Annotated in this window: 53 protein-coding genes (1 of these 53 running past the window's edge); 22 read left to right on the plus strand and 31 right to left on the minus strand. The window is 71.5% G+C overall.

The genetic code is table 11. From position 1 onward, the window contains the following. Positions 1-714: 714 nt before the first annotated feature. Positions 715-1911 (minus strand): RNA-guided endonuclease InsQ/TnpB family protein, encoded by a 1197-nt coding sequence (locus AWQ68_RS29030; RefSeq protein WP_066946163.1) that lies wholly within the window; start codon positions 1909-1911, stop codon positions 715-717. A 22-nt stretch (positions 1912-1933) separates the two neighbouring features. Here AWQ68_RS29030 and tnpA point away from each other — a divergent pair, with 22 nt between their 5' ends. After that, positions 1934-2350, plus strand: a complete 417-nt coding sequence (gene tnpA / locus AWQ68_RS29035) for an IS200/IS605 family transposase (RefSeq protein ID WP_066946166.1) — start codon at positions 1934-1936, stop codon at positions 2348-2350. Positions 2351-2471: 121 nt separating this feature from the next. Here the strand turns inward: tnpA and AWQ68_RS29040 are convergent, their stop codons facing one another. Beyond that, entirely contained in the window at positions 2472-3257 is a 786-nt protein-coding gene (locus AWQ68_RS29040; RefSeq protein ID WP_066946169.1) for a DeoR/GlpR family DNA-binding transcription regulator, read from the minus strand. A 125-nt stretch (positions 3258-3382) separates the two neighbouring features. On the opposite strand from AWQ68_RS29040, the gene AWQ68_RS29045 reads away from it, so the two are divergent. The 8 genes from AWQ68_RS29045 to AWQ68_RS29075 all read left to right on the plus strand — a co-directional run bounded on the left by AWQ68_RS29045 (position 3383) and on the right by AWQ68_RS29075 (position 8214). Continuing rightward, positions 3383-4306 (plus strand): 1-phosphofructokinase family hexose kinase, encoded by a 924-nt coding sequence (locus AWQ68_RS29045; RefSeq protein WP_066946172.1) that lies wholly within the window; start codon positions 3383-3385, stop codon positions 4304-4306. Beyond that, positions 4279-5115, plus strand: coding sequence for a class II fructose-bisphosphate aldolase (locus tag AWQ68_RS29050; RefSeq protein WP_066946175.1), 837 nt, complete (start codon positions 4279-4281; stop codon positions 5113-5115). Before AWQ68_RS29045 ends, AWQ68_RS29050 begins: the two co-directional genes overlap by 28 nt. Positions 5116-5570: 455 nt before the next feature. Continuing rightward, a complete protein-coding gene (locus AWQ68_RS42855) occupies positions 5571-5747 on the plus strand; it encodes a hypothetical protein (RefSeq protein WP_157545863.1) in 177 nt (58 codons plus the stop codon). Between the two features lie 128 nt (positions 5748-5875). After that, positions 5876-6343, plus strand: a complete 468-nt coding sequence (locus AWQ68_RS29055) for a hypothetical protein (RefSeq protein ID WP_066946178.1) — start codon at positions 5876-5878, stop codon at positions 6341-6343. Beyond that, positions 6340-6594 (plus strand): MrpF/PhaF family protein, encoded by a 255-nt coding sequence (locus AWQ68_RS29060; RefSeq protein WP_066946181.1) that lies wholly within the window; start codon positions 6340-6342, stop codon positions 6592-6594. Before AWQ68_RS29055 ends, AWQ68_RS29060 begins: the two co-directional genes overlap by 4 nt. After that, positions 6591-6890: a monovalent cation/H(+) antiporter subunit G gene (locus AWQ68_RS29065; RefSeq protein ID WP_066946184.1), complete on the plus strand. Its 300-nt coding sequence runs from the start codon at positions 6591-6593 to the stop codon at positions 6888-6890. Before AWQ68_RS29060 ends, AWQ68_RS29065 begins: the two co-directional genes overlap by 4 nt. 75 nt (positions 6891-6965) lie before the next feature. Next, the gene (locus AWQ68_RS29070; protein ID WP_245656185.1) at positions 6966-7319 is read left to right on the plus strand and encodes a sodium:proton antiporter; all 354 of its coding nucleotides are present in this window, start codon (positions 6966-6968) and stop codon (positions 7317-7319) included. Between the two features lies 1 nt (position 7320). Next, positions 7321-8214, plus strand: a complete 894-nt coding sequence (locus AWQ68_RS29075; protein WP_066946187.1) for a hypothetical protein — start codon at positions 7321-7323, stop codon at positions 8212-8214. 27 nt (positions 8215-8241) lie between these two features. Here AWQ68_RS29075 and araA read toward each other — a convergent pair whose 3' ends face one another. The 8 genes from araA to AWQ68_RS29115 form a co-directional block, all read right to left on the minus strand. Then, positions 8242-9723, minus strand: a complete 1482-nt coding sequence (gene araA, locus AWQ68_RS29080; protein ID WP_066946189.1) for an L-arabinose isomerase — start codon at positions 9721-9723, stop codon at positions 8242-8244. Further along, positions 9720-10379 (minus strand): L-ribulose-5-phosphate 4-epimerase, encoded by a 660-nt coding sequence (locus AWQ68_RS29085; RefSeq protein ID WP_066946192.1) that lies wholly within the window; start codon positions 10377-10379, stop codon positions 9720-9722. The genes araA and AWQ68_RS29085 overlap by 4 nt, the downstream gene beginning before the upstream one ends. Further along, entirely contained in the window at positions 10376-12022 is a 1647-nt protein-coding gene (gene araB / locus AWQ68_RS29090; protein ID WP_066946195.1) for a ribulokinase, read from the minus strand. Before araB ends, AWQ68_RS29085 begins: the two co-directional genes overlap by 4 nt. Positions 12023-12094: 72 nt before the next feature. Beyond that, positions 12095-13090: a galactofuranose ABC transporter, permease protein YjfF gene (gene yjfF / locus AWQ68_RS29095; RefSeq protein WP_066946198.1), complete on the minus strand. Its 996-nt coding sequence runs from the start codon at positions 13088-13090 to the stop codon at positions 12095-12097. Then, on the minus strand, positions 13087-14133 hold the full coding sequence (locus AWQ68_RS29100; RefSeq protein WP_066946201.1) for an ABC transporter permease: 1047 nt from the start codon (positions 14131-14133) through the stop codon (positions 13087-13089). Before AWQ68_RS29100 ends, yjfF begins: the two co-directional genes overlap by 4 nt. Beyond that, positions 14130-15641, minus strand: a complete 1512-nt coding sequence (locus AWQ68_RS29105; protein WP_066946204.1) for a sugar ABC transporter ATP-binding protein — start codon at positions 15639-15641, stop codon at positions 14130-14132. The genes AWQ68_RS29100 and AWQ68_RS29105 overlap by 4 nt, the downstream gene beginning before the upstream one ends. 81 nt (positions 15642-15722) lie before the next feature. Next, positions 15723-16700 carry an ABC transporter substrate-binding protein gene (locus AWQ68_RS29110; RefSeq protein WP_066946207.1) on the minus strand — a complete coding sequence of 326 codons (978 nt, stop codon included), beginning with the start codon at positions 16698-16700 and terminating at the stop codon, positions 15723-15725. A 78-nt stretch (positions 16701-16778) separates the two neighbouring features. Beyond that, complete coding sequence (locus tag AWQ68_RS29115; RefSeq protein ID WP_066946444.1) at positions 16779-17768, minus strand: LacI family DNA-binding transcriptional regulator; 990 nt, start codon at positions 17766-17768, stop codon at positions 16779-16781. A 255-nt stretch (positions 17769-18023) separates the two neighbouring features. On the opposite strand from AWQ68_RS29115, the gene AWQ68_RS29120 reads away from it, so the two are divergent. Next, positions 18024-18311, plus strand: a complete 288-nt coding sequence (locus AWQ68_RS29120) for an Ig-like domain repeat protein (RefSeq protein ID WP_066946210.1) — start codon at positions 18024-18026, stop codon at positions 18309-18311. Positions 18312-18363: 52 nt separating this feature from the next. Here the strand turns inward: AWQ68_RS29120 and aztA are convergent, their stop codons facing one another. Further along, the gene (aztA, locus tag AWQ68_RS29125) at positions 18364-19062 is read right to left on the minus strand and encodes a zinc ABC transporter ATP-binding protein AztA (RefSeq protein ID WP_066946213.1); all 699 of its coding nucleotides are present in this window, start codon (positions 19060-19062) and stop codon (positions 18364-18366) included. A 53-nt stretch (positions 19063-19115) separates the two neighbouring features. On the opposite strand from aztA, the gene aztB reads away from it, so the two are divergent. The 5 genes from aztB to AWQ68_RS29150 all read left to right on the plus strand — a co-directional run bounded on the left by aztB (position 19116) and on the right by AWQ68_RS29150 (position 24895). Next, entirely contained in the window at positions 19116-20033 is a 918-nt protein-coding gene (aztB, locus tag AWQ68_RS29130; RefSeq protein WP_066946447.1) for a zinc ABC transporter permease AztB, read from the plus strand. Beyond that, positions 20030-21286, plus strand: coding sequence for a hypothetical protein (locus AWQ68_RS29135; protein ID WP_066946217.1), 1257 nt, complete (start codon positions 20030-20032; stop codon positions 21284-21286). Before aztB ends, AWQ68_RS29135 begins: the two co-directional genes overlap by 4 nt. Before the next feature lie 5 nt (positions 21287-21291). Continuing rightward, complete coding sequence (gene aztC, locus AWQ68_RS29140) at positions 21292-22326, plus strand: zinc ABC transporter substrate-binding protein AztC (RefSeq protein WP_084464533.1); 1035 nt, start codon at positions 21292-21294, stop codon at positions 22324-22326. A gap of 215 nt (positions 22327-22541) precedes the next feature. Then, positions 22542-23750, plus strand: a complete 1209-nt coding sequence (aztD, locus tag AWQ68_RS29145; protein WP_066946220.1) for a zinc metallochaperone AztD — start codon at positions 22542-22544, stop codon at positions 23748-23750. A gap of 227 nt (positions 23751-23977) precedes the next feature. Then, positions 23978-24895 (plus strand): phosphotransferase family protein, encoded by a 918-nt coding sequence (locus AWQ68_RS29150; RefSeq protein WP_066946223.1) that lies wholly within the window; start codon positions 23978-23980, stop codon positions 24893-24895. Between the two features lie 169 nt (positions 24896-25064). Here AWQ68_RS29150 and AWQ68_RS29155 read toward each other — a convergent pair whose 3' ends face one another. The 7 genes from AWQ68_RS29155 to AWQ68_RS29185 all read right to left on the minus strand — a co-directional run bounded on the left by AWQ68_RS29155 (position 25065) and on the right by AWQ68_RS29185 (position 33453). After that, positions 25065-25379 carry a hypothetical protein gene (locus AWQ68_RS29155; protein ID WP_066946227.1) on the minus strand — a complete coding sequence of 105 codons (315 nt, stop codon included), beginning with the start codon at positions 25377-25379 and terminating at the stop codon, positions 25065-25067. Between the two features lie 226 nt (positions 25380-25605). Continuing rightward, positions 25606-25908 (minus strand): hypothetical protein, encoded by a 303-nt coding sequence (locus AWQ68_RS29160; protein WP_066946230.1) that lies wholly within the window; start codon positions 25906-25908, stop codon positions 25606-25608. A 373-nt stretch (positions 25909-26281) separates the two neighbouring features. Continuing rightward, positions 26282-26836 carry a hypothetical protein gene (locus tag AWQ68_RS29165; protein WP_157545865.1) on the minus strand — a complete coding sequence of 185 codons (555 nt, stop codon included), beginning with the start codon at positions 26834-26836 and terminating at the stop codon, positions 26282-26284. 271 nt (positions 26837-27107) lie between these two features. Beyond that, on the minus strand, positions 27108-28490 hold the full coding sequence (locus AWQ68_RS29170) for a family 2B encapsulin nanocompartment shell protein (protein WP_066946236.1): 1383 nt from the start codon (positions 28488-28490) through the stop codon (positions 27108-27110). A 4-nt stretch (positions 28491-28494) separates the two neighbouring features. Beyond that, positions 28495-30744, minus strand: a complete 2250-nt coding sequence (locus AWQ68_RS29175) for a terpene synthase family protein (protein WP_306306842.1) — start codon at positions 30742-30744, stop codon at positions 28495-28497. 18 nt (positions 30745-30762) lie between these two features. Continuing rightward, a complete protein-coding gene (locus AWQ68_RS29180) occupies positions 30763-32154 on the minus strand; it encodes a family 2B encapsulin nanocompartment shell protein (protein WP_066946240.1) in 1392 nt (463 codons plus the stop codon). 171 nt (positions 32155-32325) lie between these two features. Then, complete coding sequence (locus AWQ68_RS29185) at positions 32326-33453, minus strand: polyprenyl synthetase family protein (protein ID WP_218007083.1); 1128 nt, start codon at positions 33451-33453, stop codon at positions 32326-32328. 242 nt (positions 33454-33695) lie between these two features. Here AWQ68_RS29185 and AWQ68_RS29190 point away from each other — a divergent pair, with 242 nt between their 5' ends. From AWQ68_RS29190 to AWQ68_RS42860, 3 genes are all read left to right on the plus strand, one after another. Then, positions 33696-34580 carry an IclR family transcriptional regulator gene (locus AWQ68_RS29190; protein ID WP_066946242.1) on the plus strand — a complete coding sequence of 295 codons (885 nt, stop codon included), beginning with the start codon at positions 33696-33698 and terminating at the stop codon, positions 34578-34580. Between the two features lie 190 nt (positions 34581-34770). Further along, on the plus strand, positions 34771-35409 hold the full coding sequence (locus AWQ68_RS29195; RefSeq protein ID WP_066946245.1) for an HAD-IA family hydrolase: 639 nt from the start codon (positions 34771-34773) through the stop codon (positions 35407-35409). A gap of 51 nt (positions 35410-35460) precedes the next feature. Next, a complete protein-coding gene (locus AWQ68_RS42860) occupies positions 35461-35796 on the plus strand; it encodes a hypothetical protein (RefSeq protein WP_066946248.1) in 336 nt (111 codons plus the stop codon). A 195-nt stretch (positions 35797-35991) separates the two neighbouring features. On the opposite strand, the gene AWQ68_RS29205 is transcribed toward AWQ68_RS42860, so the two are convergent. Together AWQ68_RS29205 and AWQ68_RS29210 are read right to left on the minus strand one after the other, a co-directional pair. Further along, a complete protein-coding gene (locus AWQ68_RS29205; protein WP_066946458.1) occupies positions 35992-37254 on the minus strand; it encodes a cytochrome P450 family protein in 1263 nt (420 codons plus the stop codon). A gap of 20 nt (positions 37255-37274) precedes the next feature. Further along, on the minus strand, positions 37275-38012 hold the full coding sequence (locus AWQ68_RS29210; protein ID WP_084464517.1) for a TetR family transcriptional regulator: 738 nt from the start codon (positions 38010-38012) through the stop codon (positions 37275-37277). A 337-nt stretch (positions 38013-38349) separates the two neighbouring features. On the opposite strand from AWQ68_RS29210, the gene rraA reads away from it, so the two are divergent. Together rraA and AWQ68_RS29220 are read left to right on the plus strand one after the other, a co-directional pair. After that, positions 38350-38820, plus strand: coding sequence for a ribonuclease E activity regulator RraA (rraA, locus tag AWQ68_RS29215; RefSeq protein WP_066946250.1), 471 nt, complete (start codon positions 38350-38352; stop codon positions 38818-38820). 143 nt (positions 38821-38963) lie between these two features. Continuing rightward, a complete protein-coding gene (locus AWQ68_RS29220) occupies positions 38964-39854 on the plus strand; it encodes an ion transporter (RefSeq protein WP_066946252.1) in 891 nt (296 codons plus the stop codon). Positions 39855-39875: 21 nt separating this feature from the next. On the opposite strand, the gene AWQ68_RS29225 is transcribed toward AWQ68_RS29220, so the two are convergent. The 3 genes from AWQ68_RS29225 to AWQ68_RS29235 form a co-directional block, all read right to left on the minus strand. Continuing rightward, on the minus strand, positions 39876-40793 hold the full coding sequence (locus AWQ68_RS29225) for an NmrA family NAD(P)-binding protein (RefSeq protein WP_066946255.1): 918 nt from the start codon (positions 40791-40793) through the stop codon (positions 39876-39878). 60 nt (positions 40794-40853) lie between these two features. Further along, on the minus strand, positions 40854-42011 hold the full coding sequence (locus tag AWQ68_RS29230; RefSeq protein ID WP_066946258.1) for a HupE/UreJ family protein: 1158 nt from the start codon (positions 42009-42011) through the stop codon (positions 40854-40856). Positions 42012-42091: 80 nt separating this feature from the next. Further along, on the minus strand, positions 42092-46003 hold the full coding sequence (locus tag AWQ68_RS29235) for a metallophosphoesterase (RefSeq protein ID WP_066946261.1): 3912 nt from the start codon (positions 46001-46003) through the stop codon (positions 42092-42094). A gap of 369 nt (positions 46004-46372) precedes the next feature. Here AWQ68_RS29235 and AWQ68_RS29240 point away from each other — a divergent pair, with 369 nt between their 5' ends. Continuing rightward, positions 46373-48328, plus strand: a complete 1956-nt coding sequence (locus AWQ68_RS29240) for an aconitate hydratase (RefSeq protein WP_066946264.1) — start codon at positions 46373-46375, stop codon at positions 48326-48328. Positions 48329-48933: 605 nt separating this feature from the next. Here the strand turns inward: AWQ68_RS29240 and AWQ68_RS29245 are convergent. The 3 genes from AWQ68_RS29245 to AWQ68_RS29255 all read right to left on the minus strand — a co-directional run bounded on the left by AWQ68_RS29245 (position 48934) and on the right by AWQ68_RS29255 (position 51830). Further along, complete coding sequence (locus AWQ68_RS29245; protein ID WP_218007085.1) at positions 48934-49467, minus strand: GNAT family N-acetyltransferase; 534 nt, start codon at positions 49465-49467, stop codon at positions 48934-48936. A 100-nt stretch (positions 49468-49567) separates the two neighbouring features. Beyond that, positions 49568-51193, minus strand: coding sequence for an ABC-F family ATP-binding cassette domain-containing protein (locus tag AWQ68_RS29250; protein ID WP_066946267.1), 1626 nt, complete (start codon positions 51191-51193; stop codon positions 49568-49570). Positions 51194-51551: 358 nt separating this feature from the next. Then, a complete protein-coding gene (locus tag AWQ68_RS29255) occupies positions 51552-51830 on the minus strand; it encodes a HesB/IscA family protein (protein WP_066946270.1) in 279 nt (92 codons plus the stop codon). A 391-nt stretch (positions 51831-52221) separates the two neighbouring features. Here AWQ68_RS29255 and AWQ68_RS29260 point away from each other — a divergent pair, with 391 nt between their 5' ends. Further along, a complete protein-coding gene (locus tag AWQ68_RS29260; RefSeq protein WP_066946273.1) occupies positions 52222-52596 on the plus strand; it encodes a CBS domain-containing protein in 375 nt (124 codons plus the stop codon). A 112-nt stretch (positions 52597-52708) separates the two neighbouring features. Here the strand turns inward: AWQ68_RS29260 and AWQ68_RS29265 are convergent, their stop codons facing one another. The 5 genes from AWQ68_RS29265 to AWQ68_RS29280 form a co-directional block, all read right to left on the minus strand. After that, positions 52709-54229 (minus strand): acyl-CoA synthetase, encoded by a 1521-nt coding sequence (locus tag AWQ68_RS29265; protein ID WP_066946276.1) that lies wholly within the window; start codon positions 54227-54229, stop codon positions 52709-52711. A gap of 127 nt (positions 54230-54356) precedes the next feature. Beyond that, positions 54357-55247: an amidohydrolase family protein gene (locus AWQ68_RS29270; RefSeq protein WP_084464519.1), complete on the minus strand. Its 891-nt coding sequence runs from the start codon at positions 55245-55247 to the stop codon at positions 54357-54359. Position 55248: 1 nt separating this feature from the next. Beyond that, positions 55249-55410, minus strand: a complete 162-nt coding sequence (locus tag AWQ68_RS44400) for a hypothetical protein (RefSeq protein ID WP_218007086.1) — start codon at positions 55408-55410, stop codon at positions 55249-55251. A 61-nt stretch (positions 55411-55471) separates the two neighbouring features. Further along, positions 55472-56434: a thioredoxin-disulfide reductase gene (gene trxB, locus AWQ68_RS29275; RefSeq protein WP_066946281.1), complete on the minus strand. Its 963-nt coding sequence runs from the start codon at positions 56432-56434 to the stop codon at positions 55472-55474. A gap of 60 nt (positions 56435-56494) precedes the next feature. Then, positions 56495-56789: the 3' end of an SDR family NAD(P)-dependent oxidoreductase gene (locus AWQ68_RS29280; protein WP_066946284.1), read on the minus strand. 593 nt of this gene lie beyond the right edge of the window; 295 of the gene's 888 nt are visible here — the last part of the coding sequence; its start codon lies off the right edge, out of view — the gene reads right to left on this strand; it ends in the stop codon at positions 56495-56497.

Below are 56789 nucleotides of genomic sequence, written 5' to 3' on the forward strand. Positions count from 1 at the left end.
TCGGACCGATTTGGACAACCTTGCGCCGTTGTGCGCGGCGGACAACAAGTGGAAGTCCCGCCACCCGGATCGGGTGGAGGTGATCGATCAGGGGGATGGGACGGTGTCGATGCGGTTCCACCGGTATTCCAAGCTCCGTCCCCGACGCTGGACCGACAGACGCTGACCAACAACCACTGAACCGCGATCCACGATCCACCGGCCGCGATTCGCCATGCGCGATCAGCGAGGTGATCGACGATCCGCACCGGATCGCGTCGGTCACCAATGATCGGGCCACTCCCCCGGGCCCAGCCCGGCAGCATGCGCGTACTTGCTCATGCCAGGGCTGCATGCACCGGAAGTCAGGGTGACCAGGGCTCCGCCCGCGTCAGCCCCAGGCTGTCCCAGACGGTGCGCGAACTGGCAGTGACGCGGCGCGGCGATTCCGGTCACCGCTGATCCGGCGGGGCCGGGGCGCGGGCCAGCGGGCTGGCCTCTCCCCCGGGCCGGCCGGCAGCATGGCCGAACTTGCCCGTGCCCAGGGCTGCCCCTGGGGTCCACATGCGGAACGGCGGAACGGTCGAGACGCGCGTCGGAGAGCTGTCGCCCGATGGGACAGGTTCAGACGTGCGGGCGGCGCGGCCTCGTCAATGCAGCGGTTTCGTCAATGCAGCGGCCTCAAGCATTGACGCGCTCCCCGGCCTGAAGGCCGGGGATTCAGCCCGTGCCGCGTCATGCGGCACCTCTGAGGCTTCCTGCTTCATCACGCTGTGCCGGGACAGGCCCCGGTCTTACCTGCGCTCCACAGGCGTTTAGCCTGTCCGCCCGTCCGGCGGCCAGGATGTTCTTCGCCGCGTTCACGTCCCGGTCATGGACCACCCCGCACGGGCACTCCCAGGACCGGACGTTCAGCGGCATCGACTCGGCGACGGTCCCGCAATCAGAGCAGAGCTTGGAGGAGGGGAACCACCGGTCGATCTTGGCGAAGCAGCGGCCGTACCGGGCCGCCTTGTACTCCAGCATTCCAACGAACTGCGACCAGCCCGCGTCATGCACGGACTTCGCAAGGCGGGTACGGCCGAGGCCGGAGACGGCAAGGTTCTCCACGTACACCGCTTGGTTGTCGCGGATCAACGCGGTGGAGAGCTTGTGCGCCCAGTCGCGGCGGGTGTCGGCCACTCGGGCGTGCGCCTTGGCGACCTTGGTCCTGGCCTTGGCCCGGTTGGCCGAGCCCTTGGCTTTGCGGCTGAGACTCCGCTGTGCCTTGCGCAGGCGTCGTTCGGCACGGCGAAGGAAACGCGGGTTGCCCACCTTCCGGCCATCGGAGGTGACGGCGAAGTGGGACAGGCCCAGGTCGATCCCCACCTCGGCAGCCGACTCCGGCAGCGGGACATCACTGGTCTCGACGACGAACGAGGCGAAATACCGCCCCGCGCTGTCTTTGACCACCGTCACACTGGACGGTTCGGCGGGCAGGTCCCGCGACCAGCGGACCGGAACGTCACCGATCTTCGGCAGGCGAAGTTTCCCGCCTGCCGTGATGGAGAAACGGGCGTTCTTGGTGAAGCGGATCGCCTGCCGGTTGTCCCTCTTGGACCGGAAGCGGGGCGGGGCGACCTTCGGCCCCTTCCGCTTCCCGCTGATCGAGGTGAAGAAGTTCCGGTAGGCGGCATTCAGGTCCACCAGTGCCTGTTGCAACACCACTGCCGAGACCTCGCCCAGCCAGGCACGTTCCGGCCTCTTCTTCGCCTGCGTGATGACCCGCTTGGACAGGTCACCGTCGGCGATGTACGGCACGCCTTGTTCCCGGGCTTCCTGCCGTGCGCACAGTCCGTCGTTGAACACCACCCGCGCGCACCCGAACGCCCGTGCCAGTGCTTGACGCTGGCCCGGCGTCGGATAGAGGCGGACGTTGTACCTGAGCTGCACACTGTGATCGTACCGTTGGTTTATGGCCGAGTATGGAGATATCAGAACTGGCAGGCACTGTGTTTTCGTCCTGCATGCCCACTTGGTTTTCGTGACCAAGTTCCGGCATCGGGTATTCACCGCGGCACACCTGGAACGCATGGAGCAGATCATGCGGGACGTGTGCGCCGACTTCGAGTGCGAACTGGCCGAGTTCAATGGCGAGGCCAACCACGTGCATCTGCTAGTGAACTTCCCGCCCAAGGTCGCCCTGTCCCGGCTCGTCAACAGTCTCAAGGGCGTCTCCTCCCGCCGGATGCGACAGGAGTTCGCCGACTTGGCCCGCCACTACTACCGGGCGAACAAGCTGTGGTCGGGCTCCTACTTCGCCGGGAGCGTGGGCGGCGCACCGATCAGCGTCCTGCGTCAGTACATCGAGCAGCAAAACCGCCCCGTCTGAGCCCACCTGGACGCCGATCCGCCTGGCGGTGGATCGGCTTTTCCCGTTCCGCTACGCGGGAGAGTCCGCTTCACCCCCGGCCTGAAGACCGGAGCACTGCGGACGAATCCCAGTAGCGACCTCAAGCCTGGACGACCTCGACGCCGGCGTCGCGGAAGCGCTGGACGGTGTCGGCGGGCGCGTCCTTGTCGGTGACCAGCGTGTGGATGGCCGAGCAGGGGCAGATCCGGGCGAAGGCACGGGCACCCAGCTTGGAGGAGTCCGCCACGACGACCACCCGCGCGGCGCGGGAGGCCATCAGCCGGTTGATCCCGGCTTCGCCCTCGTGGTGGGCGAAGGCGCCGCCCTCGGGGTCGAGCGCGTTCACGCCGAGGATCGCGAAGTCGAGCGAGACCTCCCGCAGGACGCCCTCCGCGAGCGGCCCGATCAGCTCGTACGACGCGGGCAGCGCGACGCCGCCGAGCACCACGATCTTGACGTGCCGGCGGACGACCAGCTCGTTGGCGATGTTCAGCGCATTCGTCACAACGGTGACGCTCGGCTCGCCGCCCTGCCGGTCGAGGTCGGCCCGGCTGGCAAGGGAGCGGGCGACCTCGGTGGTCGTGGTGCCGCCGTTCAGCCCCACGATCGCTCCGGGCGGGACCAACGCGGACGCCGCCGCGGCGATGCGGTGCTTCTCGGGGGCGTGCCGCGCCGCCTTGTACTGCAGCGGGAGGTCGTAGGAGATCGCGCCCGCGATGGCCCCGCCCCGGGTTCGGGTCAGCATCTGCTGGCGGCTCAGGTGGTCGAGGTCGCGCCGGATGGTGGCGGCCGAGACGCCGAGTTCGACCGCCACCGCGTCCACCTCGACCTTGCCGTCCCTAGCCAGGATCGCGAGCAGCGCGTTCCACCGCTCATGGCTCGACATGGGTCCTCCTCGCCGGTTCCGCCCGTTCTCGCCCGGTGAAGCGTATCCAACCTCCAGCTTGCGCGTATTTGATTGCTAATGACATATTGTGCTCAGAAATACGCATCGGGACCCCGGGGCCGCGCATGATCCTCACCGTCACCCTCAACGCCGCACTCGACGTGACGTACGAGGTGGACGGGCTGGTGCCGAACTCCAGCCACCGGGTCAGGGCCGTCCACCAGCGTGCGGGCGGCAAGGGCGTCAACGTCGCCCGTGTGCTGGCCTCGCTCGGCGCCGACGTTCTCGTCACCGGGCTGATCGGAGGCGGCGCCGGAGCGGAGATCGCGGACGACCTGTCCCGGGCCGGGATCCCGGCCCGCTTCGGCGCGATCGAGGGCACCTCCCGGCGGACCGTCACGGTCGTGGCCGGCGACGCCACCGTGTTCAACGAGCCGGGCCCCGCCGTCACGGCGGAGGAGTGGCGGCGGTTCCGCGGCCTGTTCCGCGAGCTGTGCCGGGACGCGCGGGTCGTCGTGCTGTCGGGCAGCCTGCCACCCGGCCTCGCCCCGGACGCCTACGCCGAGCTGACCGAGGACGCCCGGGCCGAGGGAGCGCGCGTCCTGCTCGACGCCGACCACGAGGCGCTCCGGCTCGGGCTGGCCGCCCGGCCCGACATCGCCAAGCCGAACGCCGCCGAACTGGCCAGGGCGGCCGGGCCGGGCCCTGTCGAGGAGGCGGCGCGGCGGCTGCTCGCCGCCGGACCCGCCGCCGTGGTCGTCTCCCAGGGGGCCGACGGCCTGCTCGGCGTCACCCCCGACGGGAGCTGGGCGGTACGGCCGCCGCGCCGCCTGTCGGGCAACCCCACCGGAGCGGGGGACGCGGTGGCCGCCGCGCTGGCCCGGGCACTGCACTCCCCCGGGCCGTTCGACTGGCCGAGCGCCCTCGCCGACGCGGCCGCGATGTCGGCCGCCGCCGTCCTCTCCCCGGTCGCCGGGGACATCGACCCGTCCGCCTACCGCGCCTTCCTGCAGGAGATCGCATGCCCCTCGCCACGACCGCCTCGATAGTCGCCGCCGCGCCCGGCGGAGTGTGCGCGTTCAACGTCATCACCCTTGAGCACGCCGAGGCCGTCGTCGCGGCGGCCGAGCGGGTGGGCCTCCCGGTGATCCTGCAGGTCAGCGAGAACGCGGTGCGGTTCCGCCTCGGTCGGCTGCGCCCGCTCGCCGTCGCGGCGGGCGCGCTCGCAGCCGACGCCGCGGTGCCGGTCGCCCTCCACCTCGACCATGTGACCGACGACGTGCTGCTGCGCCAGGCCGCCGAGACCGGGTTCAGCTCGGTCATGTACGACGCGTCCCAGGATCCGTACGAGGTGAACGTGGCCAGGACGAAGGCCGCCGCGGAGTGGGCGCACGAGAACGGCCTCTGGCTGGAGGCCGAGCTAGGCGAGGTCGGCGGGAAGGATGGCGCGCACGCGCCCGGCGTACGCACCGACCCCGGCGAGGCGGCCGCGTTCGTGTCCGCCACCGGCGTGGACGCGCTCGCGGTCGCGGTCGGCAGCTCGCACGCGATGACGACGCGCGTCGCGCGGCTCGACCACGGCCTGATCGGGGCGCTGCGGGCGGCGCTGCCGGTGCCGCTGGTGCTGCACGGCTCGTCCGGCGTGCCCGACGACGAGCTGCGCCAGGCCGTCGCGGCCGGCATGAAGAAGATCAACATCGGCACGGCACTCAACGTGGCCTTCACCGAGGCGGTCAAAAGGTCGTTCGCGGAGAAGCCCTCCGGCGCGGACCCCAGGCCCCGCCTCGCGTCCGCCAGGGACGCCATGACCGAGGCGGCCGCCCACCTGCTCCGCACGGTCGCAGCGCCCCCCGCGTGACATCCGTCGCGCCCATGGTCTAGACCAGCACGCGTCTCGTCCGGGCCCGGTCGTTCGATCTGGTCGCGCACCGCTCACCGGGCGGTCCCGGCCGGGACCGCCCCGCTCGTCTGCTCCGGCCCGGGGTTCCTGCCTGCGGCCGTCCCACCATCCCGTGCGGCGAGGACGAGGCACGTCCGTGAGGTCCGGCGGCGCGTCGAAGTGGTCTGGCGAGCGAGGGCTGACCGGTCCACCTTCGGGCCCATGCCACCGGCTCCCTCTCATCGCGTTCGACCTGAGCGGATCGACCTGAGCGGATCGACCTGAGCGGATCGACCTGAGCGGATCGGCTTGAGCGGATCGGCCTGAGCGGATCGGCCTGAGCGGTTGACCTGGGTGTTTGATCTGGGCGGGCCCGGGCAGCGGGGCTGCGAACGGTGGCCCGCGCGGCCGCTCGCACTGACCTGGGAGAGGCGATGACGAACATCTGGCAACCCGGAGGGCGGCCCCCGCGTGGCGGAGACCTGGACTGGCTCCCCCCGCTGGCCCAGTCTCCGGACGCCGAAGGCGATCCGGAGGACGGCCCGTGGAAGGGCTGGTACGTGCCGGGCGCGGACTCCTCTGACGACGTGGAGGAACCCACACCCGAATAGCCCGGGGTCAGCGGTCGTCCAGGACAGGCCCAAGCCGCCGCAGCCGCCGTTTCGCCCGATTTACCAGCGGGAATCTCCCGACGACACATCTGTACCGGCTCGTGGGGGCCTGAGCGCGGGAGGTCGAAATGCGGCCGGTGGGCACGGCGGTCGCCTGGTGGGCGGCGCTCATGGCGGTGTGGTCGACCACCCTGTCGTCGACGGGAACGGCCGAGCTGGTGACCGGAGCGGCCTGCGCGCTTGTGGCGGCGTCGATCCCGCGACTGCTCGGCCAGTCCTGGCGGCCCGCCGCGCGGTGGGCGGCCTGGCTCGGCCCGCTCGCACTGGCGATCCCGGCCGACACCGCCCGTCTGCTCGCGGTGACGGCGCCGCGCCTGCTGCGCGATCGCGGATCGGCGGGATCGCTGCGGCGGCTGCGTCCGCCGCCGCCCGGTGAACCCGCGGCGAGGGCGGCCGCGCGGCGGGCGCTCGGGACGGCGGCGGCTTCCGCCCCGCCCGGCTCCATCGTGGTCGACTGGCCTCCCGGCGGGGAGCCCGCGCTGGTCCACGCGGTGACGTCGCGGCCCGGCCGCCTGGAGTCGGCGGTGATCCGATGAGCGTCTGGGCCGTCGCGACCATCGCGCTGGCGGCCGGCGGGCTCGGGCCGGCCCTCTACGTGGCCGCACGTGGCGACGCGCTCGACCGGCTGATCGGCCTGGAGCTGGGCGGCGTGGTGGCCACGCTGGTGCTGATGCTTCTCTCGCACGGCCCGGCCCGATCGTCGTACCTGATCGCGCCGCTGGTGCTGGCCGTGCTGTCGTTCGCGGGCACGCTCGTGTTCACACGAGTGCTGGCGGACCGGCCGTGAGCCCCATCGCGGAGGTCCTGGTCGGCCTGGGGGTGCTGGTCGCCCTCGCCTCGTCCGTGGGCGCCCTGCTGCCCCGCGACGTGCTGACCCGGCTGCACTTCGTCACCCCGGTCACCTCGCTCGCCGCGCCGCTGGTCGGCGCGGGCCTCGCGGTGGACGCGGGCTGGAGCGCAACGGCCGCGATGGACCTGCTCATCGTGCTGGTGCTCACCGCCGCCGGGCCGGTGCTCGCCGCCGCCACCGCGCACGCGCGGGCACGGCGGCAGGGCCTGGTGACCGAGGAGGCCCCGGAGTGAGCGAGGCGCTGGTCGCGGTGACACTGACCCTGGTGGCGGTCGCGGGCACGGCCGTCGCGTGGACCGCTCGGCTCGGTGGTCGGCGCGGCGGCCCTGCTGCGCCCGGTGGAGCGGGAGAGGGAACGCCCTGAGCAGGCCGGAGGCCGGCTGCTGGACGCCATCGGGTTCGTGGTCGCGCTCTCGGTCGTGCAGTCGGGGACGTACGTCCTTCTCCTGGCGGTCGGGTATGAGTGGGACGCGACGGCCCCGGTGTTCGCCCCGGACGCGCCGGTCACGACGCGGGTGGTCGATCCGGTGGTGCAGGCGATGACGCTGACCGACATCGTCGTGTCGGCGACGGTGACCGCGCTGCTGCTGGCGCTGACGATCCAGATCGAGAAGCGCTTCGGCACGGTCGACCCGGACGAGCTGCGGAAGCTGAAGGGTTGAGGTGCCAGGCGGGATCCCGGACACCGCGGCGGCGCCGCTGGCGATCGCCGTGCCGATCCTGGCGGCGTGCCTGACACTGGTCGCCGCGCGGCGGGCACCGCGCCCCCTGATCGACCTGGTCGCGACCGGGGCGGCCGCCGTGACGGCCTGGCTGACCGGGGCGCTCGTCCTGACCGGGCGGGGCGGGCGCGGGGCGGCCTGCTGGCTCTTCCTGCTCGCGGCCCTCGCCCTGGCCGGGCTGCCGCCGTTCGGCCCGGGGCTGGGCAAGGCGCTCTCGGAGGACGCGGCGGGCGCGGCCGGCCTCTCCTGGCTGACGGTCGTGTTCGTACTCGTCTCGGCGATCACCGGCGGGGCCGTCCTCCGTGCCGGGCTGCGGATCTTCCTCGGTCTCGGCCGCTGGCTCGGCCCGGTGGAGCGGGAGACGCAGACCGCGGGTGAGGAGCGGCCGGAGACGGAGGCCGCGCTCACCCGGACGCCGCCGACCATGCTGGCCGCCATCGCCCTGCTCGTCGCCGGAGGCGCCGCTGCCGGGGTGGCGGTGGGCCTGGTGCCCGGGTTCGCCGCGGCGGCCGGCCGGGCCGGGCAGATATTCGCCGACCGGGCCGGCTGCCTCGGCCAGGTGCTGTACGGCGCGCCACCGCGTCCACCGCCGCCGGTCGCCGCGCACTGGACCGGTTCCGGCGTCCTGTACGGCGTGGCGTCCACCCTCCTCGCGGGGGCGGTCGCGCCGGCGGCGCTGTGGCTCCCCTCCGGCGTGCACGAACGGGCGCGGCGGTTGCGCCCCATCGTGGACCTCCTGCACCGGCTGCACTCCGGCCATCTGGGCGACTACGTCGCGTGGCTGCTGGCCGGCGCCGCCGCCCTCGCGGGGCTGCTGTCCGCCGTCCCCGGCTGAGCCGCCGAACACCGCCTTTCGTCCGGGTCAGAAGCCCTGGGCGAGGCGATAGTAGGCATGGTTCCAGCGCAGCTCCCTGGACAGCCCCCGCACGGTGGTCTCGGCGTCGATCATCACCAGCTCCACCCCGAGCATGTCGGCGAAGTCGGCGATCTCCTCGGCGCCGACGGCCGTGGACAGGACGGTGTGGTGCGGGGCCCCCGCCGTCAGCCATGACTCCGCCGAGGTGCGCAGGTCGGGCCGCGGCCGCCACACCGCCCGCGCGACCGGCAGCCGGGGCAGCGGCTCCGGCGGGGCCACCACGTCGATCTCGTTCGCGACCAGCCGGAACCGGTCCCCCATGTCGGCCAGACCGACCACGACGGCCGGGCCGGGCGCCGCGTCGAACACCAGCCGCACCGGGTCCTCCCGGCCGCCGATGCTCAGCGGGTGGATCTCGCAGGACGGCGTGCCCGCCGCGATCGTCGGGCAGACCTCCAGCATGTGCGCGCCGAGGATCAGCTCCTCCCCCGGCGTCAGGTGGTAGGTGTAGTCCTCCATGAACGAGGTGCCGCCGGGCAGCCCCTCCGCCATCGCCTTGAGCGTGCGCAGTAGCACCGAGGTCTTCCAGTCGCCCTCGCCGCCGAAGCCGTACCCGTCGGCCATCAGGCGCTGGACGGCGAGGCCGGGAAGCTGCCGCAGCCCGCCGAGGTCCTCGAAGTTGGTGGTGAACGCCCGGAACCCGCCGGCGTCGAGGAAGTGGCGCAGCCCCAGCTCGACGCGGGCCGCGTAGCGCAGCGAGTCGTGCCGCTCCCCGCCCGCGCGCAGCTCCGGGGCGACCCGGTACAGCTCCTCGTACTCGCGGGTGAGCGCGGTGACGTCGGCGTCGGAGGCGGCGTCGACCGCCTCGACGAGGTCGTTCACGCCATAGGTGTTGACCGAGACGCCGAACCTGAGCTGGGCCTCCACCTTGTCGCCCTCGGTCACGGCGACGTCGCGCATGTTGTCGCCGAACCGGGCGAGCCGCAGCGTGGCGACCTCGGCGCGCCCGGCGGCGGCCCGCGCCCAGGCGGCGATCCGCGCGACCACCGAGGGGTCGCTGAAGTGGCCTGCCACGGTCGTGCGGGGCACGCCCAGCCGGGTCTGGACGAAGCCGAACTCCCGGTCGCCGTGCGCGGCCTGGTTGAGGTTCATGAAGTCCATGTCGATGGAACTCCACGGCAGCTCGCGGTTAGCCTGCGTGTGCAGGTGCAGCAGCGGCTTCCGCAGCGCGTCCAGCCCGGCGATCCACATCTTGGCCGGGGAGAACGTATGCATCCACGCGATCAGGCCGGCGCACCCGTCGTCGGCGTTCGCCTTAAGGCACACTCTGCGGATGGCCGCCGCGTCGGTCAGCACCGGCTTCCACTCCACCTCGTGCGGCAAGGCCTCGCCCAGGGCCGCGGCGATGGCCCTGGACTGCTCGGCCACCTGCCGCAGCGTGTCCTCGCCGTACAAACCCTGGCTGCCGGTCAGGAACCACAGTTTCACCGGTCACTCCTTTGTCCATAGACGTTCTGGTAGCGGTCGTAAAGGCGGTCGACGTCGGCGGGCGCGATCGGCAGCGGCTCGCCGAGCTGGCGGGAAAGGTGGACCGTCCGGGCGACGTCCTCGCACATCACAGCCGCCTTGACGGCGGCCTTCGGCGACTCGCCCACGGCGAAGACGCCGTGGTTGCGCATGAGCACCGCGCGCGAGCGGTGGCCGGAGAGCGTCTCGACGACGCCCCGGCCGATGTCGTCGCCGCCGATCAGGGCGAACGGCCCGACCGGGATCGCGCCGCCGAACTCGTCGGCCATCGCGGTGAGCACGCACGGGATCGGCTCGCCGCGCGCCGCCCAGGCCGACGCGTACGTGGAGTGGGTGTGGACCACGCCGTTCACCTGGGGCATGTGCCGGTACACGTACGCGTGGGCGGCGGTGTCGCTGGACGGCGCGAGCGCGCCCTCCACCGGGGCGCCGTCGAGGTCGCAGACGACCATCGACCCGGGCGTCAGGTCGTCGTAGGAGACACCGCTCGGCTTGATGACGAAGAGGTCCGCGCCGGGCAGGCGGCCGGAGACGTTGCCCGCCGTCCAGGCGACCAGGTTGTTGCGCACCAGCTCGGCGTGCAGCCCGCAGACGGTCTCCCTCAGTTCCTCGATCATGCGCCGGCCTCGTTCCTGATCGAGCGGAGCCGGTGCAGCAGCCCGCCGTCCGCGAAGTGGTCGTGCAGCCGGCGGTACTCGGCGTACAGCCGGTCGTAGGCATCGGCCCGCTCCGCGTCGGGCACGTAGGCGGCGGCCTCGCGCTTGCCCATGGCCGCCGCGGCGGCGACAACGTTCGGGTACGCCCCGGCGGCGACGGCGGCGTGGATGGCCGACCCGAGCGCCGGCCCCTGCTCGGAGCCGATCACCGACAGGGGGCGGCGCAGCACGTCGGCGTAGACCTGGAGGAGGAAGGGGTTCCTCAGCAGCCCGCCCGCGACGACGAACTCCTCCACGGGCACGCCCGCCGCCTCGAACGCCTCAACGATCGTGCGGGCGCCGAAGGCGGTGCCCTCGATGAGCGCCCGGTAGACGTCCTCGGGCCGGGTGGCCAGCGTCTGCCCGGCGATGACGCCGGAGAGGTTGTGGTCCACCAGCACCGAGCGGTTGCCCCCGTGCCAGTCGAGCGCGACCAGGCCGTGCGCGCCGACCCGCTGCGCGGCGGCCAGCTCGGTCAGGTGCTCGTGAAGCGTCAGCCCCCGGGCCACCGCCCGCTCCGCGTACGCGGCGGGCACGGAGGTCTCGACGAACCAGGCGAAGATGTCCCCGACGGCGGACTGCCCGGCCTCGTATCCCCACAGACCCGGCACGATGCCGTCGCGCACCACGCCGCACATGCCGGGCACCTCGGCGAGCCGGTCCGACGGCATGATGTGGCAGGTCGAGGTGCCCATGATGGCGACCATCTGGCCGGGCCGTACAGCGTCGGCGGCGGCGGCGGTGACGTGCGCATCCACGTTGCCCACGGCCACCGCGACGCCCTCGGGCAGCCCGGTCCACCTGGCGGCCCGGGCGGTCAGCCGACCGGCCAGGCCGCCGAGCGGCGCGAGCTCCCGGCCGAGCTTGCCGGTGAACCCGGCGAAGGCGGGATTGAGCGCGGCCAGGAAGCCCTCGGAGGGGTAACCGCCGTCTTGGAAGATCCCCTTGTACCCGGCGGTGCAGACGTTGCGGGTCTCCGCGCCGGTGAGCTGCCAGACGATCCAGTCGGCCGCCTCGATCCACCGCTCGGCCTCCGCGTACGTCTCGGGGTCCTCCTCCAGGACCTGCAGGGCCTTGGCGAACTCCCACTCGGAGGAGATCTTGCCGCCGTACCTGGCCAGCCAGGGCTCGCCGCGCTCGGCGGCGAGGGCGTTGATCCGGTCGGCGTGCGGCTGGGCGGCGTGGTGCTTCCAGAGCTTGGGCCAGGCGTGCGGCCGCTCGGGGGTGATCTCGCACAGCGGGGTGCCGTCGGCGGTGGCGGGCAGCACCGTGCAGGCGGTGAAGTCGGTCCCGATGCCGACCACCCGCGACGCGGGGACGCCCGAGGCGGCGAGGGCCTCCGGGACCGCCGTGCGCAGCACGTCGATCCAGTCTTGGGGCGACTGGAGCGCCCAGTCCGGGCCGAGCCGGACGCCGCCGGGCAGCTCGTCCTCGATCACCCGGTGGGCGTACTCGTGGACGGCGGCGCCCAGCTCGGCGCCGTCGCTCACCCGGACGACGACGGCGCGGCCGGACAGCGTGCCGAAGTCGACGCCGACGACGTAACACTCGCTGTTAGCGTTCACATGGGCTCCATGGGGAAGATGGGGGGAGGCGGCCCGCGTCCGGCGGGGAGGTTCCCCGCCGGACGCCGAGGGTCACCGGCGGCGCGCGCCGATCAGGCGCTGCAGCAGGATGAAGGCGAACAGCAGCAGGCCGATGAAGATCTTGGTCCACCAGGAGCTCAGCGTGCCCTCGAAGCTGATGATCGTCTGGATCAGGCCGAGCACCAGCACACCGAGCACCGTGCCGAGCAGGTAGCCCGAGCCACCGGTCAGCAGCGTGCCGCCGATGACGACCGCCGCGATCGCGTCCAACTCCATGCCGACCGCGTGCAGGCCGTACCCGGAGAGCATGTAGAAGGACAGCAGCACGCCGCCGAGCGCGGAGCAGAAGCCGCTGACCGTGTAGACGGCGATCTTCGTCCGAGCCACCGGGAGGCCCATGAGCAGCGCGGACTGCTCGCTGCCGCCGACGGCGTAGACGTCGCGGCCGAGGCGCGTGTAGTGCAGCACGTACGCCGCGACGGCCACCACGACCAGCGCGACGACCACGCTCGGCGAGATCCACAGGCCGCCGCCGAGGCGGATCTTCGTCTGGGCGAGCGCGGTGAAGGCCGGATCGGTGATCGAGATCGACTCGGTGCCGATCGTGTAGCACAGGCCGCGGGCCAGGAACATCCCGGCGAGCGTCACGATGAACGGCTGGATCTCGAAGTAGTGGATGATCGCGCCCATCGCCAGGCCGAGCGCCGCGCCGACGGCCAGGACCAGCGCGATCACCGCCGGGGCGGGCCAGCCGTGGCCGGTGAGCAGCGTCGCAGAGATCATCGTGGACAGCGCCACCACCGATCCCACCGACAGGTCGATGCCGCCGGTGAGGATCACGAAGGTCATGCCGACCGCGACCACCAGCAGGAAGGCGTTGTCGACGAAGACGTTCAGCACCACCTGGCCGTCGGCGAAGCCGCGGTAGCGCACGCCGCCCGCGACGAACATCGCCGCGAACAGCCCGGCGGTGACCAGGACGGGCACGTACTTCCTCGGGATCGTCCGCGCGAGCCGGCGGCGGCCGGCCAGGAGGGCGGCGCTCATGCCGTCACCTTCACCTTCTCGTCGGCCGCCGGGCGCGGGCTCGCGGTGCGCGCGCGGCGGTGGAACGCCTTCTTCCTGAAGGCCGGGGACTGCACCAGGCACACGACCGTCACCACGAGCGCCTTGAACAGCAGCGTCGTCTCCGGGGGGACGCCGATGGAGTAGATCGTGGTGGTCAGCGTCTGGATGATCAGCGCGCCCAGGACGGTGCCGCCGAGCGAGAACCGGCCGCCCGCCAGGGACGTGCCGCCGATGACCACGGCGAGGATGGCGTCCAGCTCTATCCAGAGCCCGGCGTTGTTGCCGTCCGCGCTGGAGACGTTGGAGCTGATCATCAGCCCGGCGATGCCCGCGCACAGCGCGCAGAAGGCGTACACCGTCACGATCAGGCCGCGGGAGCGGATGCCGGCCAGCCGGCTCGCCTCGGCGTTGCCGCCGACCGACTCGATCAGCAGGCCGAGGGCCAGCCGCCGGGTCAGGAACGCGGTCAGCGCGAGCACCGCGGCCACCACGATGATCCCGAACGGCAGGGTCAGCCAGTAGCCGCCGCCGATCAGCTTGTACGGTGCGCTGTTGACCGTGATGATCTGCCCGTCCGTGACGAGCTGGGCCAGGCCGCGCCCGGCCACCATGAGGATCAGCGTGGCGACGATCGGCTGGATGCCCGCCCCGGCGACGAGGAAGCCGTTCCAGGCGCCGAGGGCGAGCGAGAGCGCCAGCGCGACGCCTATGGCCGCCAGCACGCCGCCGGTCGAGCCCTGGTCGTCCAGGTCGCTGATCCGCAGGCAGGCGAGCGCGCCGGCGATCGCCACGACCGAGCCGACCGACAGGTCGATGCCGCCGGTGGCGATGACCAGCGTCATGCCGGCTGCCACCAGGATCAGCGGCGCGCCGAAGCGGACGACGTCGATCAGGCTCCCGTACAGGTGCCCGTCCTTCATCTGGACGGAGAAGAAGTGGTCGGTGAAGACCAGGTTGAGCAGCAGCAGCCCGGCCAGAGTGACCGCCGGCCAGAACAGGCGATGCCTCACGACCGCGTTCATGACCGGGCTCCGCTCGCGATCGTCTCCATCAGGACCTCCGTGGTCAGGCCGGAGTCGTTCTCCAGCTCGGCGACGAGCCGCCGGTCGCGCAGCACGCCGACCTTGTGGCTCAGCCGCAGCACCTCCTCCAGCTCGGCGGAGATGTACAGCACGGCCATGCCGCCGTCGGACAGCTCCGCGACCAGGCGCTGGATCTCCGCCTTCGCCCCGACGTCGATGCCCCGGGTCGGCTCGTCGAGGATGAGCAGGCGGGGCTCCAGGATGAGCCAGCGGGCGAGCAGCACCTTCTGCTGGTTGCCGCCGCTGAGGTTCTTGACGAGCTGCTCGGGATCGGCCGGGCGGATGTTCAGCGCGGAGACGTACCGGGCCACCAGCTCGTCCTGCTTGCGACGGGACAGCGGCCGGGTCCAGCCGCGCGCCGCCTGCAGGGCGAGGATCAGGTTCTCCCGCACGGTGAGGTCGGGGACGAGGCCCTCGGCCCGCCGGTTCTCCGAGCAGAACGCGATCCCGTGCCCCATCGCGGCCCGGGGCGTGCGCAACCCGGCGGGACGCCCCGCGACGGCCACCGAGCCGGTGCCGGCGTGGTCGGCGCCGAACAGCAGCCGGGCGAGCTCCGTCCGGCCCGAGCCGAGCAGCCCGGCCAGCCCGACGACCTCGCCCTCCCTGATGGTGAGCGTGAACGGCTCGATCGCGCCGGCCCGGCCCAGCTCGCGGGCCTCCACCAGCGGCTCGCCCCCGCGGGCGGGCGGCCTGCCCTCCAGCTCCTCCAGATCGGCCAGCTCGCGGCCGATCATCTTGGCCACCAGCTCGACCTGGGACAGCTCGGCGGTCGGGTACTCGCCGACCAGCCGCCCGTTCCTGAGGATCGTCATCCGGTCGGAGATCTCGTAGATCTGGTCGAGGAAGTGGGAGACGAACAGGATCGCGATGCCCTGCTCCTTGAGCCGGCGCATGACCCGGAAGAGCTGGGCGACCTCGCCCGTGTCGAGGCTGGACGTGGGCTCGTCGAGGATCAGCACCCGCGCCTCGACCGCCACCGCCCGTGCGATGGCCACCATCTGCTGGACGGCCAGCGAGTACGACGACAGCGGCAGCGTCACGTCGATGTCCAGGTCGAGCCCGGCCAGCAGCTCGGCGGCCCGCCTGCGGACCTCCTTCCACCGGATGCGGCCCAGCCGCCGGGGCTCGCGGCCGATGAACACGTTCTCCGCCACCGACAGGTTGGGGCAGAGGTTGACTTCCTGGTACACCGTGCTGATCCCGGCCTGCTGGGCGGCCAGCGGCCCGCTGAACGCCACAGGCCGCCCGTCCAGCTCGATCTCGCCCGCGTCGACGCCGTGCACGCCGGTCAGCACCTTGATCAGGGTGGACTTCCCGGCGCCGTTCTCGCCCATCAGGGCGTGGACCTCGCCCGGCAGCAGCCGGAAGTCGACGCCGTCCAGCGCCTTCACGCCGGGGAACTCTTTGCCGATCCCGCTCATCCGCAGGATCGGCCGGGGTGCGGTCATGCGGCGCCCCTCTCCTCTTCCTTCATCCCGTCACCGGAGTCGCGGCGGCGCCGGGGCCAGCGCCCCGGCGCCTCGGTCGGGTCAGTACTGGCGGGTGGGCAGGGCCTGCTTGGCCTGCTCCTGGGTGAAGGTGGTCTCCTCGGTGACCACGCGGGCCGGCACCTGCTCGCCCTTGACGACCTTCTTGGCCAGATCCATGAGCTGGGGGCCGAGCAGCGGGCTGCACTCGACGATGTAGTTGATCTTTCCGTCGGCCAGCGCCTGCATGCCGTCGTGCACCGCGTCCACCGTGATGATCTTGATGTCCTTGCCCGGGACCTTGCCCGCGCCCTCGATCGCCTCGATGGCGCCGAGGCCCATGTCGTCGTTGTGCGCGTACAGCACGTCGATCTTCGGGTTGGCCTTGAGGAAGGCCTCCATGACCTCCTTGCCCTTGGCCCGGGTGAAGTCGCCGGACTGCGAGGCGATGACGTTGAACTTGGAGTCGGCGGAGACGACCTCGGCGAAGCCCGCCTTGCGGTCGTTGGCCGGGGCGGATCCGGTGGTGCCCTGCAACTCGACGATGTTCACCGGGTCCTTGCTGTCCTTGTACTCCTCGACCAGCCACTTGCCGGCCTTGCGGCCCTCCTCGATGAAGTCGGAGCCCAGGAAGGTCTTGTACAGGCTGGTGTCCTTCGAGTCGACCGCCCGGTCGGTGAGGATGACAGGGATGTTCGCGTCCTTGGCCTCCTTCAGCACCGTGTCCCAGCCGGACTCGACGACCGGCGAGAAGGCGATGACGTCCACCTTCTGCTGGATGTAGGACCGGATCGCCTTGATCTGGTTCTCCTGCTTCTGCTGCGCGTCCGAGAACTTCAGCTCGACCCCGGCGCTCTTCGCCGACTCCTGGACGGACTTGGTGTTGGCGGTCCGCCAGCCGCTCTCAGCGCCGACCTGGGCGAACCCCATCACGAGCGCTCCGTCGCCGCCCTTGGCGGCCGAGCCGTCGCCGCCGCCGCACGCGGTCAGCGTCAGAGCGGTGGCGCCGGCCAGAACCAGCGCCGAGATCCTCTTCAACACGGTGGGGGGTCCTTTCTTCTGTGAGCGCTAACAGGCCGCGTCGCGACCCGGCGCTCCGGGGGGTCATCTCTCGTACGGCTAGCGCGCCGGCGCGGCGCTGGCCCTGGCCACGAACTCGGGCGGCACGACGAGCCGCTCGGGGCGGAGGGGCTCGCCCGCCTCGATCTGCCTGAGGAGCACCTCGAGGCTGTGCCGGCCCACTGCGGTGAAGTCCTGTCTGATGGTGGTGAGCGGAGGGGTGAAGAACTCGGACTCGGGGATGTCGTCGAAGCCGACGACGCTGATCTGCTCGGGCACCCGCACGCCTTCTTCGGCGAAGGCCCGCAGCAGCCCGAGGGCCATCTGGTCGTTGGCGGCGAAGACGGCGGTGACGTCGCCGGCCATCGCGGCCAGCCGCTTTCCGGCCCGGTAACCGGAGCGCGGGCTCCAGTCGCCGTCCAGGGGGTCGGGGATCGGCCGCCCGGCCTCCGCGAGCACGGTCCGCCAGCCCTGGACGCGGCCTTCCGCCTCCAGCCAGTCGGAGGGGCCGCGGACGTGCGAGACGGTCTCGTGCCCGAGGCCCAGCAGATGCTCGGCGGCCAGCCGCGCCCCCGCGACCTGGTCCACGCTGACCACCGACACGTCGCCCGCGTGCCCGCCCTCGACCGCCACCACGGGGATGCCCAGCGGCAGGTCGTCGAGCGCGCGGGCGGTCGAGGCCTGCGGCGCGACGACGACGATGCCGTCCACGCCCTGGTCGGCCAGGTAGTCGATCGCGTCGACCACGCCGGCCCGGTCGATGGTGCGCAGGCTGACGATGCTGACGAAGTATCCCGCCTCCCGGGCCGCCCGCTCGATGCCGTAGACGGTGCTGGCCGGACCGTAAAGGGTGGTGTCGAAGCTGACCACGCCGAGCGTGCGGGAGTGCTTGGTGACGAGGGCGCGGGCGACGAGGTTGCGGCGGTAGCCCAGCTCGTCGATCGCCCGCAGGACCCTGGTGCGGGTCTCGGCCCGGACGTTCGGGTGGTCGTTCAGCACGCGGGAGACCGTCTGGTGCGACACGCCCGCGATCCTGGCCACGTCGGCCATGACGGGCGGGCGGCTCCCGGAGTTCGATCCCACGTCGGCGTTCCTCTCTTCGGCTTGGGCAAGACTGTGAACGCTAACAACACAAGCGTCAAGGGGCTGCCGCGTCACGTTCCGATCACGGCGAAACGCGCCGGAAACACGCTATTGACGTTCCGATGCCCGGGCTCTTAACTGGTGCGAACTTCCCGTTGTTAGCGCTCACTCGCCCGTTTCCCGCTGTTGTTAGCGCTAACAACAGCCAGTAGAGGAGCCCCCATGAAACGAAAGGCCTGGTCGCTCGCCTTATCGGCGGTGCTGGGCGCGAGCGTGTTCGCCGGCATCCCGACCACCACAGCGGCGGCCGCGGCGGCGACCGACCCGATCCCCGAGGGCGCCGTGGTCGATGAGTTCGACGGCGCGACGCTCACCCCGGGCGGCCAGGCCACGATGGAGCTCGACCGGGTCCTGTCCGTGGGCGCCCATGAGCTGACCGTCGCCTACGCGGGTGACGCCCGCCAGGCGCCGGCCACCGCCCCCCTCACCCTCGTGGTGCGGCCGGCCTGAGGTCCGGCGGCCACCCGCAGCGGCCCGGGGAGACATCCCCGGCCGTCGCGCGTCATGAGCCCGGGGCCACCGACGCCAGGACCACGGCGGGAGGGCCCTCGGCGACGAGCCGTCCCTCATCGAGCAGCAGGCAGTGGTCGGCCCGGGCGGCGGCGTCGAGGTCGTGGGTGGCCTGTACCACGGTGACGCCGGCCGCCACGGCCTCCTCCAGCGCGGCGGCGATGCGCCGCCGCGCGTCGAGGTCGAGCCCGGTGGCCGGCTCGTCGAGCAGGAGCAGGTCGGGCTCCTGGGCCAGGCCGCGCGCGACCAGCACGCGCTGACGCTGGCCTCCCGACAGGGCGTCCAGCCGCCGCGCGGCCAGGTCGAGGACGCCGAGGCGCGCCATGCAGCCGTCCACGACCTCCCGGTCCCGCTTCGACAGGCGCCGCCACGGCCCGCGGTGCGCCCACCGCCCCATCGCGACGGTCTCCCGGACCGTGATCGGCAGGCTGTCGGGGACCGCGCCGCGCTGCGGGACGAAGCCCGGGCGGCGCGCGCTCGCCCGCTCGACCGAGCCGGACGCGGGGGGCAGGACGCCGGCGAGCACGCCCAGCAGGGTGGACTTCCCCGAGCCGTTCGGTCCGACAAGCGCGGTCATTCGGCGGCGCGGGAACCGGGCGGTCAGCTCGGACAGGACCGTCCTGCGGCCGTAGCGGGCGGTGAGGCCGCGGACCGCGACCGCCGGCTCCTCCTCGTCACTCAGCTGACGCATGGCGAGACCCTCCGTTTGAAAATGGTTTCCGTTTTCATTATATGGTGTTGACCATGTACTGGTTGTTCAGCCCATTCGAGGTGTCCTTCGTACGGCAGGCGCTGTGGGGCGGGATCCTCGTCTCCCTGATCTGCGCCCTAGCCGGGACCTGGGTCGTCGTGCGGGGCCTGGCCTTCCTGGGTGACGCCATGGCGCACGGCATGCTGCCCGGCGTGGCCCTCGCGTCGGCGCTCGGCGGCGACGTCCTGCTCGGCGCCGCGCTGAGCGCGGGGGCGATGGCGGCCGGCGTGACGGCGCTCGGCGCGTCATCCGGCCCGTCCGGCTCATCCGGCTCATCGGGCTCGTCCCGGTTGTCCAGGTTGTCGCACGACACCGGCGTCGGGATCCTCTTCGCCGGAATGCTCGCGCTCGGCGTGATCGTCGTCTCGCACTCACGGTCGTTCGCGGTGGACCTGACCGGGTTCCTCTTCGGCGACGTCCTCGCGGTCCGTCAGCGCGACCTGCTGTGGCTCGCCACCGCGCTGCTCGTCGCCGCCGCGGTCGCGGCGCTCGGCCACCGGGCCTTCGTCGCCGTCTCCTTCGACCCGCGCGTCGCGCACACCCTCGGGTTGCGGCCCAGGACCGCGCACGCCGTTCTGCTCGGGCTCGTCACACTCGCCGTCGTCGCGTCCTTCCACGTCGTCGGCACCCTGCTCGTCTTCGCCCTGCTCGTCGCGCCGCCCGCAGCTGCCGCGCTGTGGGCCCGGCGCATCCCGACGATCATGGTCGGTGCGGCCCTGATCGGCGTCGGCGCGACCGTCGCCGGGCTGCTCCTGTCGTGGCACCTCGGCACCGCCGCCGGCGCGACGATCGCCGCCGTCGCCGTCTGCGCTTTCTTCGTGTCGGCGGGCGCGACGCTCACGGCGCGGCCCGTCGGGCTCCTCGGGCGTCGCCGTACCGGCGCCGCGTCGGAAATGGGGCGGCCGTCATGACCCGGAACCCGGCGGCGCGTGCGGCACTCGCCGTCCTCTCCGCCGCCACGCTGCTGGCCGGGTGCGCCCGGACCGGCACGGACGAGACCGGCCACGAGGTCGCCGCGCGGAAGCCGGCCGCGCTCCCCCACGGGTACGTCGAGGGCGCGGAGGAGTTGGCGGAGCCGCACCCCCGGCTCGTGATCGCCGACGGCGGCACCGGAACGGCGCACCTCCTCGACCTCGTGAGCGGCGACCTGACCGCCGTGGGCGCCGCCGGAGGCGGCGGGGTGATCGGGGGCGTGGGCGGTGACGGCCGGTTCGCGTACCTGAGCACGCGGAACGGCACGGCGACGCGCGTCATCGACGGCGGGACGTGGACCGTGGACCACGGCGACCACTCCCACTCCTACCGGGGCGAGGCGCGCGACGTCGGGGCGCTGACGGGAGCGGATCCGCAGCGCGTCCTCGGCGACGTCGGCGTCACCGTGGTGTCCTTCTCCGACGGCACCGCGAAGGTCCTCGACCGCGCCGCGCTGGAGAAGGGCGACCTCGTCGAGACCGCCCTCATCGACACCGGAGGGCACGGCACCGTCGTGCCGTACGGCGAACACCTGCTGGTGGCGGGCGACGGCCCCGCCGGAAAGGACACGGGCGGCGTGGATGTGCGCACCCGGGACGGCCGTCCGGCCGACCGGATCGGGACGCCCTGCCCGGAACCGCACGGCGCGGCCTTGACGCGCCGCGGCGCGGTGATCGGATGCGCCGACGGCGCCCTGCTCGTCACCGTGAAAGGCGGCGAGTTCACCGGTGAGAAGATCCGCTATCCGGGGAAGCCGCCGAAGGGCGACCGCGCGCTGGAGTTCCATCACCGTCCGGGCAGCACGACGCTGGCCGCACGGGCCGGTGACGCGGGCATCTGGGTGCTTGACGTCGCCGCCAGGAAGTGGCGCCTCCTGAAAACCGGACCCGCGGTGGCCGTGACGGCCACCGGCGACGACGCCCCGGTCCTCTCGCTGACCGCCGACGGCGTGCTGCACGCCTACGACACCGCCTCGGGCGACGAGACCGCGACGACCGAACTCCTCGCCGCGCCTCTGCCCCGGAGCGGCGCGGCGCCGGTGCCCGCCATCCAGGCGGACCGCTCCCGCGCCTACGTCAGTGACCCGGCCGGGAAGGCGGTCCACGAGATCGACTACAACGACGACCTACGGCGGGCCCGCACGTTCGAGCTCGGGTTCCCGCCCGCCGCCATGGTGGAGACAGGGCGGTGACGGCGATGACGGCTCGACTCCGAGGCGGGCCGCGGCGCACCGTCTCCGCCGCCCGGACGCTCGTCCGCGCCACGGCTCTCCGCCTGGCGGTCCTCGTCATGGCGACCGTCCTCGGGGCGTCGGTCGCCCTCGCCGGGTGCGCCGGCACCGGCGGGCGGCGCCCGGCCGTGGTCGTCACCACGAACATCCTCGGAGACGTCACCCGCCGTGTCGTCGGCGACGAGGCCGACGTGACCGTGCTGATGAAGCCGGACGCCGACCCGCACTCGTTCGCGATCTCCGCGCAGGAGGCGGCCGCGATCGAGCGGGCCGCCCTGGTCGTCTACAACGGCCTCGGCCTGGAGGAGGGCGTCCTGCGCAACGTGGAGGCGGCGAAGGACGCGGGGGTCGCGACCCTCGCCGTCGGCGAGGGGGTGGACCCGATCCGCTACACCACCGATCACGGCGGCGGCCCGGACGGCGCGGCTCCCGGCGGGACCGGGAACGATCTGGCCGGGCGCCCCGACCCCCACTTCTGGACGGATCCACACCGCATGGCCAGGGCCGTGGATCTGATCGCCGAACGGGTCGTCGACGAGGTGGACGGCGTCGACGCGGCGGCGGTCCGGGCGAACGCGGCGCGCTACCGCGCCGAGATCGAGGCGCTGGACGCATGGATGGAGACGCGGTTCGCGGCCATCCCGCCCGCCCGGCGCAACCTGGTGACCAACCACCACGTCTTCGGCTACCTCGCCCAGCGGTACGGCTTCACCGTCGTCGGCGCGGTGATCCCCAGCGGGACGACGCTCGCGTCGCCCAGCGCGTCCGACCTGAAGTCGCTCGCCGACGCCGTACGCGCCGCCGGGGTGCCGGCGATCTTCGCGGACTCCTCACAGCCGGACCGGCTGGCCCAGGTCATGGCCGCGGAGGCCGGGGTGGAGGTCAGGGTCGTCTCCCTTTTCACCGAGTCCCTGAGCACGGCGCGGACGGGAGCCTCCACCTACGTGGAGATGATGCGCTCCAACACCGAGGCCATGGTCGGCGGACTGGGCGAGGGATGACGCGGCCTCCCGGTTCCCCGCGCGCCCCGCTCCCGCTTCCCGGAGTACGCCCCTCCCCCGAGGGCCGCTCCGCCCATCCCCCCGTTCCCCATGACCGGCTCCCCGCGCCATGCCCTGGCGCGGCTCCATTCCGGAATCACCGAACCGACCGGACACACAGAACAGTCCGGACGCACAGAACAGTCCGGACGCACAGAAAGAAAGGTGCATCACACATGAACGCCTGGCCGCGCACCCGAGTCGCGGCGCTCCCCGCACTGCTCGTCACGGGACTCACCCTCGGCGCCTGTGCGACCCAGCCGGACGCGCCCGAGCCCGCCGGAGCGGTGTCCGCCCCCGCCACGCCGGCCGCGCCCGCGCGAGCGGCGGGCCCCGTGACGGATCCTCTCGTCGCCACCTACGACGGCGGGCTGTACGTCATCGACGGCAAGACCCTCCAGGTCGCTGCCGACATCCCGCTCCCGGGCTTCAACCGGGTCAACCCGGCGGGGGACGACCGGCACGTCCTGGTTTCCACCTCGACCGGGTTCCGGGTGCTCGACGCGCTCTCCCCGGAGCTGAAGAACGACGAGTTCGCCGCGCCCAAGCCCGGTCACGTCGTACGGCACGCCGGCAAGACGGTGCTGTTCTCCGACGGGACCGGCGTGGTCACCGTGTTCGACCCGAAGGACCTCGCCTCCGGCGGCCTGCCGAAGGGTGAGACCTACACCTCGGCCGCGCCGCACCACGGCGTGGCGATCGAGCTGGCGGGCGGCGAGCTCGTGACGACGCTCGGCACCGAGGAGAAGCGGGTTGGCGCGCTGGTCCTGGACCGGGAGCGCAAGGAGATCGCCCGCAGCGAGAGGTGCCCCGGCGTCCACGGCGAGGCCGCCGCGAAGGACGAGGCCGTCGTGATCGGCTGCGAGGACGGCGCGCTGCTGTACAACGGCGGGAAGATCCGCAAGATCAGCAGCCCCGACCCGTACGGACGGATCGGCAACCAGTCCGGTTCGGAGGCGTCGGCGATCGTGCTCGGCGACTACAAGACGGACCCCGAGGCCGAGCTCGAACGCCCCGAGCGGGTCTCGCTCATCGACACGGAGTCCGGCTCGCTGCGGTTGGTGGACCTCGGCACGAGCTACACCTTCCGCTCCCTCGGCCGCGGCCCGCACGGCGAGGGCCTGGTGCTCGGCACCGACGGCCGGCTCCACGTGCTCGACCCCGAGAAGGGCGAGGTCGTGGACCGCGTCGAGATCATGGGCGAGTGGCGGGAGCCGCTTGAGTGGCAGCAGCCCCGCCCGGCCCTGTTCGTGCGCGGCGGCACGGCGTACGTGACCGACCCGGCGAAGCGGGAGCTGCACGCGATCGACATCGAGTCGCGGAAGAAGCTGGGAACCGTGGCGCTGCCCGCGTCGCCCAACGAACTCAGCGGGGTCGTCGGCTGATCCGGCGTCCGGAACGACGGCGATGACACCGGCCGTGGGCGGCGTGGCCCACGGCCGGGCACGTGCTCCAGACGTGCGGCATGCATCGCGCGCGTCGTGGCGCGTCCCAGGGGCGGCGAGCGTCTCTCACACCACCTGACCCGCCCCTTCGGGGCACCCGTTTCCCGGCCGGCATTCGTCCGCTTGGTCCGGGAAATCCGGTTGACCTCGTCAATAGGGTCGCTCTCGTGCTTCCCGTAGCTGAGACCGAAGAACAATACGACGCGATCGATGCGGCGGACCTGCGCGCAGGGGTGCTGGCGCTCTGTGAACACCTCGGGCTGACGGGCGACGTCGTCGCCTTCGACGAGGGCTCCCTGCCTGTCTACGCCATCGGCGACGATCTGGTCGTGAAGCTCTACCCGCCGCTCCACCTGAAGGAGCTGTACGTCGAGCGGGACGTGTTGCACGCGTTGGAGGGCCGCCTGTCGATCCCCACCCCGGGAGTCAAGGACGCGGGTGAGTTCCACGGCTGGGGCTACATCTTCATGGAGCGGCTGCACGGCGAGGACCTCAAGCGGGCGTGGCCGAAGATCCCGCGGCACGAGCGCGAGCGCCTCGCCGTACAGCTCGGGACGGCTCTCGCGGAGCTGCATGCCGTCACCCCGCCGGAGGTGCTCGGCCCGGCGGACTGGGCCGCCTTCTGCGCCGGGCGCGCCGCGGCCACGGCCGGGGAGAACCGGAGCCGCGGCCTGGACGAGGCGTGGCTGGCCCAGGTCCCGGGCTTCCTGGCCTCGATCGACCTCGAGCCGGACGAGACCGTCCTGTTGCACACCGAGTTCATGCACGTTCACGTGCTGGTCCATGAGGAGGCGGGCGCCTGGAGGCTGTCCGGCGTGTTCGACTTCGAGCCCGCGATGCGCGGCGCTCGCGAGTACGACCTGGTCGCCGTGGGGATCTTCCTCACCCGGGGCGACCGGTCGCTGATGCGCGCTTTCCTCGACGGCTACGGCTATCCCGAGGAGCGACGGGCGGCGCTCCCCCGCACGGTCATGGCCTACGCCCTGCTGCACGTGTACTCACACCTGTCGTGGTACCTCCGGGAGGTCCCCGCTCCCGGCGCCGTCACCTTCGATGAGCTGGCCGACCGCTGGTTCGGCGTATAGGAAAGCCGAGCCCGCCCGGGTGCTCGGGTCTGTGAATCGACCGCGATGCGGCGCCGGCGGCGGTCCGCGCGGTCGATCAGACGCGTGGAGGCGCTCGGCCACTCGCGAAGACGCGGGTGAGAGCAGGTAGGGGCCCGGACCTCGTGGAGAGGTCCAGACCCCGGACGACTCAGCAGCCGTTGGTCACGTAGCAGCCCTTCACGTACCACTGACCGCTGTAGTAGGCGCCGCTGGTGACCTTGCTCGTGCCGCCCAACGAGACCAGGGTGCCCGGCACGTACGAGCAGGACGAGGTCGAGCAGAAGTAGCCGTAGACCCGGAAGTAGGTCTCAAGCCCGCTGGTGCACTTGACGCTCACGGAGTGGTCGGTGCTGGCGGTCTTGGAGCAGCTGCTCACCGCAGCCGCGGGGGAGGCGGTGCTGCCGACGAGGGCGGCGGCCCCGAGAACGATACCGGCGACGCTGGAAAGGATCTTTTTCGTCACAGGCGTTCATGATTGTCTGTCAGGGCGACCTTTACAAGAGGGAGTGGAACTTATTGCCAGATTTCCTCGACCGAAATCACGGGCCCGCATTCGATCAAGGCTGCGACCTGGGCCGACTCGCCACTTCGGGGGCTCGTCGCACAGCCCCGAGCGCATGGCCCGGCAGGCGAGTTCGGAGGCGCCTGAAACCCAAGGACGCACACCCCGTCGGACGACCACCGGGGTGTCAGGGCAGGGCGTACCTGATTTTGATGGCCCGGGCTTCCGACTCGGCCACCTCGCGCGGTGTGCGGGCCAGCGTCTGACGCAGGTCGGAGACGATCTTGTCGGCCGCCCCTCGTACGCGCGTACGGTGCTGGGCGAGCTGCGCGTCGAAGCGTTCGGCGGCCGGTCCCGTCCACACCGTGCCGGAGCGGAAGTCCTGAAAGGGGCCTTCGACGCCCTGCTCGATCTCCCGAACCAGCGGCTCGACACGACGCAGCGCGTCCCCCAACGCGTCGTACAGCGGATTGGGCACCATCTCGGCCATGTGTCAGCCCGCCCCCGGAGAAACAGACACGGCCCTGCCCGATGGCCCATCGGCATCCCTGACCGAGCAGGGAGTCGGACGGAACCCACGACGGCCTCCGGTCGCCCGTGTCGTGCGGGAGGACCGGCCGACCGGCGACGACCGCTGGGCGGCCGGCGACTGCGGGGACATCGGCGAAGGGCTCGGTACCAGGTGCGTCATAAGGGCAGCGGGCTCCACAGCGGCCGGCGGAATTCAACTGATCCGACAGCCCACCCTATTTTCCGCAAAACCATTTCGTAAAGCTCTATGCGCGGATTTCGCCTTTACTGCCAGACATCGCCTTCAGCCGAAAAACGGCCCAGCGGATAACCGGAAACGCCCCGGACACCCCTCATCCCGCCGCCCGCGGCCAGTGCCAGCCCAGATTCGTCAGGAGAGGGGAGGTGAACTCATCCCACGCGAGTTCGCCTTTCAGCAGTCCGGCGATGGCGTCACCGCACGTCGCTATCGCACTGCTGTTGATGAACCCGCTCGATCCCGCGTACCCGCAGGGCGCGAGGACGTCGTCGGGAACGATCGGGCCGAAGGACCGCACGCGCGTGTTCACGCGTTCGACCAGTTCCAGCACCATCGCCACCCGGTCCGGGTCGTCGCCGACATGCTCGTCGAGTCCGGCGCTCATCCATCCGTGAAATCCCTCATCGGTGGCCTGCCAGTGCCAATACTTGCGAGCCTCGGCCAGCCAGTCCGGCGCCTCGGGATACGCGTCGGCCTCCAGGCACATCAGATGAAGCCAGATCGCAGCATAGGTGTCAACGGACCAGAACCCACGCTCTCGGTACTCGATGAACGATCTCGGCATGAAGGTCCCGATTCCATAGCGTTGTGGGCTGATCGGCACCCGGACGGAAGCACCTGAAAGCAGGATGCCGGAGGGAACCCTCAATTGTCAGGACAATTACCGACAGGCCGCCCCTGTTCCCGGCTGCGGGCGAAACCGTCCCGTGCGACGGCGTGGCCCCACGTGCACGCGGGACGCCTTGCCGCGATGCCGATGCCGATGCCGATGCCGACAGCCGACAGCCGACAGCCGAGGCCACGCGCGGGACGGGGCCTCGGCTATCGGTGTCCAACTTCCCCATTACGCCTGGGATGCGGCTCGCCGCGGCGCGGACGCGTGCCCCGCGCCTCTCACGCTTCCCGAGCCCCGCCCGCCGTCAGCCAACCTCGACACTGTCGAGCACGCCGAGCGCGTCGGGCACGAGGACGGCCGCGGAATAGTAGGCGGTGACGAGATAGGAGGCGATCGCCTTCGCGTCGATGCCGGTGCACCTGACGGACACGCCGGGCCGGTACTCGTCCTCCAGCCCCGTGCGGTGCAGGCCGATCACCCCCTGGTCCTCCTCTCCCACGCGCATGACGAAGATCGAGCTGAGCCCCCGGCGGCTGATCGGGATCTTGTCGCACGGCAGGATCGGCACGCCGCGCCACGCCGTGACGGTCGCCTCCCCCGCCTGGACGGAGTCCGGATATATCCCCCGGCTGTTGCATTGCCGGGCGAACGCGGCGATCGCCCGGGGATGGGCCAGGAAGCAGTGCGACTTCCTCCGCCGGCACAGCAGCTCGTCGAGGTCGTCGGGGGTGGGCGGGCCGGTGCGGGTGTGGATCCGCTGCCCCAGATCCGCGTTGTACAGCAGGCCGAACTCCCGGCTGTTGACCAGCTCGTACTCCTGCCGCTCCCGCAACGCCTCGATCGTGAGCCGCAGCTGCTGCTCCGTCTGGTTCATCGGCTCGTTGTACAGATCCGCCACCCGCGTGTGCACCCGCAGAATCGTCTGCGCCACACTCAGCTCGTACTCCCGCGGCTCGGCCTCGTAGTCCACGAACGTCCCCGGCAGCGCCACCTCCCCCACATGACCCGCCGCCAGCTCGATCTCCGCCTCGCCGTGCCGGTTCTGCCGGGTGCGGGAGCCGGACGCGAACCGTCCCACGTGCGCCCGGAGCGGGCCCGACCGGTCGAGCAGCTCCAGGAACACCTCGACGGGCAGGCTGAGCACCGTGCAGGCGGTGCTCGCCGTCGCCGTGAACCCCCAGGTCATCGCCACGCCGGACAGCGCCTGCGCGCCGAGGTGGTCGCCGTCGGCCAGCACGCCGAGCGTACGGGAGCGCCCGTGCTCACCGGCGGCGGTGACGTCCACCTTGCCGTGCGCGACGACGATCAATCGGTTCACGGGCTCCCCCGCGGAGACGAGCACCTGGCCGGGCGCCGCCTCGCGCTGGACGAAGCGCTCGGCCAGCGCGTCCATGACCGAGAGGTCCGCGAAGCCGCGCAGCGCGGGCAGCTCTCCCAGGCTGGAGGGGACGATCCTGACCCGCCCGTCCGCCGAGGTCACCATGACGCGGCCGGCGCCGGGCCGGTGGTTCCGCCGCCGGTTCACCCGGTACGTCCCGCCCGCGACCTCGACCCAGGGCAGGACCCGGAGCAGGTGCCGGGGGGAGATCTCCTGCATCCCCGGCGCCGACTTGGTCGTCGTCGCCAGGTTGCGCGCGGCTTCGGTGCCGAGGCTCAGCCGGGGATCCCCGGCGTCGTTCCCGCTCATCGGCTCACACCACCGATCCCAGGAGGCGCGCGGCGGCGGTGCCGAGGCCCGTCGGACCGTTCGGCACCGCTCCTCTCGGCACCGGATACCTCAGCTCGGACTCCACGTACCGTCGGGTCCGCTCGTGCCACAGCTGGATCGCGGCCATCCAGTCCTCCAGGCCCGCGACGTACGCGGTGAGCGCGGCGCGCGCCCCCTCGTCCAGGCCGTAGTCGTCGAACAGCACGGGCAGTTCGGTGGCGACGAGGTGCTGGAACTGGCGCAGCCGCGACGCGATCAGATCGGTGACGACGCCGAGGGCCCGGCGCGCGTCGCAGGCGAAGAAGTCCTGCACGACGAGGACGCAGTTGTGCAGCTCCCCCTCGTACTGGACCTCCTTCTGGTACGAGTAGACGTCGTTGATCAGGCAGCCGACGTCGGCGGTCGCGTTCTCCAGGCCCAGCATCGTGCGGCTGCCATAGATCTCGGCGGGCACCCGCAGGTCGTTGACCGGGCGGGACAGCGCCCGGGTGAGGTCCGATCCGAAGGTCCGGCGCCGCATCTCCATGTAGTCGACGGGATCGGGGATCCGGTTCTGCATGTGGTTGGCCAGCTCCCAGAGCCAGCTCTCCGTCATGCTCTCCACCCCCGTGCGGAACGCGCGCCGGGCCTCCATCGTCATTTCGGCCGCCGTACGGGCCCACAGGTCGCCGAGGCTGCGCTCCACCGGGTTCGCCGGAGGCGGGGTGACGCCCAGGTCCAGCGGCATGAACGCCGACAGCCGCTCGTTGAACACCCGGGCGCCCGCCATGTCGCCGGTGGGGCCGAAGATCACGGGGAAGTAGTCGTCGCCGTACGTCCCCCAGGTGAGCCACTCCGCCGAGAGCGTCAACTCGTGCGCGGAGACCTCCGGATCGATCCTGGCCGAGCACAGGGCGAAGTCGAAGCCCTCGTTCTGCCGGGCGGTCCACAGGCCGGGGCCGGGCACGCCCGGGATCGGGTCGTAGAACCCCATGCGCCCCGCCCAGGCCAGGCTCTCCCGGCGCGCCGTGTCCAGGTGCGGGTTGACCCGCACCGGGTACGGCAGATTGATCCCGTCCCTGGGCAGGGGCTCCACCGGCTGGTAGCGCCGGTGGGTGAAGCTCCGGATCCCGCCCGGCCCGCGCACGCCGGCGGCGAGCCGGATCCGCGTGGACACGGTGCCGAGCCCGGTGGGCCCGCCGAGCACCCGGCCGGCCGGCGCGTGGACATCGTCCGAGCCCGAGGACGAGGACGAGGACGACCCGTTCATGTAGCGGCTGGACCGCATGTGCCACTCGTGCCCGCCCGACTGCCAGTCCTGCAGCCCCTTGACGTACGCGAGGACGGCCAGCCGTTCGGCCGGATCCAGCGCGTACTCCTCGAAGAGCGGCGGCAGCTCGGTGAGCGCCGTGTTCTCGAACTGGTGCAGCCGGGAGGTGAGCAGGTCGTTGACGGCGTCGGCCGCCTCCTGTGTGCTGTGGCCGAGGAACCGCTCGAACACGAGGATCCCGTTGCTCAGCTCGCCCTCCTCCTCGACCTCTCGCTGGTAGGAGAAGATGTCGTTCCGCAGGTGGACCGCATCGGCGAAGGTGTCCCTGAGCACGTGCAGGGGACGCGTCCCCGCGACGCGGGCGGGGATCTCGGCGCCCACCGCGTGCTCCACCAGGTTCGCCGACCACGGCGCGCCGCCGACCCTGCGCCGCATCTCGATGTACTCCATCGGGTTGGCGACGCGGCCCGCGTCGATGTTGGACAGCTCCCACAGGGACTCGTTCAGCAGGTTCGCGGTGCTCTCGATGAACCTGCGCCGCCAGTCCGCCGACATGCCGGGGACCGTACGCGCCCACAGGTCGGCGAGGCCGCGTTCGACGGGGTTGGCCGGCTCGGGCGTCTCCACCCCGTCCCGGGCGGGCATGAAGGCCGGGAGCCGGTCGAGGTACTCCTTGGCGCCGGCCGCGTCGCGGCTCCGCTTGTACACCTCCAGGAAGTGGTCGTCGAAGAAGAACACCCAGACGTACCAGTCCGTGATGAGGTCCAGCTCGTCCGCCGGGGCGTCCGGATGGATGTAGGCGCACATCAGGCCGTAGTCCATGGTCTCCAGGAGCCGCTCGTCCCAGACGCCGAGTCCGGGGTCGAGCATGCCCATGTCCCGGGCCCATTCCCTGGTGTGCGCACGCGCGCCCTCCAGGTGGGGGTTGAGCCGGGCCGGGTACGGCACGTAGAAGTCGGGAAGCTCGAAGGGTTGCCGCATCATCCGCCTCTTCGCCGGTCGCTAGCCGATCTCGACGCTCTCGAGGACGCCGAGGGCGTCCGGGACCAGGACCGCCGCCGAGTAGTAGATGGTGACCAGGTACGAGATGATCGCCTTGTCGCTGATGCCCATGAACCGGACCGACACTCCGGGCTGGTACTCGTCCTGCAGCCCGGTGCGGTGCAGCCCGATGACGCCCTGGTTGGCCTCGCCGGTCCGCATCGCGAGGATCGAGCTCATCCCGCGGTCGCTGACCGGGATCTTGTTGCACGGCAGTATCGGCACCCCACGCCAGGCCGGGACCCGGTTGCCGTGCATTTCCACGGTCTGCGGGTAGATGCCGCGGCTGTTGCACTCCCGGGCGAACGCGGCGATCGCGCGCGGGTGCGCCAGGATGTAGCCCGGTTCCTTCCACACCTTGGCCAGCAGCGCGTCCATGTCGTCGGGGGTGGGCGGGCCGGTGCGGGTGTGGATCCGCTGCCCCAGATCCGCGTTGTACAGCAGGCCGAACTCCCGGCTGTTGACCAGCTCGTACTCCTGCCGCTCCCGCAACGCCTCGATCGTGAGCCGCAGCTGCTGCTCCGTCTGGTTCATCGGCTCGTTGTACAGATCCGCCACCCGCGTGTGCACCCGCAGAATCGTCTGCGCCACACTCAGCTCGTACTCCCGCGGCTCGGCCTCGTAGTCCACGAACGTCCCCGGCAGCGCCACCTCCCCCACATGACCCGCCGCCAGCTCGATCTCCGCCTCGCCGTGCGCGTTGACGGACCGGCCGTCGGCCGGCTCCCTGCCGTCGAGGTACTCCCGCAGCCCCGGCGACTGCGCCGCGACCTCCTGGAACGCTCCACGCGTCAGGGCCAGCACAGTGCACGGGGTGACGGCCTTGGCGGTGAACTCCCACGCGGCCGCCTCGTCGGTCAGGCCCCGGTCGCCGAGGTGGTCACCGTCGGCCAGCACGTCGGCCACCGTCTCGGCCCCGTACGCGCCGGCGGCGATCCGGTTCACCTTGCCGTGCGCGATCAGCACCACCCGGTCCGCCGGCGCGCCCGCGTTGACGATCACCTCGCCCGCCTCGAACTCCCGCTGGGTGAACCGCCCGGCGAGCGCCTCCAGCACGTCGGTGTCGTCGAAGCCGCGCAGCGTGGGCAGCTCACACAGCTCGGCCGGGATGACGCGGACGTCCGCGCCGGTGGAGACGAACGTGATCCGCCCGTCCCCGACGGCGTAGCTGAGCCGCCGGTTCACCCGGTACACGCCGCCCGTGGCCTGGACCCAGGGGAGGATCTTGACCAGGTGCCGGGAGGTGATCTCCTGCATCTGCGGCACGGACTTGGTCGTCGTGGCCAGGTTCCGCGCGGCGGCGGTGCCGAGGCTGAGCTGCGCCTGCTCGTTGGAGGAAACGGTCTCCGTCATGACGTGAACCACCTGTTCTCTGTCGGTTTCCTGGGCGTGCTCGCGAAACGCGCGGCGAGGGTCGGCTTTCTCGGCGCACGGTCAGGTTTCGCGTATGGGGTGTCGTCTGGTCCGCGTGCGGGCGCGCGACGCCGGCCGTGCCGTACGGCACGGCCAAGGGGCGCCGCGGCGTCAGCGGGTGCGGTGGATGAGGCCGTCGGCCAGCATGGCGAGCCCGGCACTGGCCTCGGGGCCGATCGGCGCGGAGCGGAGGACCTGGAACGCCTCGCGGGCGCGGTCGTCGATCATGAGTTCCACGTGCGCCAGCGCCCCGGTGTCGATCACGATCTGCCGCACGCCGGCGGCCTGCTCCTCCGTCAGCTCCGGGTTGCCGTGCCAGGTGCGCAGATGGGCCACCTCGGCGGGTGAGCCGTGCTGGAGCGCGTGCGCGATGAGGATCGTGTGCTTCCCCTCCCTGAGGTCGTCGAGCACCGGCTTCCCGGTCCGCGCGGGGTCGCCGAACATGCCGAGCACGTCGTCGCGGAGCTGGAACGCCTCCCCCAGCGGGATGCCGAACCGGGAGTAGACGTCGAGCAGGGAGGGGTCGGCCCCGGCCAGCGCGCCGCCGATCTGCAGGGGGCGCTCGACGGTGTACTTGGCCGTCTTGTAGCGCACCACGGTGAGCGCCTGCTCGACCGTCGGCAGGTCGCGGACCTGGGCGAGGATGTCGAGGTACTGCCCGGCGATCACCTCGGTGCGCAGCCGGTCGAAGAGGGTCCTGGCCCGCTTCAGGCGGGACGGTTCGACCCCGCTGCCGGACAGCAGCTCGTCGGACCAGGCGAGGGTGAGCGTGCCGAGCAGGATCGCCGCCGCCTGACCGAACGAGCGGGCCGCGAGCCCCGGGTGCAGCCCGGCGAGGCTGCGGTGCATCGTCGGACGGCCCCGGCGCAGGTCGCTGCTGTCCATGATGTCGTCGTGGATGAGCAGGCCCGCGTGGCACAGTTCGAGCGCCGCGCCCGCCGAGACGATCTGCTCGCAGTCCGCTCCCCCGGCGCCCCGCCACCCCCAGTAGCACAGGAGCGGCCGGACCCGTTTGCCTCCGCCGAGGATGAAGCCGCGCAGCAGCCGGTAGGCCGTGGTCACCTCCGGATCCGCCACCGGGGCGGCGTGGTCGTCGAGGAACCGGGCGAGCCTCTCATCGACCAGCGTTCGCATCCGGCGAGCGGTCTCACCGGCGGTCTCCTCCGCCCCGCCGACCGCCTCGGCGAGCGCGCTGCCGGCCGCCTGCCCGATCGACGCCTGGTCACTCTCCACCGTCATCGTCCGTCCCCTCAAGGAAGCTCCGATGCACAGGACGCTATTGATCGGCTACAGCGCGCGGAAGGTGCCATTCCGGAGAGTGGAACGGTCCCGGCGGCCGCCCCCGCCCCACGTGCGGAGATCCGGATCCATAACATCTTTGATACGCAGTGTGGTGATTCATTGCCATGGGTAATCATGGTCTGGCGAATCCAGCAGCCGGAGTTTGCCCTCACTTCTCCCGTAAGGTGCACACCGACAGAATGCCGCGAACCATCACCCATCAGGGGTCGTCGTCCCTACCGCGACCGCTCCCCGCGCCGCCACCGATCGCACCGAACGAACCGGGGCCGCTCGAGAAACCGGGCAGCCTGGAGAAAGGGATCACGCTCCTCGCCTCGCTGAGCGCGGCCGTCGAGCCGATGAGCCTCGCCGAGCTGTCCAGGAAGACCGGGCTGCCGAAGACCACGGCCTACCGCCTGCTCGGCGTCCTGTGCGCCAAGGGCCTCGCGCAGCGGATCGGCATCGACTACGCCATCGGCGACCGGCTGGCCACCCTGGCCGGCCCGGGGCCGCGGATGATCCCCGGCACGCGCCCCCTCGTCCTCCCGCACATGATCCGTCTCTACGAGCGGACTCGGCAAACGGTCAACCTGGCCGTCGCCCGAGGCTTGGAGATCGCCTACGTCGAACGCGTCTACGGCCACGATCGGGTGAGCTCGCCGTCCGACGAGGTCGATCGCGCCCCGCTCCACTGCACGGCGAGCGGCAAGGTGCTGCTCGCGTTCGACCACGGGCTCAACTCGGCCTTCCACGACCGCGGGACCCTCGACCGCATGACGCGGCGCACGATCGTCGGGCACGCCGCCCTCGACCGGGAGCTGAGCGTGGTGCGCCGCCGGGGCGTCGCCTATTCACGCGAGGAGTTCGCCGAGGGCGTGGTCTGCGCGGCCGCGCCGGTGTTCGACGGCGACGGCGGCGTGCGGATGGCGGTGAGCGTGGCGTGCCCCTCGCGGTCGGCCGTGTCGGGAGAGGTCACCGCCCTGGTCAAGCAGGCCGCGCAGGCCATCTCCGCCACCGTCGTCACCGCCCTGTCCGCGATGACGCCGCGGACACGCCCCGACGGGCCGCCCGCGTCCTTCCTCTGAGTACGCCTTCGGAGCGGACGGCGCCCGGGTCCGCGGAACGTTCCCACCGCCGCCCACGCTCCTCCCCGCACCGGCCGAGCGCCGCGACGGTGTTCCCGAGGAGGGGAAGATCCACCAGGATTGCGGAGGGCCGTACGTCCGCCGCTTGTCACGCGGGCGCGGCCGCCTGCCCCCGAGACGAGGAGATCCGGTGACGTTGCCCTTCGACGCGGTGCTGTGCGACTTCGACGGCGTGCTCAGGTTCCACGACCCCATCGCCCAGGCGCGGATCGACGAGACGTACGGGCTCGCGCCCGGCACGGTCCTGAAGACGGCGCTCAGCCCGGCGCTGATGGGACCGGCCTCGCTCGGGCTGATCACCTGCGAGGAGTGGGAGGCGTCGCTCGTCACCGCGCTCGCCGACGTCCTCGGCTCGGCCGGGCGCGCGGCGCGCCTGGTCGAGGAGTTCGCCGCCGTGCCGTTCTGGATCGACGAGGAGGCGCGCGACCTGCTGGCCGAGGCGCGGCGGCGAGTGCCGGTGGTGCTGGTCACGAACGCCACGACCCGACTGGAGGAGGAGCTCGAGCACCTCGGCATGGTCGGCTTCGCCGACGCCGTCGTCAGCAGCGCCCGAGTGGGGGTGGCGAAGCCCGACCGTCGCATCTACGAGATCGCCGCCGAACGCGCGGGCGTGGCTGTCGAGCGCTGCCTGTTCGTCGACGACCGGCCCGAGAACGTCGCCGCCGCCGTGGCGCTCGGCATGACCGGCGTCGTGTACGGCGGGCCGGCGGACCTGCGTGCGGCGCTCGCCGCTTCCGGATCGCCCGCGCGGCGGGACCCGGCTCGGTAGTCCCCGTATGCGAGCATGATCGCCGGGGGGCTCCAGAGTGATCGGGGAGAAATGCTTCGCAAATTCGTGCTGGCCGCGGCCGTCGCCGCCGGGCTTTCGCTGACTGCGGCGCCGTCCTGGGCGGCCGCCGCTTCCACGCCGTCCGTCGCGGCCGTATCGTCCAGCGCCGCGTGCGTGCCCGGATCGCCGTGCGCCGCCGCGCTGTGCCCGCCGGGCACCGTCTGCGTCCCGGCGCCCAAGCAGTGCTTCACCCTGCCCTGCCCGCAGTTCGACTGCGTCCGGGTGGACGACTACAGCCGGTGGGGCCGTTGGAGCCCGTGGGACCGCTGGGGCCGGAGGGCGTCGCTCCTGAACCTCGACCTGAGGCTGGGTCTGCGACTGTTGTGACAGGCGGACCGCCTCGCCCGGCCGGAGGCCGGCCGGGCGAGGCGACGGGACGATGAGCGCGGCCCGCCCGACCGGTTTCCCCGGCGGTGCGGGCCGCGCACATGTCCGACGTCCGCACCGGGCGCCCCCTTCACGCGCGTTCCGGCAGGCGTCCACGCCGGCTCGTACGACGTCGAGCGCGCGGGGACGCGGGCGTCACAGGCCGAGGCGGACGGGGAGCCGCGCCAGACGCCAGGAGCCGGGCAGGACCTGGCGTTCGAGCTCCTCGGCCGGCACCGCCAGGCGGAGGCCGGGGAAGCGGCGGGTCAGCGCCAGGAAGGCGACCTCGCCCTCCTGGCGGGCCAGCGCCGCGCCGAGGCAGTAGTGCAGGCCGTGCCCGAACCCGACGTGGACCTCGCGCCTCCCGTCCGGCTCCCGGGTGATGTCGAGGCTCTCCGGATCGTCGAACCGGCGGGGATCGTAGTTGGCCGAGACGAGCAGGGCCATCACGGGCTCGCCGCGCCGCACCAGCGTCCCTCCGATCTCGACGTCCTCGGCCGCGTACCGGATACGGGTGCCCTGCACGGGTCCGCACCAGCGCATCAGCTCGTGGACGGCGCGCGGCGCCAGCGCCGGATCGGCGCGCAGCGCGTCCCACTGGTCGGGATGGGTCAGCAGGGCCGCCGTGCCGTTGCCGATCAGGTGGGCGGTGGTCTCGTGTCCGGCCAGGACCAGGGTCAGCACCATCGTGACCATCTCGATGTCGCTGAGCCGGTCGCCGTCCTCGTCGTGGGCCCGGATCAGCCCGGTGAGCAGGTCCTCGGCCGGCCGGGCCCGGCGGCGCTCGATCAGGTCGTGAATGTGGTCGATCATCTGGCGCAGCGGCTCGTTCAGCGCCCCGGGCCGGAGGGAGAACAGCGCCCTGCCCCAGTCGTGCCACTGGGGGCGGTCCTCCTCCGGGATGCCGACCAGCTCGCAGATCACCGTGATCGGCAGCGGATACGCGAACCCCTCGATGAGATCGACCACGCCGTCCTCGGCGAGACCGGGGAGCCGGTCGAGGAGGTCGTCGGTGATCTGCTCCACACGTGGACGCAGCTCCGAGACGCGCCGCGCCGTGAAGGCCCGGGAGACCAGCCGGCGCAGCCGTATGTGGTCGGCGCCGTCGGCGTCGAGAACGCTGTCGAGCACGTACCGGGCGTACTCGGGCGGGATGCCGCGAGCTTTAATGATCTCCTCGCGGATGTTGTGCGCGTCCCTTCCCGGCACGTTCGCCGGATTGTTTACGAACCGCTGGTCGCTCAGCACCGTCTTGACATCGTCGAACCGGGTGACCAGCCAGACCGCGGTGCCGAGGCCGGCGAAGACGGCGCGCGTGAGCGGGGCCTCCTCCCTGATGCGGGAGTACCCCCGGAACGGGTCGCTCAGCAGGGCGGGGTCCATCATGTCGACGGGACCGGTGGTGCTGGGAGTGCTCATCGTCGCCTCCATCTGGCGTGTCAGATGCGTTTCTGCCTGCCGATCTCCTCGTTCAACCGGTCGAGCAGGCTCTGGTGGAGATCGGCCACTCGCGGCGCCACCGCCGCCGCCTCCTCCGGCGCGCGCGGCGTCTCGAAGGCGGCGCGGACGACGTGGGCGACCATGTCCGCGTTGTCCGCGACGCTCACGACGTCCGAGGGAAGCATGGGCTCGATCATGAGGAACCCGGTCAGCACGGCCACGAACGCGTGCCGCAGCGCGGCCGGGGACCGCTCTGGAACGATCAGGCCGTGTTCGCGCAGGAGCCGGACATAGCCGTCGAGAGTCCGCTCCCGGACCTTCATGAGATCGCCGATGACTTCGGCGGCGCTCCTGCTCAACGTGCCCAGGGTCTCGAGGTCGCCGGTGAACATCGCGCGGACGATCGGGTCCTCGTGGACCCACAGGTAGGCCGTGACGGCCACCCGGCTGGGCAGGACCGCGGACGGATCGGCCCGGATCTCCTGGACGAACCGCTCGACCATCCTGCTCTGGGCCCGCATCAGGACCGTGAGGAACAGGACCTCCTTCGTGCTGAAGTGCAGGTAGACCGTGCCCTTGCCGACGCCGGCGCGGCGGGCGATGTCGCCGACCGTCACACGCGGGTACCCCCAGGCCACCAGCAGCTCCCCGGCCGCGTCGAGGATCCGCTCCGCCCTCCGGTCGCGCTCGGCCTCGGCCTGGCTCACCGCTCCGAGATCGACCTGTGTCACGGTCACCCTCCCGTACCTTCCGCCTGACCGGGCGCGCCGGGGCGGGTGGCCGCCCCTGCTCGCGCCCCCGGGACCGGGGTACGGCGAGCCGCGTCCGGAAGGTCGTGACCGAGATGAGGAATCCGGTCATCGGGTCAAACGTAGGCCCGATCCGCCTTCCTGACAACGGCCTTCACGCCACGAAATGCTCACCGTAGAGGAATGGAGAAGGTGACGTACAGGCGCGGCCCCGTGTCGACACCGGCGGGCGGGCTGTGGCAGCGTTCGGTCGGGCGCTGCGGTCGTCGCGCGCCTGACCTCCGATCCGCATAGACCGCCCAGAAACCAACCCGGAAGGCCGTTCATGGACATCTCGACCGCGGACCTGTACGACGAGCGCGAGGCCGAGTTCGACTCCTGCGACCTGCAGTTCCGGCAGTACGGCGGGCGCCGCTCCTTCCGCGGCGTGATCGCGACGGTGCGCTGTCACGAGGACAACGCCCTCGTCAAGGCGGTCCTGTCGGAGCCGGCGGAGGGACGGGTCCTGGTCGTCGACGGCGGCGGATCACTGCACGCCGCGCTGATCGGCGACGTCATCGGGGGCATCGCTGTGGCCAACGGCTGGGCCGGAGTGGTCGTCAACGGCGTGGTCCGCGACGTCGCGGCGTTGCGCGGCCTCGATCTGGGCGTCAAGGCGCTCGGCTCCAACCCCCGCAGGGGCACCAAGGACGGCGTCGGCGAGCGGGACGTCCCCGTGACCTTCGGCGGCGTGGTCTTCCGTCCCGGCGCCGAGCTGTTCAGCGACGACGACGGGATCCTCGTCACCACGGCGTGAACTCCGCGCCGTTCCCGGCTCCCTGGGCGTGCGAGAGCGACGACGCCGGAGCGTACGGAACCGCCGACATGATCACGATCAGCCGGAGGCGGTTCTGTAGGATTTCGGATGATCACAACGCCTCATCATCCTGGAGTACCGGTTTGCCCGATCTCTCTCGCGAACGGCTCCGCGCCTTCGTTGACGCTCCCGCGTTCCACCGCGCCGTCATCGCCGTCATCACGCTGAATGGGATCACACTCGGGCTGGAGACATCGCCCGATCTGGCCGACCGATACCCCGTCGCCTTCCTCGTGATCGACCGGGTCATCATCGCGATCTTCGTCGTCGAGCTCGCCCTGCGCATCGCCGCGCACGGGAAGGCGTTCTTCCGCGATCCGTGGAACTGGTTCGACCTCATCGTCGTCGGCATGGCGCTCGTGCCCGCCTCGGAGTCGTTGTCGATCCTGCGGCTCTTCCGGTTCCTGCGCGTCCTACGGCTGATCTCCGTGGTCCCCAGCATGCGGCGGGTGGTCTCGGCGCTGTTCACCGCGCTTCCGGGGCTGGCTTCGATCCTGGCCCTGCTGTTGCTGTCGCTCTACATGGCGGCCGTCATCGGGGAGCAGCTTTTCCGCGAGGCGGCCCCGCAGTACTTCGGGAACCTCGGCACGTCGCTGTTCACGATGTTCACCGTGCTCACGGTGGAGAACTGGCCGGCGGTCGCCGAAGACGTGATGGCCAAGGAACCGATGGCCTGGATCTTCTTCGCCGCGTTCATCGTGATCACGGCGTTCTTCGTCCTCAACCTGCTCATCGGCGTGATCGTGTCCGCGATGGAGACCGAGGTCAACGCGTCGCGATGGAAGGAAGACCAGGCGCTTGAGCTGGAACAGCACAACGCGGTGATGGGACAGATCCGGGCGCTCACCGAGAAGGTGGACCTGCTGACGGCCAACCTGGCGGCACTCTCGGCCGCCCGCGCCGCCCCAGAGGACGAGCGGGAACTGCTCCCCACCGACGTCGTCGGCGACGGGGTCGTGAGCCGGGACGCGTAGTCGAGGGGTGCCCGCCAGAGTTCAGCCGGCGAACTGCTCCTTCCGGCGCGCGACGAACTCCTCGACCGTCGCCGCCGGCTTCCCGGTGATCTCCTCGACCGTACGGGTCATGCGGTCGTACCGGTTCTCCCGATGCAGGCGGGCCATGGTGGCCAGGTGCTCCTCGACGTGCGTCCCGAGTCCGGACGGCGCGAGCACCTGCTCGGCCCAGGTCTCCCACGGCACGTCGACGTAGGAGACCGGCCTGCCGAGCGCGCGCGAATATTCCGCGGCGACCTCGGTCATGTCCTCGGACCGCGGGCCGGTCAGCTCCAGGACCCGGCCCACGTACGGTCCCGGATCGGCCAGGACGGTCGCGACCACCCGGGCGACGTCGTCGGCCGCGACGGGCGAGGTGCGGCCGGTCCCGAACGGCAGCCGGATCGTGCCGCTCTCCGCGATGGATCGCGCGGCCAGCGTCGTGAACAGCGGGTTGTCCAGGAAGATGGTCGGCCGGACATGCACGACCGGAAGGCCGGACCAGTCGAGCACCTGCTCGGACAGCCAGTGCAACCGCTGCTGGTGCGACTCGCTCGTACTGACCGCGTCCATCTGCGAGACGGTCATCTGCGAGATGGCGACCAGCGCGTCGAGGCCGCCGACGGCCCGCGCCACGGTCGCGACGACGGCCGTGGCCTCCAGGTAGGACGGCGCCACGCTCATGCTGAAGAACATCCGGCGCGTCCCGCCGATGGCCCGCGCCACGTCCGCGGGCCGGGTGAGGTCGCCGACGACGACCTCTGCGCCGAGCGCGCGCAGGGCCGCGGCCCGGTCGTCGTCGTGGTGCGCCATCGCCCGTACGGCCATGCCGCGCCGGAGCAGCAGTTCCAGGACCGTGCGCCCCACACCGCCGACTCCCCCGCCGGCGCCGGTCACCAGGACAAGGTCGGTCTCCGCCATCACAGGCACCCCTTTTCCATCATGAAGGTCCCGCTCGACCGGGGCATGTACCGTACCCGATCAGAACGGCAGGGTGACGCGGTCGACGCACCAGTAGAGGCTGACCGCCACGATGGGGACCGACATCGCGACCGTCACCCACCGGGCGGCGGACGTGCGGCGCAGCAGCGTCAGCAGCGGGAAGAGCACCGCGATGATCGCGAGCTGGGTCGCCTCGATGCCGACGTTGAAGCTCAGGAGCGACAGGAGCAGCCCCCACGACCCGCTCTCGTCGATGTCGAGCGCGCTCGCGAAGCCCAGCCCGTGCACCAGGCCGAAGGCGAAGACGACCGGCAGCCGCCATCTGCCCGCTCTCTCTTCCCCGCGGCCCAGGAGGTTGGCGACGGCCACGACGATGATCGACACGGCGATGACCGGCTCGACGATCCCCGCCGGGACGTCCACGACGCCCATCGCGGCCAGGAGGAACGTGATGCTGTGCGCGACCGTGAAGGCGGAGGCGGTGACGACGACGTCGCGGAGTCGGCGGGCGCCGATGAGCAGCGCGAGCAGGAAGAAGATGTGGTCGAGGCCGGACAGCAGGTGCTCGGCGCCGAGCAGGAAGAACTCCTCGACCTGGTGCGCGGCCCGGCGCTCGCCGGTCCGCAGCGTCGGGTGGGCGGCGGTCAGGACCGCGGAGCCGGTCGTGCCGTCGAGCTGGTATCGGACGATCGTCTCCGTGCTGTGCACGAAGCTCTCGGCGTCGGGGAAGAGCGCGCTGGAGATCGCGTGTTGCCCCGGGCCGTCGCCCGCGCAGTCGTAGTCGAGGGTCACGACCGCGAAGGCCACCTTCTCGCGTTCACGTACGTCCGCGTCGCCCACGGGGACGGGCGTGCACGGCGTGTCGTCGTACGTCACGGCGAAGCGGCGCGTGACGTAGTCGATGACGGCGGCATGGTTGATCTTGAGCTGGCGGAGCTGCTCGGTCCGCCCCTTCGCCTCGTACGCCTCCGCGTACAGCCAGGCCGACTTCATCAGGAGGTCGTATTCCAGGTCGAGCACGGCCCTGACGTCCGGGCCCGTTCCGGTCACCGCGGCGTGGGCCTTCGTGGTCGCGTCGTGCGCCGCCGCCGGAATGGGACGCGCGGCGTCGGCAAGCACGCCGGCGAGCAGGCCGGCCAGCAGGACGGTGAGAACGTGGGCGAGGACGAGGGCGGACAGCCGGCGCCTGCGAGGCATGTCGCGTTCTCCAAAGGTGCGGGGGAATCTGCCAGGGGAACGCCGCCCCGGACCGGGGGTCCGGGGCGGCGGGGATGGGTTTACTTGCGCTGGAACCAGCGGTACATCGGCGAGTCCGGCCCCCAGTCGCCGGAACGGCCGTTCTCGTTCTTCGTGACGAAGACGCTCGGTTCGGACGCGGTCACGCCGCCGCCGGTGGAGCGTGCCGTGACGAACCACGCGTACGCCGTGTCGGCCTTGAGGCGGTCCCAGACCACCGAGGCGACCTGCCCCGACGCGACCGTGCTCGTGCCGACGATCCGGGTGGGCTTGTAGAGCGCCAGCGAGTCGGTCGTGAAGCTCGTCGTACGGGAGGTGAGGTCGACCGGGAGCACCATGTTGTCCTCGCGCCCGTCGTACCGGCGCAGCGGGTCGAACTCGCCGGCGCCGAAGTCATTGAGCAACGGGGAGTAGGTGTCCACGGTCAGCTCCGACCGCTTGACGTTGAACTGCAGCAGGCGGAAGAAGCTCGCGCCGAACTGGAGCTGGTCGTTCGGGTTGTATCCGCCGACCTCGGTGAGCCCGAGGCGGTCGGCCGACACCGTGTAGAACTGGTAGTCCGCAAGCAGCTCGACGACGCCCTTGCCGACCTGGCCCACCTTCGGCTTCACGTTGGTGGCCACGCCGTGCTCGTGCCCGGCGAGGATGAGGAAGACGTTCGGGTTCTTCTCGACCACCGTCTTGTACAGCATCGAGCCGTCGGGAGCCGAGAATCCGGCGCCGCGCCCGTCGGGGTTGGTGCTCGGCACGAGGTAGTCGTGCGAGAGCAGGATGCCGTTGCGGTCGGGGAACCGCTTGAAGATGGAGTCGGCCCACTCGGCCTCCTCCCGCGTGACGCCGTACGAGAGGCCGACCACGACGAAGTCCAGCCCGCCGGCGGAGAACAGGTCGTAGTGGTTCTGGTTGTCGCCCTCCTTCCACGGCCCGCCGTACTCCGCGTGCTGCCAGCCCTGCGCCGCCGTCTGGTACCGGCCGGGGCCGTAGTACTTGTTGTAGATCGCCTCCGGCCCGTCCTCGGTGCCCGACTGGTTGTCGTGGTTGCCGGCGATCACGCCGTTCGGGATGTTGGCCTCGTCCAGCACGCGCTGCTGCCGGGAGGACACCTCGAACTCGCCGACGACCTGCCTCCGCATGGCCTCGTCCGCGGGCTTGCGGATGTTGTTCTCGATGATGTCGCCGGTGTGCGCGACGTAGGAGATCTTGCGCTGGTCCCTGTTGTCCTTGATCCAGTTGACGATGCCGGCGTAGGCGGACTCCCACACCGCGCGCTCCTCGGCGGTCTCCTGCTCCACCGCGCCCTCGGAGATGTACTGGGTGTCGGTGAAGTGGACGATCGAGAAGTCGTACGTGGAGGGGTCGGCGAAGCCGTTCGGGTCGCCGGGGTCGATGTCGTCGGCGAACGGATCCTCACCGGTCACCATGACGTGGACCTGCTGGCCGTCGATGTACTCCGCGCCGACGACGGCGGTGAGCGCGGTGTTGCCCTCGGCCGCGCCGCGGGAGCTCGTCAGGAGATCCCACGCCTTGGTCTTGGTGTTCCACGCGCGCAGGGACGCCAGGCGCTCGGGGTCGATGACGCCCTCCCAGCGCAGGACCGGGGCGTCCACGTGGCCCTTCACCTGGATGTCGAACCGCTGGTAGGTGACGTCCCGGCCGGCGGGCGCGTCGAGGGTCGCGCCGTCGGCGGGTTCGAGCCCCTTGGTCGAGACCTTCTGCTCGCCGGGCACCCGCAGGGTCGTGGGGACGGACGCGGCCACGCCCTGGTACGCCTGGTTCGGGGTCAGGATCTCGGCCTCGGAGAACGTCGCCGTCACCTTGCCGCCGCCGGGCTCGGCCACCTTGGCCGAGAGCGTGACGGACTTCGACACGTCGACGCTGCCCACCGCCGGTGCCAGCTCGGCCGGGACGTCCGGGACGCCCGCCGACTCGAACGCGATCTCACGCGTGGCGGTGTTGCCGAGCCCGTCGGAGCCGGTCACGGCCAGGGTGTGCGCGCCGGGTGACAGCCCCGGGCCCACCTGGGCGCCCAGCGCGATCGGGCGGCCGTCGAGCGTGACGTCCGGCCCGGACACCACGCCGGAGGCGTCCTCGAGCGTGACGTCCAGCACGACCGAGGCGGTGATCTTCTCCCCCACGGCCGGGACACTCGCGGCGACCTTGGGCGCGGTGTTGTCCGTGATCAGCGTACGGGTGGCGGTCTCCCCCGTCGTCGAGGCAGCGGCGATCGTGTGCTTGCCGTCCTTGACGGCGGTGGTGTCGAGGTCCGCGCGGAGGCCGCCGGCGGGCGCGTCCACGAGGAACTCGAGGTCGATCTCGGTGAGCAGGTTCACGTTGTCGCCGCAGTTGCCGTCGCCCATGCTGTACGAGCTCTTGAGCATCTGGCCGGTCGCCTTGCCCCGCACCGGGGTGAGGGCGATGTTCGAGATCGCGAAGTCGTCGCGGTTGGCGCCGCACGACGTCGGATACGTGCCGGTCACGAAATCGATCGTGTTCCAGCCGGGCACGAGGTACTCGTTCGGGAAGGTGAAGTCGACGCGCCGGCTGACGAAGTCGCCGTCGAGCACGACCTTCCGCCCGTTGACGAGCAGGTAGTTCTGGTATCGGGCCTCGATCGAGTTGCTGCCCACGGTGAAGCTGAGGGTCGCGTCACCCGAGCCGAGCGTCTGGACGACGTGCACCGGCCGGGCGTCGATCGTGTAGTGCAGTTCGACCTCGCGGAGGGCGGTCCGGCTGCTGCCGCAGTCGCCGTCGCCCATCTCGTACGACGGCTTGATGTCCTTGCCGGTCACGGTGGCGCCGTCGAGGGCGAGGTCGAGATTCGCGATGGTGAAGTCGTCGCGGTCGATCCCGCAGGACGCCTTGTAGTCCCCGGTCACGACCTTGATCGTGTTGTCGCCGGGTACCAGGAACCGGGCGGGCACCGCGATGGCGACGCGCCGGCCGGCCCAGGAGCCGCCCAGGTCGATGCGCTTTCCGTTGACGAGCAAGAAGTCGTCGTACTTGTCGTCGATCGAGTCGGCGCCCACGTCGAAGCTGAACGTCGCCGCCCCGTTGCCCAGGGTGGCCTTCGTGGCGGGCTCGGCGCCGTCGACGGTGAGGGACGTGACGCCGCCTCCGCTCTCGGCGGGCACGGTCGCGAAGACCGGCTGATCGCCCGCCACGAGCGTGCCGTCCGTGGGCAGCAGCCGGGGCGCCCCGGCCGGAGCGTTGTTCACGGTCACGCTGTTCTTGACGGTGACCCCGGCCGCGGTCTTGGCCGTGATGGTGTGCCCGCCGCCGGTCAGCTTCGTGGTGTCCAGGTCCGCGGCGAGACCCGTGGTGCCCTGCGGGTCGCCCTGAACGAAGAACGTCAGCTTGGCCTGCTTGAGCAGCGAGGTGTTCGAGCCGCAGTTCCCGTCGCCGAAGGAGAGGGTGTACGGGTTGTCCTCGCCGTCCGCGACCTCGCCGAGGAGTTCGAGGCTCAGGTCGGACAGGACGAAGTCGTCGTAGTTGACCCCGCAGGAGCTGTCGATCGACCCGGCGAAGATCTCGATGGTGTTCTCGCCCTTGACGAGGTGCTCGTTCGGGATCTCGATGGTCGCCCGCTCGTTCACGTGGTCGCCGATGTCGCTCCGGTACGCGCCGTTGACGAGCACATAGTTGTGGTACCGCGCCTCGGTCGAGTTCGAGCCGACGTCGAAGCGGAGCCGGGAGACGCCCACGGTCCGGGTGGCGTCGAGCGCGGTGCCGTCCACGGCGAGCTCCGTGACACTGTCACCGGCCTCGGCCGGCACGGCCGCGACCTTGACCGTGCCTTCGAGGTACGAACCGTCGGCGGGGCTGAGGGTGGGAGGGGTGCGAGAGCCGGTCGGCGTCGGGCTGGGACGTCCCCGTCCGGGTTTCCCCGGGTCGGGGTCGGCGTGCGCCGCCGTCACGATGCCGCTGACCAGCAGCGTCGCGACCGCGGCGACCACGGCGAAACGTCCTCGGATCCTTGAGCTTCCCAGCAGCTTTCGGGCTGCCACTGGCTGCATCGGGTGCAGTCCCTTTCATCACGTTCGGATAAAGCGCATATAAAGGCGCTTCGGTCTCGAGCGGACACAGTGGACGGCAGGAGTGAACAGAGTGCGTAAAGTGACTGAAGGGGAGAAGAAATATCGTTTCGACTCACCGATGATCGCGCGAACGCGGCCCCGCGATCCGGACAGAGGCACGGTGTGACGCCCCACTCGCCCTGACGGCGGTGGTCCGCGTCGCCGTACAGTGGGCCATGGGGCACGGCACGGACGCGACTCTCCGAACACTTGCTCGTGCCGGCGGTTCGCGGTCAAGGGGTGAGAGCCATGACCGGACTCAACGTCACCCGGAAACTGATCGGCGCCCATCTCGTGGACGGCGTGATGACGCCCGGGGAAGAGATCGGGCTGCGCATCGACCAGACCCTCACGCAGGACGCGACGGGGACGATGGTGATGCTGGAGCTGGAAGCGCTCGACCTGGATCGGGTGCGCACCCGCACATCGGTACAGTACGTCGATCACAACCTGCTGCAGACCGACGAACGGAACATGGCCGATCATCTGTTCCTGCGTTCGGCCTGCCACCGCTTCGGGGTCTGGTACTCCCGGCCGGGCAACGGCGTGTCACACCCCGCGCACATGCAGCGCTTCGGAGTCCCGGGCGCGTCGATGGTCGGCTCCGACTCCCACACCTGTGCCGCGGGATCGCTGGGCATGCTCGCCGTCGGCGTGGGCGGCCTGGAGGTCGCCATGGCGATGGCGGGGCAACCGCTGTATCTGACGATGCCGGAGATCTGGGGCGTACGCCTGACCGGCGCGCTCCCGCCGTGGGTCTCGGCCAAGGACGTGATCCTGGAGATGCTGCGCCGCCACGGCGTCGACGGCGGAGTGGGCCGCGTCATCGAGTACCACGGACCGGGACTTGCGGCGCTGGCCGCGATGGACCGGCACGTCATCGCCAACATGGGCGCGGAACTCGGCGCGACCACGACCGTGTTCCCCGCCGACGACCAGGTCCGCGCGTTCCTCACCGCCCAGGGGCGAGCGGACGACTTCGTCGAGATACTCCCCGATCCGGACGCCGACTACGACGTCCACGAGGAGATCGACCTGTCCGCCCTGGAACCGCTGATCGCCGCGCCCTCCTCGCCGGGCAACGTCGTCCCCGTACGCGAGGTCGCGGGCGAGGAGGTCCATCAGGTGGTGGTCGGATCGTCGGCCAACCCCGGGTTGCGGGATTTCGCCATCGTCGCCGCCGTCCTGGCCGGTCGCCAGGCGCATCCGCAGGTGTCGGTGGACATCAATCCGACCTCGCGGGAGACCCTCGCCGACCTCACCCGCATGGGGGCCACCCTCGACCTGATCAGGGCCGGCGCGCGGCTCCACCAGGCCGGATGCATGGGGTGCATCGGCATGGGGCAGGCGCCCGCGGTCGGCCGCAACAGCCTGCGCACCATGCCGCGCAACTTCCCCGGCCGGTCGGGGACGAAGGAGGACTCGGTGTGGCTGTGCTCTCCTGAGACGGCGGCGGCCGCCGCGTTGACCGGACGCATCACCGATCCGAGGACGCTGCCCGACCTGCTGGGGATCGAGTATCCCGTCGTGACGTTGCCCGAGCGGGCCTCCGTCGCCGAGGGCATGTTCGAGCCGCCCCTCGCCCCCGCCGAGGCGCGACGGGTCGAACTGGTCAAGGCGCCCAGCATCGGGACACTCCCCGACTTCGACCCGTTGCCGGACCGGCTGCGCGCCCCGGTTCTGATCAAGGTGGGCGACGACGTCTCCACCGACGAGATCCTGCCCGCGGGGGCCCGTGTCCTGCCCTTCCGCAGCGACATCGCGCGGCTCGCCGAGTTCACCTTCAGCCAGATCGACGAGAGCTACGCCGCGCGAGCGCATCAGGCCGGCCCGCACGTCGTCGTCGGGGGCGCCAACTACGGCCAGGGCTCGTCACGCGAACACGCGGTGATCGCGCCCCGCTACCTCGGCCTGCGCGCGGTGATCGCGAAATCGTACGCGCGCATCCACTGGCAGAACCTCGCCAACTTCGGCGTGCTGGCCCTCGAGTTCGCCGACCCGGCGGACTACGACCGCGTCGGCCAAGGCGACGAGCTGTCCCTGGAGGACCTGCGCGGCGCGCTGGAGAGGGGCGGCGACATCACGGTACGCGACACGACCACGGGCGCCGACTTCGTCGTCCGGCACCGCCTGTCCCCCCGTCAGGTCGCGATGGTCCTCGCCGGCGGGCAGATCCCCTTGATCAGGTCCCGCACCGCGACATGAGGACCCGTCCGCGCTGGGTCGTGTCTGACACATCAAGCCCTGCTGCGCGCGGCCCAGACGGCGCCTCGCCGCGTTGACGCCCCACCCACGAAAAGTCCTCGCAGGCTCGGACTTTCCGCGGGGCCCGGGAATGTCGGCCGGAGGATTGATCTCCAGTCGTTCGGTGGCGGTCCAGTGTGCCTGCGTGTCCACCGCAGGGGCGGACGCGCGGCTGGCGGAGATCGTCTCGCTGGAGCACTTTCCGGTACGGCGGCGGCTCCTGCTCTCTCCTGGCCGCGCTCTGCTCGGCCTGCTCATGCGAACCAGAGAGTGCGATCACCGCCGTGGACCAGGACTTCCCGGGGCGGCGGTAGCGCTGGCTGTAGTGCGGAAACACCCACGCGCGGGATCGATCACGAGCTGGTCGCGCCGACATGCTGGATGACATCGCAACCACGTCATCAAGGGAGTTTCCCGATGTCTCAGCATCCTGCCGTCACCTCATGGCTCCATCAGCTCGCCCGTGCCCGGCCCGCCCTGGAAGTCGATCGCGGCCATCCTGCGTGGACGTCCCAGGGCTCGGCGAGGGAGCGGGAGCGGCCCCCTCGGGTGAGGGACGTGGCCATCTACGTGGCCGCGTACTCCTCCCTCGTGATGACGGTGACCTGGACGGGCTGACCGGTGCTCGGCACCGCCGTGCGGCGCTCCGGGCGCATTCCGAGCTTGGCCATCACCCGCAAGGACGCCTTGTTGTCCACGTGGGCGACGCTGACGATCTCGTCCAGCCCCGCCTCACGGAACCCGAAAGCCAGCACCTCACGCGCCGCTTCGGTGGCGTAGCCGCGGCCCCAGTGCGCCCGTCCCAGTCGCCAACCGATCTCCACGGCCGGCATCACCTCCGGCAGGAACTCCGGAACCGTCAGGCCGACCCAACCCGCGAACTCTCCTGTCTCCCGCACCTCCACCGCGAACAGGCCGAACCCGCGCTCCTGCCACCGGCGGCGCAGCCTCACCAGCGCGCCGGCCGTCTGCTCCCGGGCGAGGGGCACGCCGTCACCGATGTACCGCATCACCTCGGGGTCGCCATCCATGGCGGCCAGCGGGTCGAGGTCGTCGTCCCGCCACATCCGCAGCCGCAACCGCTCCGTCAGCCGTTCCACTCCGGGTCCTCCTCGATCGACGAGCCGTGATCGTAACCGCCGCGCGAGGCGCCTGTCGCGGCCGTGCCGGACCTCCGGCACGGCCGCGCAGGGCGGCGGGTCACTCGCCGACGCGATCTCCGGTCTCCAGCAGCCGCCCGCCTGACAGCTCCAGCCAGCGGTCCACCTTGATCTCCGCGAGAAACCGCTCATCGTGGCTGACCACCACGAACGCCCCCTCGTACGCATTGAGGGCGCTCTCCAACTGCCCCACGCTGACCAGGTCGAGGTTGTTCGTGGGCTCGTCAAGCAGCAGAAGCTGGGGCGCCGGCTCCGCGCACAGCACGCAGGCCAGCGTGGCGCGCAGCCGTTCGCCGCCCGACAGCACCCCGACCGGCAGGTGGGCACGGGCGCCTCGGAACAGGAAGCGGGCCAGCAGGTTCATCCGCTCCACCTCGGGCATGCCGGGGGCGAACGCGGCGAGATTCTCCGCCACGGTGCGCTCGACGTCGAGCAGGTCCAGCCGCTGCGACAGGTAGGCCACCCGGCCGTCGGCCCGCCTGGTCGTGCCGCCGTCCGGCTCCAGATCGCCGCCGATCAGGCGCAACAGGGTGGACTTGCCCGCCCCGTTGGGGCCGGTCAGCGCGACGCGCTCGGGTCCGCGGATCGTCAGGTCGACGCCGGGCTCGGCGAACAGGCCGCGGGCCTGGAGGCGTTCGCCGAGGAAGACCGTGCGCCCCGCGGGGACGTTGGTCCCCGGCAGTTGCAGCACGATCTTCTGGTCGTCGCGCAGGGCGCGCCCCGCCTCGTCGAGCCGGGCCTTGGCATCGCTGACGCGGGAGGCGTGCATCTGGCCCGCCCGCCCGGCCGACTCCTGGGCGCCCCGCTTCATGTTGCCGGCGAAGATCCGCGGCAGGCCGGCGCTCTTGAGGTTGCGCGCGGCGTTGCTCGCCCGGCGTTCGGCCCGCTCGCGGGCCTGCTGCATCTCCCGCTTCTCGCGCTTGAGCTCCTGCTCGGCGCTGCGTACGTTCCGCTCGGCGGCCTCCTGCTCGGTGCGCACCGCCTCCTCGTACGCCGTGAAGTCGCCGCCGTAGAAGCGGACCTCGCCCCGGTCGAGTTCGGCGATGCGGTCCATGCGGTCGAGCAGGGCCCGGTCGTGACTGACCACGAGCAGGCAGCCGTTCCAGTCGCCGAGCACGTCGTAGAGCCGGCGGCGCGCGTCGAGGTCGAGGTTGTTCGTCGGCTCGTCGAGCAGCAGGACGTCGGGCCGCTTGAGGAGCTGCGCGGCCAGGCCGAGCGACACGACCTGGCCGCCGCTCAGCGTGCGCAGCGTACGCGCGAACTCGAGGTCGCCGAGGCCGAGCCGGTCGAGCTGGGCTCGGGTGCGCTCCTCGATGTCCCAGTCGTTGCCGATCGTGCTGAAGTGCTCCTCGCTCGCGTCCCCCGATTCGATGGCGTCCAGCGCCGCGATCACGGGGGCGATGCCCAGGACCTCGGCCACGGTCAGGTCGCCGTCGAGCGGCAGGCTCTGCGGGAGGTAACCGAGCACGCCGTCGACGGACACGCTGCCGCCGCCGGGCCGGTACTCACCGGCGATCAGTTTGAGCAGCGTGCTCTTGCCCGCGCCGTTCGGGGCGACGAGGCCCGTACGGCCGCCGCCCACGGTGAAGGACAGATCACTGAAGACGGGCGTGTCGTCGGGCCAGGAAAAGGACAGGTTGGAGCAGATGATGAACGCATCGGACATGCGAGAGACCTCGTAAGCACGTGATCCGGGCGCGGCGAAGCCGCCCGGCAATGGGACAGGTTTCGGGGAATGACGACTACGGCCACGTCGGCGGCGGACATACGCGCCTGCCGGGGCCGATCAACCTCCGGTATCACCCGGAGATGTCGTCTTCACCTGCCACGTCTGGTCTCCTAGCTTCCGCTTACAAGCGTCACACACCATAGCAGCCGTCTGCCGCCCAACGGCAACGGCTTTTTTTGCAGGGCGCAGCCGCCGCGACCGGTCGCAAGTCGGCACGAGCTTGCGGACCCGCTGGCCGGCTCCCGCAAGAAAGTCCCCATCTGGTGACGTGCCGGTGACCGGCCGCAGCGCCTGATCAGGGCGTCAGGCGGAAGAGCGGCCGGCCGCGTGGGTCGTTCTCGGCGTCCAGGGTCTTGTCCCCCAGGAACGCGACGGCATCCGGGTCGAGGAAGACGCGTACGCCCTCCTTCTCGATCACATGGTCTCCGGACCAGGCGTCGCTCGCCAGCGAGAACTCGAGCGCGCCTTCTTCGTCCGGCTTCACGGCGATCCGCAGGCCCGCCCGGTGCGGCAGGTACTCGCCCACGATGAGATCGCGGATCGCCCCGACGGCATTGTCGGTCATCGTCAGCACGGCAGGCTCCTCGATTCTGATGCCGCGGTCCGTCTCGTCCGATGCCGGCCCGCCCGGCGGATCGGGTGCCCTCGGCCCCGGACATGCCGTAGGCCCGCGCTCCCGCCGCCGGTGGGCGAGGACACTCTCGCGCCCCCTGCCCCGAGCCATCCCGATCAAACGGTGTCGCCGCCGCGCCAACAGGGGCGGTCCGGCCGCCCCTCGGTCCGCGGGGGCCGGCCGCGCACGGGGTGTCCACGACGCTCTTCCGCGTGCGGTCGTAGACTCGAAGCCGAACCCGCACCCACCTTCTCGTCGATGACGAGGCCGGCCGCGTCACACGGATCGGGGACGACGACGTTCGCCCGGGGCGGCGAGCCCGCCGGGCGATCAACGCTCAGACGGGGGAAATATGCGTATCGGCAATGTCTATCGGCCAATGATCTTCGGCTGCCGGGCGGACGAACGGTTGCCCGAGGTGGCCCGGCACATGGTGGAGAAGAAGGTCGGCGCGCTGGCCGTGCTCGACGGCGACGAGGTCACCGGAATAATCACAGAGCGGGACCTGGTGGCGGCGATGGCCACGTTCAGCGACCCGGCCTCCGTGAACGCCGCCGCATGCGCCAAGACCGAGGTGAAGACCGCGGGCCTGGACGAGGACTCGCGTGAGGTCGCCCGGCGGATGCTGGACGCTGGCATCCGCCATCTGCCCGTGGAGCAGGACGGACGCATGGTGGGCATGGTGTCGATGCGCGATCTCCTCGCTCTGGAGACGTGGGCGTCGTGAGGCGCCCCACCGCGTGACACCGGCGCGGTCACGACGATGGCCGTGCTGGGCGAGATCGTAGCGAACGACATGCTCGCGGCGATCTCCACGCTGTGGGCGGCCGACCGGTGGGTCAGGCCAGGGGCCGGGACCTGAGCTGCCGTTTCTGGATCTTTCCCGAACCGGTCTTGGGCAGGCTGTCCACCATCTCGAAGTAGCGCGGGATCTTGTACTTGGCCAGCCTGCCGAGCAAGAACGCGCGCAACTCGTCGCCGGTGGCGTCCACGCCGGGGCGGCGGACCACGAACGCCCGGCCGACCTCCCCCCACGTGGGGTCGGGCACCCCGACCACGGCGGCCTCGGCCACGGCCGGATGCTCGAACAGCACGCCCTCGACCTCGGCCGGATAGACGTTCTCACCCCCTGAGATGAACATGTCCTTGACCCGGTCCACGATGTAGAGGTGGCCCTCCCCGTCGAGGGTCGCGATGTCACCGGACCGGAACCAGCCCCCGTCGAGGAAGGCGGCGGCGGTCGCCTCCGGGTTGCGCCAGTAGCCGGGGGTCACGTTCGGCCCCTGGATGAGCACCTCCCCCGGCTCGCCGATCTCCACGTCGGTGAGGTCACTCCTGACCACGCGTACGTTGGCGAAGAAGACCGGGACTCCGGCGGAGCCGACCTTGCGCGCACTCTCCTCGGCCTCGAGGAAGGTCGCGCCGGGCGCGGTCTCGGTGAGGCCGTACCCCTGGCAGAACACCAGGCCGCGCTCCTGGTACGTCCGGATCAGCGCGCCCGGGATGGCCGCCCCGCCGGACATCAGGTTGCGCAGCGAGGACAGGTCGGCTCCGGCCCACCGGGGCGACCTGGCGAACGCGGCGAACATCGTGGTCACCCCGAACATCCAGGTGACGCCGTGCTTCTCGATGAGGTCGTAGCACGCGTCCACGTCCCAGGACGACATGATCACCGAGCAGCCGCCCTTCACGAACGTGGGCAGCAGCGTCTGGTCGAGCGCCGCGACGTGGAACAACGGCGCGCTGATCAGCGTCACCTCGTCGCTCGCCACGTCGACGCCGATCATGATGTTGAAGGTGTTCCACACCAGGTTGGCATGGCTGAGCATCGCGCCCTTGGGACGGCCGGTGGTGCCGGAGGTGTACAGGATGAGGGCGATGTCGTCGAGGGCCACCGGCACGTCGATCGGGGTGGCGTCGCCCGCGGACAGCCACGTCTCGTACTCGTGCTCGCCGGGCGCGGGCGACGCCAGCGCCACGACCGTACGCAGGTCCGGCATGTCCGGCAGCGTGCGCACCGCCTCGGCGCACTCGGGCGCGTAGACCAGGACCGACGCCCCCGAGTCGCGCAGCATGTACGCGATCTCGGGCGCCGCCAGCCGGAAGTTCAGCGGCACGAAGATCCCGCCGAGGACGTGCGTGGCGAACATGGTCTCCGCGAAGGCGATGTCGTTGGGCCCGAGGTAGGCCACCCGGTCACCGGCCCGCACCCCGGCCTCGCGCAGCCGCCAGGCCAGCCTCGTCGTGCGCTCGTGCACCTCGGCGTAGCGGAGGGACCGGTCGCCGAAGACGAACGCCCTGCGGTTCGGCGTCATCTGGGCCCGGCGGGCCGGCCATCCTCCCACTCCGGCGTTCAGCATCACGTACTCCTGTCAGGAAGAAGGGGGGCGCCATGCCGGACGCCGGCACGGCGGGATCGGGCACAGGGGGTCGGAGACGTCGGAGGCAGGGGCGGGAAGGGTCGCACCGCGTCAGCGCGCCGTCCGGTCACTTCTGGCCGCCGAGCCCGAGCAGGCGTACGGCGTTGTCCTTCAAGATCTTCGGACGGACCTCCGGCTTGACCTCCAGCTTGTCGAAGTCGGCCAGCCAGCGGTCCGGGGTGATCACCGGATAGTCGGAGCCGAAGAGCACCTTCTCCTTCAGCAGCGTGTTCGCGTACCGCACGAGCTGCGGCGGGAAGTACTTCGGCGACCAGCCGGACAGGTCGATGTAGACGTACGGCTTGTGCGTGGCGACGGCGAGGGCCTCGTCCTGCCACGGGAAGGACGGGTGGGCGAGGATGATCCGCAGCTCGGGGAAGTCCACCGCGACGTCGTCGACCAGCATCGGGTTGGCGTACTTCAGCCGGATGCCGCCTCCCCCCGGGACGCCCGCGCCGATGCCGGTCTGGCCGGTGTGGAACAGCGCGACCGCGCCCAGCTCCTCGATGACCGCATACAGCGGGTACGCCACCGGATCGTTGGGAGCGATGCCCTGGATGCTCGGATGGAACTTGAACCCGCGCACCCCGTACTCCTCGACCAGCCGACGCGCCTCACGCACCCCGGCCCTGCCCTTCCAGGGGTCCACGCTGGCGAACGGGATGAGCACGTCGGCGTGCTCGGCGCAGCTCTCGGCGATCTCCTCGTTGGAGATGCGCGGGTGGCCGGTGGCGTGCTCGGCGTCCACGGTGAACACCACCGCGGCCATCTTCCGCTCCCGGTAGTAGGCGGCCATCTCGGGAATGGTCGGCTGCCGGTGCGCGTGCGCCTTGAAGTAGTCCGCCGAGGCCCCGAACAGCTCCGGGCTCAGCGAGCCGTGCCCGTCCTTGGAGATCTCCGCGTGGGTGTGGACGTCGATCGCGACCAGGTCGGCGACGTTCATGGCTGCTCCGGTCATCTCAAGCCCCCTGACCGTCCGAAGCGGGAGCCTTCGGCGCCGGGATTCCGTACGTCTCGGGGTCGGCGCCGACGCCGGTCTTCCACGACTCGGCGATGGCGTCCGCGCACCCGAGGCCGCGGCCGGCCCCCGTGACGACGGCCACCTTGCCCGACAGATCCATCGCTTCCTCCTTCTCTCCTGGTCGCGTCGAACTTTCGCCGAATATTCGCCGCCGCCCGCGATCAGGTCGCGGCCGCCGCCGGGGCCGCGTCGTGGAGGGCGGCGAGGTACCGCTCCGCGTCAAGCGCGGCGGCGCAGCCGGTGCCCGCGGCGGTGACCGCCTGCCGGTAGTACCGGTCGACCAGGTCGCCGCAGGCGAACACGCCGGTCAGGTTCGTCCGGGTGGACGGGTGGTCCACCCGCACGTAGCCGTCGTCGTCCAGGTCCACCTGGCCGGTCAGCAGCTCGGAGCGGGGGTCGTGGCCGATCGCGACGAACAGTCCGGCCACCTCGACCTCGCGCCGCTCCCCCGTAGCGGTGTCGGCCAGCGTCACCCCGGTCAGCCGGTCCTCGCCGTGCAGCTCCGCGACCACCGAGTTCCAGGCGAACTCGATCTTCGGGTCGGCGAGCGCGCGTTCCTGCATGATCTTCGAGGCGCGCAGCTCGCCGCGCCGGTGCACCAAGGTGACCTTCGCGGCGAACCTGGTCAGGAAGGTGGCCTCCTCCAGCGCGGAGTCGCCGCCGCCCACGACCATGATGTTCCGGTCCCTGAAGAAGAAGCCGTCGCAGGTGGCGCACCAGGAGACACCGTGCCCGGACAGCCGGTCCTCGCCGGGCAGCCCGAGCTTGCGGTAGCCCGAGCCCATGGCGAGGATCACCGACCTGGCCCGGTGCTCGCGGCCCGAGCCGTCCACCACGGTCTTGACCTCGCCGGTCAGCGCCACCTCGGTGACGTCGTCGGCGACCAGGTCGGCGCCGAACCGCTCGGCCTGGGCCCGCATGCCCTCCATCAGCTCGGGCCCCATGATCCCGCCCGGGAAGCCGGGGAAGTTCTCCACCTCGGTGGTGTTCATCAGCGCGCCGCCCGCCGTCACCGACCCGGTGAAGACCAGCGGCCGCAGGTCGGCCCTGGCCGCGTACACGGCGGCGGTGTACCCGGCCGGGCCCGAGCCGATGACGATGACATCACGTACGTCGAGGTCCATGCCCCACTCCTCGGTCTCGGCGGGGGCCCGCCCCGCGTGCGTCGATCGCCGGCACGTCGCTCACCGCCCGCTCCCCTGCCGCTCGTGCTCCGCCGGCTCGGGTCTGCGCATCGGGAACGGGCTCAGCCCGCCCCCGTCAACGGGCAGCGCCTGACCGGTGAGGTAGCCGTTGGCGGGATCGGCCAGGAAGGCCACCGCCGACGCCACGTCCTCGGGACGGCCGACCCGGCCGACCGGGATGGCCCGGCCGCGCTGCCGCAGCGTCTCGGCCACGTCCAGGTCGGGCGAAGGGTCGAGCACGGCCCTGCTCGTGGCGACCAGGCCGGGGCACACCGCGTTGACCGTGATGCCCCAC

Origin of the sequence: Microtetraspora fusca (assembly GCF_001570365.1) — a bacterium.
GTDB lineage: Bacteria > Actinomycetota > Actinomycetes > Streptosporangiales > Streptosporangiaceae > Microtetraspora > Microtetraspora fusca.

What these genes read in the sequence shown, in the direction of transcription:
- AWQ68_RS29100 (WP_066946201.1), bottom strand. Translation starts at nt 14,133, where the DNA reads ATGAACGCGGTCGTGAGGCATCGCCTGTTCTGGCCGGCGGTCACTCTG.
- AWQ68_RS42860 (WP_066946248.1), top strand. Translation starts at nt 35,461, where the DNA reads ATGCTTCGCAAATTCGTGCTGGCCGCGGCCGTCGCCGCCGGGCTTTCG.
- rraA (WP_066946250.1), top strand. Translation starts at nt 38,350, where the DNA reads ATGGACATCTCGACCGCGGACCTGTACGACGAGCGCGAGGCCGAGTTC.
- AWQ68_RS29230 (WP_066946258.1), bottom strand. Translation starts at nt 42,011, where the DNA reads ATGCCTCGCAGGCGCCGGCTGTCCGCCCTCGTCCTCGCCCACGTTCTC.
- AWQ68_RS29260 (WP_066946273.1), top strand. Translation starts at nt 52,222, where the DNA reads ATGCGTATCGGCAATGTCTATCGGCCAATGATCTTCGGCTGCCGGGCG.
- AWQ68_RS29225 (WP_066946255.1), bottom strand. Translation starts at nt 40,793, where the DNA reads ATGGCGGAGACCGACCTTGTCCTGGTGACCGGCGCCGGCGGGGGAGTC.
- aztD (WP_066946220.1), top strand. Translation starts at nt 22,542, where the DNA reads ATGAACGCCTGGCCGCGCACCCGAGTCGCGGCGCTCCCCGCACTGCTC.
- AWQ68_RS29105 (WP_066946204.1), bottom strand. Translation starts at nt 15,641, where the DNA reads ATGACCGCACCCCGGCCGATCCTGCGGATGAGCGGGATCGGCAAAGAG.
- AWQ68_RS29045 (WP_066946172.1), top strand. Translation starts at nt 3,383, where the DNA reads ATGATCCTCACCGTCACCCTCAACGCCGCACTCGACGTGACGTACGAG.
- AWQ68_RS29265 (WP_066946276.1), bottom strand. Translation starts at nt 54,229, where the DNA reads ATGCTGAACGCCGGAGTGGGAGGATGGCCGGCCCGCCGGGCCCAGATG.
- AWQ68_RS29050 (WP_066946175.1), top strand. Translation starts at nt 4,279, where the DNA reads ATGCCCCTCGCCACGACCGCCTCGATAGTCGCCGCCGCGCCCGGCGGA.
- AWQ68_RS29115 (WP_066946444.1), bottom strand. Translation starts at nt 17,768, where the DNA reads ATGGCCGACGTGGCCAGGATCGCGGGCGTGTCGCACCAGACGGTCTCC.
- AWQ68_RS29185 (WP_218007083.1), bottom strand. Translation starts at nt 33,453, where the DNA reads ATGACGGTGGAGAGTGACCAGGCGTCGATCGGGCAGGCGGCCGGCAGC.
- aztC (WP_084464533.1), top strand. Translation starts at nt 21,292, where the DNA reads ATGACGGCTCGACTCCGAGGCGGGCCGCGGCGCACCGTCTCCGCCGCC.
- aztB (WP_066946447.1), top strand. Translation starts at nt 19,116, where the DNA reads ATGTACTGGTTGTTCAGCCCATTCGAGGTGTCCTTCGTACGGCAGGCG.
- AWQ68_RS29175 (WP_306306842.1), bottom strand. Translation starts at nt 30,744, where the DNA reads ATGATGCGGCAACCCTTCGAGCTTCCCGACTTCTACGTGCCGTACCCG.
- AWQ68_RS29250 (WP_066946267.1), bottom strand. Translation starts at nt 51,193, where the DNA reads ATGTCCGATGCGTTCATCATCTGCTCCAACCTGTCCTTTTCCTGGCCC.
- AWQ68_RS29055 (WP_066946178.1), top strand. Translation starts at nt 5,876, where the DNA reads ATGCGGCCGGTGGGCACGGCGGTCGCCTGGTGGGCGGCGCTCATGGCG.
- AWQ68_RS29180 (WP_066946240.1), bottom strand. Translation starts at nt 32,154, where the DNA reads ATGACGGAGACCGTTTCCTCCAACGAGCAGGCGCAGCTCAGCCTCGGC.
- AWQ68_RS29040 (WP_066946169.1), bottom strand. Translation starts at nt 3,257, where the DNA reads ATGTCGAGCCATGAGCGGTGGAACGCGCTGCTCGCGATCCTGGCTAGG.
- AWQ68_RS29085 (WP_066946192.1), bottom strand. Translation starts at nt 10,379, where the DNA reads ATGATCGAGGAACTGAGGGAGACCGTCTGCGGGCTGCACGCCGAGCTG.
- AWQ68_RS29190 (WP_066946242.1), top strand. Translation starts at nt 33,696, where the DNA reads ATGCCGCGAACCATCACCCATCAGGGGTCGTCGTCCCTACCGCGACCG.
- yjfF (WP_066946198.1), bottom strand. Translation starts at nt 13,090, where the DNA reads ATGAGCGCCGCCCTCCTGGCCGGCCGCCGCCGGCTCGCGCGGACGATC.
- AWQ68_RS29240 (WP_066946264.1), top strand. Translation starts at nt 46,373, where the DNA reads ATGACCGGACTCAACGTCACCCGGAAACTGATCGGCGCCCATCTCGTG.
- tnpA (WP_066946166.1), top strand. Translation starts at nt 1,934, where the DNA reads ATGGCCGAGTATGGAGATATCAGAACTGGCAGGCACTGTGTTTTCGTC.
- AWQ68_RS29270 (WP_084464519.1), bottom strand. Translation starts at nt 55,247, where the DNA reads ATGACCGGAGCAGCCATGAACGTCGCCGACCTGGTCGCGATCGACGTC.
- AWQ68_RS42855 (WP_157545863.1), top strand. Translation starts at nt 5,571, where the DNA reads ATGACGAACATCTGGCAACCCGGAGGGCGGCCCCCGCGTGGCGGAGAC.
- aztA (WP_066946213.1), bottom strand. Translation starts at nt 19,062, where the DNA reads ATGCGTCAGCTGAGTGACGAGGAGGAGCCGGCGGTCGCGGTCCGCGGC.
- AWQ68_RS29160 (WP_066946230.1), bottom strand. Translation starts at nt 25,908, where the DNA reads ATGGCCGAGATGGTGCCCAATCCGCTGTACGACGCGTTGGGGGACGCG.
- AWQ68_RS44400 (WP_218007086.1), bottom strand. Translation starts at nt 55,410, where the DNA reads ATGGATCTGTCGGGCAAGGTGGCCGTCGTCACGGGGGCCGGCCGCGGC.
- AWQ68_RS29170 (WP_066946236.1), bottom strand. Translation starts at nt 28,490, where the DNA reads ATGAGCGGGAACGACGCCGGGGATCCCCGGCTGAGCCTCGGCACCGAA.
- AWQ68_RS29060 (WP_066946181.1), top strand. Translation starts at nt 6,340, where the DNA reads ATGAGCGTCTGGGCCGTCGCGACCATCGCGCTGGCGGCCGGCGGGCTC.
- AWQ68_RS29135 (WP_066946217.1), top strand. Translation starts at nt 20,030, where the DNA reads ATGACCCGGAACCCGGCGGCGCGTGCGGCACTCGCCGTCCTCTCCGCC.
- trxB (WP_066946281.1), bottom strand. Translation starts at nt 56,434, where the DNA reads ATGGACCTCGACGTACGTGATGTCATCGTCATCGGCTCGGGCCCGGCC.
- AWQ68_RS29205 (WP_066946458.1), bottom strand. Translation starts at nt 37,254, where the DNA reads ATGAGCACTCCCAGCACCACCGGTCCCGTCGACATGATGGACCCCGCC.
- AWQ68_RS29120 (WP_066946210.1), top strand. Translation starts at nt 18,024, where the DNA reads ATGAAACGAAAGGCCTGGTCGCTCGCCTTATCGGCGGTGCTGGGCGCG.